This is a genomic window from Sphingobium baderi (genome assembly GCF_001456115.1).
Lineage (GTDB): Bacteria > Pseudomonadota > Alphaproteobacteria > Sphingomonadales > Sphingomonadaceae > Sphingobium > Sphingobium baderi_A.
Map to the genome: position 1 here is coordinate 2,576,792 of NZ_CP013264.1, position 56,318 is coordinate 2,633,109.

Annotated in this window: 54 protein-coding genes and 1 pseudogene (2 of these 55 running past the window's edge); 31 read left to right on the forward strand and 24 right to left on the reverse strand. The window is 62.6% G+C overall.

What is annotated here, in order from left to right:
• The 3 genes from purU to ATN00_RS12770 form a co-directional block, all read right to left on the reverse strand.
• Window positions 1–234 carry the 5' portion of a formyltetrahydrofolate deformylase gene (gene purU, locus ATN00_RS12760; protein WP_062065171.1) on the reverse strand. Its footprint begins 636 nt before the window's first position, so the window shows 234 of its 870 coding nt (coding positions 1–234); its start codon is at window positions 232–234; its stop codon lies off the left edge, out of view.
• 147 nt (window positions 235–381) lie between these two features.
• Window positions 382–1,398, reverse strand: coding sequence for a 2-oxoadipate dioxygenase/decarboxylase family protein (locus ATN00_RS12765; RefSeq protein ID WP_062065174.1), 1,017 nt, complete (start codon window positions 1,396–1,398; stop codon window positions 382–384).
• Window positions 1,399–1,645: 247 nt separating this feature from the next.
• Entirely contained in the window at window positions 1,646–2,635 is a 990-nt protein-coding gene (locus tag ATN00_RS12770) for an SPOR domain-containing protein (RefSeq protein WP_062065177.1), read from the reverse strand.
• Window positions 2,636–2,822: 187 nt separating this feature from the next.
• Here ATN00_RS12770 and ATN00_RS12775 point away from each other — a divergent pair, with 187 nt between their 5' ends.
• Genes ATN00_RS12775 through ATN00_RS12785 form a run of 3 tightly spaced genes read left to right on the forward strand, consistent with a single transcriptional unit; the run spans window position 2,823 to window position 5,388 of the window.
• Window positions 2,823–3,542: a ParA family protein gene (locus ATN00_RS12775; RefSeq protein ID WP_062068764.1), complete on the forward strand. Its 720-nt coding sequence runs from the start codon at window positions 2,823–2,825 to the stop codon at window positions 3,540–3,542.
• A 17-nt stretch (window positions 3,543–3,559) separates the two neighbouring features.
• Window positions 3,560–4,069, forward strand: a complete 510-nt coding sequence (locus tag ATN00_RS12780) for a hypothetical protein (protein ID WP_062065180.1) — start codon at window positions 3,560–3,562, stop codon at window positions 4,067–4,069.
• 14 nt (window positions 4,070–4,083) lie between these two features.
• On the forward strand, window positions 4,084–5,388 hold the full coding sequence (locus ATN00_RS12785; protein ID WP_062065183.1) for an SPOR domain-containing protein: 1,305 nt from the start codon (window positions 4,084–4,086) through the stop codon (window positions 5,386–5,388).
• Window positions 5,389–5,478: 90 nt separating this feature from the next.
• Here ATN00_RS12785 and ATN00_RS12790 read toward each other — a convergent pair whose 3' ends face one another.
• Window positions 5,479–5,868, reverse strand: a complete 390-nt coding sequence (locus tag ATN00_RS12790) for a nuclear transport factor 2 family protein (RefSeq protein ID WP_062065186.1) — start codon at window positions 5,866–5,868, stop codon at window positions 5,479–5,481.
• The gene (locus ATN00_RS12795; RefSeq protein ID WP_062065189.1) at window positions 5,853–6,506 is read right to left on the reverse strand and encodes a prolyl hydroxylase family protein; all 654 of its coding nucleotides are present in this window, start codon (window positions 6,504–6,506) and stop codon (window positions 5,853–5,855) included. Before ATN00_RS12795 ends, ATN00_RS12790 begins: the two co-directional genes overlap by 16 nt.
• A 172-nt stretch (window positions 6,507–6,678) precedes the next feature.
• Between ATN00_RS12795 and ATN00_RS12800 the strand changes: the two genes are divergently transcribed.
• From ATN00_RS12800 to ATN00_RS12860, 13 genes are all read left to right on the forward strand, one after another.
• Window positions 6,679–7,506, forward strand: coding sequence for a type II secretion system protein N (locus tag ATN00_RS12800; protein WP_062065201.1), 828 nt, complete (start codon window positions 6,679–6,681; stop codon window positions 7,504–7,506).
• Complete coding sequence (gene gspD / locus ATN00_RS12805; protein ID WP_062065204.1) at window positions 7,503–9,692, forward strand: type II secretion system secretin GspD; 2,190 nt, start codon at window positions 7,503–7,505, stop codon at window positions 9,690–9,692. Before ATN00_RS12800 ends, gspD begins: the two co-directional genes overlap by 4 nt.
• Window positions 9,689–11,230: a type II secretion system ATPase GspE gene (gene gspE / locus ATN00_RS12810; protein ID WP_062065207.1), complete on the forward strand. Its 1,542-nt coding sequence runs from the start codon at window positions 9,689–9,691 to the stop codon at window positions 11,228–11,230. Before gspD ends, gspE begins: the two co-directional genes overlap by 4 nt.
• Complete coding sequence (gene gspF, locus ATN00_RS12815; RefSeq protein ID WP_062065210.1) at window positions 11,223–12,440, forward strand: type II secretion system inner membrane protein GspF; 1,218 nt, start codon at window positions 11,223–11,225, stop codon at window positions 12,438–12,440. Before gspE ends, gspF begins: the two co-directional genes overlap by 8 nt.
• A gap of 162 nt (window positions 12,441–12,602) precedes the next feature.
• Window positions 12,603–13,064, forward strand: a complete 462-nt coding sequence (gene gspG, locus ATN00_RS12820; RefSeq protein ID WP_031291951.1) for a type II secretion system major pseudopilin GspG — start codon at window positions 12,603–12,605, stop codon at window positions 13,062–13,064.
• Window positions 13,065–13,298: 234 nt separating this feature from the next.
• On the forward strand, window positions 13,299–13,748 hold the full coding sequence (gene gspH, locus ATN00_RS12825) for a type II secretion system minor pseudopilin GspH (RefSeq protein ID WP_420496698.1): 450 nt from the start codon (window positions 13,299–13,301) through the stop codon (window positions 13,746–13,748).
• Window positions 13,741–14,118 (forward strand): type II secretion system minor pseudopilin GspI, encoded by a 378-nt coding sequence (gspI, locus tag ATN00_RS12830; RefSeq protein WP_082635207.1) that lies wholly within the window; start codon window positions 13,741–13,743, stop codon window positions 14,116–14,118. The genes gspH and gspI overlap by 8 nt, the downstream gene beginning before the upstream one ends.
• On the forward strand, window positions 14,118–14,831 hold the full coding sequence (gene gspJ / locus ATN00_RS12835; RefSeq protein WP_062065213.1) for a type II secretion system minor pseudopilin GspJ: 714 nt from the start codon (window positions 14,118–14,120) through the stop codon (window positions 14,829–14,831). The genes gspI and gspJ overlap by 1 nt, the downstream gene beginning before the upstream one ends.
• A complete protein-coding gene (gspK, locus tag ATN00_RS12840) occupies window positions 14,824–15,813 on the forward strand; it encodes a type II secretion system minor pseudopilin GspK (RefSeq protein WP_062065215.1) in 990 nt (329 codons plus the stop codon). The genes gspJ and gspK overlap by 8 nt, the downstream gene beginning before the upstream one ends.
• Window positions 15,810–16,928: a type II secretion system protein GspL gene (gspL, locus tag ATN00_RS12845; RefSeq protein WP_062065218.1), complete on the forward strand. Its 1,119-nt coding sequence runs from the start codon at window positions 15,810–15,812 to the stop codon at window positions 16,926–16,928. The genes gspK and gspL overlap by 4 nt, the downstream gene beginning before the upstream one ends.
• Window positions 16,925–17,413 (forward strand): type II secretion system protein GspM, encoded by a 489-nt coding sequence (gene gspM, locus ATN00_RS12850; protein ID WP_062065221.1) that lies wholly within the window; start codon window positions 16,925–16,927, stop codon window positions 17,411–17,413. The genes gspL and gspM overlap by 4 nt, the downstream gene beginning before the upstream one ends.
• Window positions 17,410–18,132: a type II secretion system protein N gene (gene gspN, locus ATN00_RS12855; RefSeq protein WP_062065224.1), complete on the forward strand. Its 723-nt coding sequence runs from the start codon at window positions 17,410–17,412 to the stop codon at window positions 18,130–18,132. The genes gspM and gspN overlap by 4 nt, the downstream gene beginning before the upstream one ends.
• On the forward strand, window positions 18,129–18,881 hold the full coding sequence (locus ATN00_RS12860) for a prepilin peptidase (protein ID WP_062065227.1): 753 nt from the start codon (window positions 18,129–18,131) through the stop codon (window positions 18,879–18,881). The genes gspN and ATN00_RS12860 overlap by 4 nt, the downstream gene beginning before the upstream one ends.
• A 47-nt stretch (window positions 18,882–18,928) precedes the next feature.
• Here ATN00_RS12860 and ATN00_RS12865 read toward each other — a convergent pair.
• Window positions 18,929–19,510: pseudogene (locus ATN00_RS12865) on the reverse strand (glycoside hydrolase family 16 protein); the annotation flags it as partial.
• Between the two features lie 122 nt (window positions 19,511–19,632).
• Between ATN00_RS12865 and ATN00_RS12870 the strand changes: the two are divergent.
• Complete coding sequence (locus ATN00_RS12870; protein ID WP_006961814.1) at window positions 19,633–22,542, forward strand: Tn3 family transposase; 2,910 nt, start codon at window positions 19,633–19,635, stop codon at window positions 22,540–22,542.
• A gap of 40 nt (window positions 22,543–22,582) precedes the next feature.
• A complete protein-coding gene (locus ATN00_RS12875; RefSeq protein ID WP_225870698.1) occupies window positions 22,583–23,551 on the forward strand; it encodes a recombinase family protein in 969 nt (322 codons plus the stop codon).
• On the opposite strand, the gene ATN00_RS12880 is transcribed toward ATN00_RS12875, so the two are convergent.
• The 11 genes from ATN00_RS12880 to ATN00_RS12930 form a co-directional block, all read right to left on the reverse strand.
• Window positions 23,518–24,438 (reverse strand): hypothetical protein, encoded by a 921-nt coding sequence (locus ATN00_RS12880; RefSeq protein WP_197413598.1) that lies wholly within the window; start codon window positions 24,436–24,438, stop codon window positions 23,518–23,520. The two genes, ATN00_RS12875 and ATN00_RS12880, sit on opposite strands and share 34 nt — an antisense overlap.
• A 353-nt stretch (window positions 24,439–24,791) precedes the next feature.
• A complete protein-coding gene (locus ATN00_RS12885) occupies window positions 24,792–26,243 on the reverse strand; it encodes a cobyric acid synthase (protein ID WP_062065230.1) in 1,452 nt (483 codons plus the stop codon).
• A gap of 41 nt (window positions 26,244–26,284) precedes the next feature.
• Window positions 26,285–27,922, reverse strand: coding sequence for a pilus assembly protein TadG-related protein (locus ATN00_RS12890; protein WP_062065233.1), 1,638 nt, complete (start codon window positions 27,920–27,922; stop codon window positions 26,285–26,287).
• Window positions 27,919–28,353, reverse strand: coding sequence for a TadE/TadG family type IV pilus assembly protein (locus ATN00_RS12895; protein WP_062065236.1), 435 nt, complete (start codon window positions 28,351–28,353; stop codon window positions 27,919–27,921). Before ATN00_RS12895 ends, ATN00_RS12890 begins: the two co-directional genes overlap by 4 nt.
• Window positions 28,354–28,508: 155 nt before the next feature.
• Window positions 28,509–29,411, reverse strand: coding sequence for a PAS domain-containing protein (locus tag ATN00_RS12900; protein ID WP_062065238.1), 903 nt, complete (start codon window positions 29,409–29,411; stop codon window positions 28,509–28,511).
• A 116-nt stretch (window positions 29,412–29,527) separates the two neighbouring features.
• Window positions 29,528–29,749, reverse strand: coding sequence for a hypothetical protein (locus ATN00_RS12905; protein WP_062065241.1), 222 nt, complete (start codon window positions 29,747–29,749; stop codon window positions 29,528–29,530).
• 31 nt (window positions 29,750–29,780) lie between these two features.
• Complete coding sequence (locus ATN00_RS12910; RefSeq protein ID WP_062065244.1) at window positions 29,781–31,064, reverse strand: N-succinylarginine dihydrolase; 1,284 nt, start codon at window positions 31,062–31,064, stop codon at window positions 29,781–29,783.
• Window positions 31,061–32,080: an arginine N-succinyltransferase gene (locus ATN00_RS12915; RefSeq protein ID WP_062065247.1), complete on the reverse strand. Its 1,020-nt coding sequence runs from the start codon at window positions 32,078–32,080 to the stop codon at window positions 31,061–31,063. Before ATN00_RS12915 ends, ATN00_RS12910 begins: the two co-directional genes overlap by 4 nt.
• Before the next feature lie 14 nt (window positions 32,081–32,094).
• Entirely contained in the window at window positions 32,095–33,300 is a 1,206-nt protein-coding gene (locus ATN00_RS12920; RefSeq protein WP_062065250.1) for a hydrolase, read from the reverse strand.
• A gap of 63 nt (window positions 33,301–33,363) precedes the next feature.
• Window positions 33,364–34,269: a DUF481 domain-containing protein gene (locus tag ATN00_RS12925; RefSeq protein WP_062068770.1), complete on the reverse strand. Its 906-nt coding sequence runs from the start codon at window positions 34,267–34,269 to the stop codon at window positions 33,364–33,366.
• Window positions 34,270–34,322: 53 nt separating this feature from the next.
• A complete protein-coding gene (locus ATN00_RS12930; RefSeq protein WP_197413599.1) occupies window positions 34,323–34,799 on the reverse strand; it encodes an RNA pyrophosphohydrolase in 477 nt (158 codons plus the stop codon).
• A 166-nt stretch (window positions 34,800–34,965) separates the two neighbouring features.
• Between ATN00_RS12930 and ATN00_RS12935 the strand changes: the two genes are divergently transcribed.
• The gene (locus ATN00_RS12935; RefSeq protein ID WP_062065256.1) at window positions 34,966–36,231 is read left to right on the forward strand and encodes an SAM-dependent methyltransferase; all 1,266 of its coding nucleotides are present in this window, start codon (window positions 34,966–34,968) and stop codon (window positions 36,229–36,231) included.
• 11 nt (window positions 36,232–36,242) lie between these two features.
• Here ATN00_RS12935 and ATN00_RS12940 read toward each other — a convergent pair whose 3' ends face one another.
• Entirely contained in the window at window positions 36,243–36,956 is a 714-nt protein-coding gene (locus tag ATN00_RS12940) for an SDR family NAD(P)-dependent oxidoreductase (protein ID WP_062065259.1), read from the reverse strand.
• A gap of 79 nt (window positions 36,957–37,035) precedes the next feature.
• The gene (purF, locus tag ATN00_RS12945) at window positions 37,036–38,496 is read right to left on the reverse strand and encodes an amidophosphoribosyltransferase (protein WP_231746271.1); all 1,461 of its coding nucleotides are present in this window, start codon (window positions 38,494–38,496) and stop codon (window positions 37,036–37,038) included.
• 190 nt (window positions 38,497–38,686) lie between these two features.
• On the opposite strand from purF, the gene ccmC reads away from it, so the two are divergent.
• From ccmC to ATN00_RS12980, 8 genes are all read left to right on the forward strand, one after another.
• Window positions 38,687–39,409 carry a heme ABC transporter permease CcmC gene (gene ccmC / locus ATN00_RS12950; RefSeq protein WP_062065265.1) on the forward strand — a complete coding sequence of 241 codons (723 nt, stop codon included), beginning with the start codon at window positions 38,687–38,689 and terminating at the stop codon, window positions 39,407–39,409.
• Window positions 39,410–39,413: 4 nt separating this feature from the next.
• Window positions 39,414–39,542: a hypothetical protein gene (locus ATN00_RS24215; RefSeq protein WP_257720645.1), complete on the forward strand. Its 129-nt coding sequence runs from the start codon at window positions 39,414–39,416 to the stop codon at window positions 39,540–39,542.
• On the forward strand, window positions 39,539–39,985 hold the full coding sequence (gene ccmE / locus ATN00_RS12955; RefSeq protein WP_062065268.1) for a cytochrome c maturation protein CcmE: 447 nt from the start codon (window positions 39,539–39,541) through the stop codon (window positions 39,983–39,985). Before ATN00_RS24215 ends, ccmE begins: the two co-directional genes overlap by 4 nt.
• Window positions 39,982–41,910, forward strand: a complete 1,929-nt coding sequence (locus ATN00_RS12960; protein ID WP_062065271.1) for a heme lyase CcmF/NrfE family subunit — start codon at window positions 39,982–39,984, stop codon at window positions 41,908–41,910. Before ccmE ends, ATN00_RS12960 begins: the two co-directional genes overlap by 4 nt.
• Complete coding sequence (locus tag ATN00_RS12965; protein WP_156415278.1) at window positions 41,907–42,434, forward strand: DsbE family thiol:disulfide interchange protein; 528 nt, start codon at window positions 41,907–41,909, stop codon at window positions 42,432–42,434. The genes ATN00_RS12960 and ATN00_RS12965 overlap by 4 nt, the downstream gene beginning before the upstream one ends.
• Window positions 42,431–42,841, forward strand: a complete 411-nt coding sequence (locus ATN00_RS12970; protein ID WP_062065277.1) for a cytochrome c-type biogenesis protein — start codon at window positions 42,431–42,433, stop codon at window positions 42,839–42,841. Before ATN00_RS12965 ends, ATN00_RS12970 begins: the two co-directional genes overlap by 4 nt.
• Window positions 42,838–43,482, forward strand: coding sequence for a tetratricopeptide repeat protein (locus tag ATN00_RS12975; RefSeq protein ID WP_062065280.1), 645 nt, complete (start codon window positions 42,838–42,840; stop codon window positions 43,480–43,482). Before ATN00_RS12970 ends, ATN00_RS12975 begins: the two co-directional genes overlap by 4 nt.
• A gap of 123 nt (window positions 43,483–43,605) precedes the next feature.
• On the forward strand, window positions 43,606–45,531 hold the full coding sequence (locus tag ATN00_RS12980) for a potassium transporter Kup (RefSeq protein ID WP_062065282.1): 1,926 nt from the start codon (window positions 43,606–43,608) through the stop codon (window positions 45,529–45,531).
• Window positions 45,532–45,593: 62 nt separating this feature from the next.
• Here the strand turns inward: ATN00_RS12980 and ATN00_RS12985 are convergent, their stop codons facing one another.
• Window positions 45,594–46,058 carry an Hsp20 family protein gene (locus ATN00_RS12985; protein ID WP_062068772.1) on the reverse strand — a complete coding sequence of 155 codons (465 nt, stop codon included), beginning with the start codon at window positions 46,056–46,058 and terminating at the stop codon, window positions 45,594–45,596.
• A gap of 599 nt (window positions 46,059–46,657) precedes the next feature.
• On the opposite strand from ATN00_RS12985, the gene ATN00_RS12990 reads away from it, so the two are divergent.
• Complete coding sequence (locus ATN00_RS12990) at window positions 46,658–47,908, forward strand: lipoprotein-releasing ABC transporter permease subunit (protein ID WP_062068774.1); 1,251 nt, start codon at window positions 46,658–46,660, stop codon at window positions 47,906–47,908.
• A complete protein-coding gene (locus ATN00_RS12995) occupies window positions 47,901–48,596 on the forward strand; it encodes an ABC transporter ATP-binding protein (protein ID WP_062065284.1) in 696 nt (231 codons plus the stop codon). Before ATN00_RS12990 ends, ATN00_RS12995 begins: the two co-directional genes overlap by 8 nt.
• Before the next feature lie 141 nt (window positions 48,597–48,737).
• Here the strand turns inward: ATN00_RS12995 and ATN00_RS13000 are convergent, their stop codons facing one another.
• Window positions 48,738–49,907, reverse strand: coding sequence for a Yip1 family protein (locus ATN00_RS13000; RefSeq protein ID WP_062065287.1), 1,170 nt, complete (start codon window positions 49,905–49,907; stop codon window positions 48,738–48,740).
• A gap of 133 nt (window positions 49,908–50,040) precedes the next feature.
• Here ATN00_RS13000 and dnaE point away from each other — a divergent pair, with 133 nt between their 5' ends.
• Window positions 50,041–53,580 carry a DNA polymerase III subunit alpha gene (dnaE, locus tag ATN00_RS13005; protein ID WP_062068776.1) on the forward strand — a complete coding sequence of 1,180 codons (3,540 nt, stop codon included), beginning with the start codon at window positions 50,041–50,043 and terminating at the stop codon, window positions 53,578–53,580.
• A 133-nt stretch (window positions 53,581–53,713) separates the two neighbouring features.
• Here dnaE and ATN00_RS13010 read toward each other — a convergent pair whose 3' ends face one another.
• Together ATN00_RS13010 and ATN00_RS13015 are read right to left on the reverse strand one after the other, a co-directional pair.
• The gene (locus tag ATN00_RS13010) at window positions 53,714–54,205 is read right to left on the reverse strand and encodes a flavin reductase family protein (RefSeq protein WP_062065290.1); all 492 of its coding nucleotides are present in this window, start codon (window positions 54,203–54,205) and stop codon (window positions 53,714–53,716) included.
• 212 nt (window positions 54,206–54,417) lie between these two features.
• The gene (locus ATN00_RS13015; RefSeq protein WP_062065293.1) at window positions 54,418–55,485 is read right to left on the reverse strand and encodes a PA0069 family radical SAM protein; all 1,068 of its coding nucleotides are present in this window, start codon (window positions 55,483–55,485) and stop codon (window positions 54,418–54,420) included.
• Window positions 55,486–55,568: 83 nt separating this feature from the next.
• Here ATN00_RS13015 and ATN00_RS13020 point away from each other — a divergent pair, with 83 nt between their 5' ends.
• Window positions 55,569–56,099, forward strand: a complete 531-nt coding sequence (locus tag ATN00_RS13020) for a YbjN domain-containing protein (RefSeq protein WP_062068778.1) — start codon at window positions 55,569–55,571, stop codon at window positions 56,097–56,099.
• Window positions 56,100–56,118: 19 nt separating this feature from the next.
• Here the strand turns inward: ATN00_RS13020 and moaB are convergent, their stop codons facing one another.
• Window positions 56,119–56,318, reverse strand: partial view of a molybdenum cofactor biosynthesis protein B gene (moaB, locus tag ATN00_RS13025; RefSeq protein WP_062065296.1) — the 3' end only. It continues 328 nt past the right edge of the window; 200 of the gene's 528 nt are visible here — the last part of the coding sequence; its start codon lies off the right edge, out of view; its stop codon occupies window positions 56,119–56,121.

Here is a 56,318-nt window from a genome sequence, read left to right on the forward strand (position 1 = left end):
GCCTATAGGCGCGAATTCCACCCGCAGCCATTGCGTGCCGCCGTCCATGCGATTGTTGGTCGCTTCAAAGGCGACGCGCATGAAGAAACGCCCCGATTCCCGGTCGGCATATTGCTGGCTGTCGGTAATGAAGCCGCCGCGCTCCGCCAGAAACTGGCTCACTGCGGCGACAATCCCGACGCGATCCACGCAAGCAAGCGTCAAGACCCAGGATGAAGCAACAGGACCGTTCAACGCATGCCTCCCGATAATGGATAGGGAGCGTTGCCTTAATCTGTTTCGGTGATCAACCCGTTAACCACGACTGCTTCGACCTTTCCGGCTTTGAAGCTGAGAATGGGGCAGGACGACATGGCAGCACGGAAGATCGTAGAATTTCGGTCAGGGGGCTGCTCTTGTCATGGCGAAGATGCCGGTGGCATTACCCGTGTCGAAGGCGAGATCGAGCGCTCCAACGGCCGGATCGACATCGCGGCTGATGAACTCGTAGAAGGAACCCGGCACGGTCCGGAATATCCCATCGGCAAAGGGTCTCTGGACGCTGTCCGCGCGAAAGGCGGTCTGGCGCACGCGTCCGCTGGCAGAGATTTCCAGTTTTTCCTTCATGGGGCGATTTTCCGATTTCAAACGGCTGGCCAGAGCGGCCACGTCCGGCACGCGATCGGTTGCATGATTGAAGGCGTTGCCTTCGGTCGCGATCCACGCGGCTTCGTTCGAGCGGGATCGCAGCACCTCATAGTCTTCAAAAGCAGCCGGTTCATGTTGTCGATCGAACGCGGCGAGAATGGTCGGCAGAACTTCCGTGGCCGTTTCCAGATTGACGGGACGGCCTGCCGCATAATCATCCAGCAAAGCCTTGGCTTTGTTATCCAGGGGGTCGCGAGATGTTCCGAAAACACGCCATGCCACCTCGCCAAATGCCGGATCGAAACGGTCGACATGCAGTTCCGATAGGAAAAATTGGGGAATGGCCTCTGGAGCGTCTATGTGGCGATAGGCGCGGCCAGTCATCCCAAGCCGCTCGAGCGGGTAAATGGCGGCCATCTCATAGCCGAGTGGGATGAAAATCCTTGCAAAGGCGTCTTGCCCCGCTGGAAGACCGCCGGTCGGTCCTTCGGCAAACCGCACGGTCCGCAACGCTCCGTGATCGAACGTGACGCGGCGGTTCTGTGCGGCGACATCCCTGACATAATCAGCGCCGCTTGGCACACGGTCAAGCAAATCGTGGAAAAGCGCAACATTCATGGCCATGGCGAACGCAGCGCGCGAAACTTGATTGCCACACTCATTCAAGAGAGCTTCTTCAATGGCTAGGCAATTTAGTACCCGTTTTCCGTTCCCTTCTCCCAGAACGGACGTTACCAAAGCATATATTGCCCTATCATTCCCGGAAATCATGACAAGCTCCTTGGCGTTTGGGCTATTATCTCAGATTCCATGGCATGGCTCAAATTCTCATTGCCCGATCGCTGGACTTCGCATGGCGCTGCGTGAGATGGGTAAGGGAAGGCGTCGATCAGATGCGCTTGCCCTTCTCTTTGTCTGCCTGCGTTCGTCGGAGCAGGGGCATAGGCCCGAAACGGTGTTGGGAAAGGATGCCTTCACATGTTTTCGAGCGGGGTCATGTCCAGCATGATCCCCTGATTTAATTCTTTTTCGCTATGCAATCCGCGCCGGCAGATTTGATGCGCGCGCAAAGCTGCGCGGCATCTGCTGAACTGCCCAGAGGACCGGCCTGGAGCCGCGTGATGCCGCCTGCCGCTACATAATAGGGCTGATAGACGGAAAGGCCGCGAACCTTGCCTGTGAGTTGCGACCACATTGAGCGGGCACGCGCGTCCGCGCTGAATGCGCCCAGCTGGACCCGCCAGGGGCCCGAAGCGGCGCGGGCAGGGAGTGCTGTAGGAGCCGCAGCCTGTCTGGGAGGGGGCGGCGCTTTGGTTTTGGGCGCTTCGGCGCGAGAGGGCGTGGTTGACGGCGCAATTTCGGCAGTCCGCAGGGGAGAGGGAGCCGGTCGCGTCGCGGGGCCGGTGCTTTCCGTCCTTGTCGGCGCGGAAGCCAGTAAGGCGCCCTTGTCTTGCTGCATTCCTGCAGCGAGGGCTTTTGCCTGTTCGCGCTGTTCGTCGGAGATATATTTGTTCATCTGTTGCAAGCTGGTGTTCGCTTGCGACAGTCCTGCCGCCGAAGCACGCGTCATCAAGGCATAGGCGCCGACCCAATCCTTCTTAACGAGATCGCCGTTGAACAGGGCCGTCGCGTAGATATATTGTGCGCGTGAATCCCCCCGGGACGCCGCGCGTTCCAGATAAGGCATGGCTGCGGCGCGATCGCCCTTTTGAAACAAGCTGAGGCCTAGATTGTCTTCGGCGCGCATATGACCCTGCGCGGCTGCCTTTCGATACCACTGGATCGCCGCGTCCAGATCTGATGACACACCGCGTCCCAGCTTATAGGCCTGTCCCATGTTGAACTGGGCATCTGGGTCGCCTCCCTCGGCAAGGGCGCGCCATTCCGCCACGGCCTTTGCATAGTCACCCTGTTGCCACGCATCTACGCCCAGTTTTACGTCAGCCAGAAGCGGCTGGCTCAGACTCAACGTTGCGATTGCGATAAGCGCGCCTCGAAAATTGTTCATGAAAGGGCTGCTCCAAATCCACGGCATTCACGCCATTTTATCGCGGATATTGGTTAAAAGGCTATTAGCATCGTGCGCGGGAGTGACGCGCCCTCTTGCGGACCATGGCGGGGGATGTCGGTTAACTGAATTTTAGGTGCTGCCATGACAATCTCGACCGGAATTGGATTTCCTTGGGGGGCAGCGCGTGCGCATCTTGGCACTGGCATCGCAGAAGGGCGGATCGGGAAAGACGACGCTTTCCGGACATCTTGCCGTGCAGGCGCAGCGAGCGGGACATGGGCCGGTCGTTCTGATCGACATTGATCCGCAAGGATCGCTCGCGGACTGGTGGAATGAGCGGGAGGCGGAATTTCCAGCCTTTGCTCAGACTACGGTAGCGCGCCTCGCCGCAGACCTCGAAATTCTGCGGCAGCAAGGTTTTAAGCTGGCGGTCATAGACACGCCTCCCGCCATCACCATGGCGATTCAGAGTGTGATTTCGGTGGCGGAACTGATCGTCGTTCCCACACGCCCCAGTCCGCATGACCTGCGCGCCGTAGGCGCCACGGTTGATCTGTGCGACAGAGCTGGAAAGCCGCTGATCTTCGTCGTCAACGGTGCGACGCCCAAGGCGCGGATCACGTCAGAAGCAGCCATCGCTTTGTCTCAACATGGAACCGTCGCGCCTGTGACGGTTCATCATCGCACCGATTTCGCGGCGTCGATGATCGATGGCCGCACAGTCATGGAAGTGGACGCGAAAAGCCGCTCCGCGAGCGAAGTCGTTCAGTTGTGGAGCTATATTTCGGATCGCCTTGAAAAGAATTTCCGGCGCACGGTCTTTTCCGTTCCGCATGGGAGCGTCGGGACAATGGGAAGCACGCGACCGGCCGGGGGCGGCTTTGGCCGCCGTGTTATCGGATAGTAAGAAAGGAACGCATCATGCCTGAAGCAAAGCCGATCGCGTCCCTGACCTCTGGTCTTCTTGCACGCAAGGGAGCGGCTCAGCCCGCCATGCGTAGGCCCATGCTTGGTCTTGGTCGTATGGCCGTAGCGCAGGACGATTTGGGCTGGAACGACATGGGCAACGACATGCCCATGGATGCCCTGCCATGTTCGCTGGAGCCTACGCCGATTGCCAGCCTTACGCCCATGGGCAATGCCGTTGCGAAGGGCGCGCCCGTTCCAGCGGTCGTTGTGGAAAGGCATGAACTTGCCGAACGCGTGGCGGATACACTTGCGGTACGAAATCACAGTACCGGGGCGGCTCGCAAAACCGCGTTCACTCTGCGGCTCGACGCCGGCAGACATCTTAGGTTGCGGCTTGCCTGCGCTGTGGCCGGGCGATCAGCCCAGCAGATCGTTACCGAGGCTGTCGACAAATATCTCAGCGATTTGCCTGAAATAGACCGGCTGGCGCAGCAAGTGCCGCCGATGCACGGTCGCAAGTAAAGGTGGGAATGATTATGAAGCGTTCTGCATTTGGCAAGGCGGCTGCGTCCTCCCTGATCGTGGCTGTCACGATGGTGGGTTGTACGGGGGCTGCATTTCGTCCGTCGATGACGACAGCCAGCCAGAAGGGCGATGCCAGTAAACAGGCTCTGGCCGCGGAAAAGGCGATGGCGGGACATGATGCCGTCCGCGCCATCCGCGCTGCCGAGGAAGCTGTCCGGTTAAAACCGGACAATGCGGCATATCGGCAGTTGTTGGGGCTGGCCTATGTTGCGGGCGGGCGTTTCGTCTCCGCCGAAACCGCGCTTTCCGATGCAATGGCGCTGGGAAATCAAGAAAGCCGGACCATCGTCAATCTGGCGCTCGTACGGATTGCACTTGGCAGGAGTGCCGCCGCGCAGACATTGCTTGCGGCCAATGCGGACAATGTTCCGGCTGCCGATTATGGTCTGGCGATGGCGATGGCAGGCAATGCGCCGGAGGGCGTTCGTATCCTTTCCGAGGCTATTCATGATCCTTCGGCGACGGCGCGCACCCGCCAGAACCTTGCCTACGCCTATGCTCTGGCGGGGCGCTGGAAGGATGCGCGATTGGTTGTTGGCATGGATCTCGATCTGCTCGCAGCCAATCAGCGGATTACGCAATGGGCGACAATTGCGGCCCCCGAACTCGCGCCGATGCGTGTAGCGTCTCTGATGGGCGTGAGCGTAGCCAGCGACGATGCAGGGCAGCCTGTAGCCCTGGCGCTCGCTCCAGTGGCTGTGCCAGTTGATGCGGTTTCCGTGCAAATGGCAGCCGTTGAAGAGGACGCTCCGGAGCAAATAATCGAGACCGCTGACGCTGTGCCGATTATAGCTGCCGATGCCAGCCCTGTGCGTGTCGCTCTCTCTCCAACTCCGGTCATGCCGGACCGAAATACCATGTCCGGCAACGCCATCTCGAAACCGCTGCCGCGCAAGGTTAATGCACCGGCGCTGCAGAAAGCGGCGTTCATTCGCCCCGTCGAAAACGGGGCGAGCAGTTGGGTGGTGCAGTTGGGTGCTTATGACAGCGCTGCGATTGCGCGTGAAAAGTGGATCGGCATGTCGCGTTCGAACGAAGTGCTGGCCGCATTTCCGGTGATAACGAGCCAGGCAACGGTTAATGGAACCACTTTCCATCGTCTGGCCATCAAGGGATTTGCCAAACGTGCCGATGCGATGAGTCTTTGCCGTTCGATTCAGGCGCGGAAGGGACAATGTTTCGTGCGTGAAGGCGCGCCCAACGCGGCGCCTCTTCAGTGGGCGGCTGCAAAAGGGCGTCGGTTCGCTTCACGCTGAAATGAAGGATCGATAAAGTAAGATTCGATAAAAGCATGAAACCCCGGAAGATCTGTCTTCCGGGGTTTCATGCTGTCACCAAGTCTGTGATCATGGCCGCGTGCCTGCGGGATTGGTTTCGTCGGGTGGATAGGTGCCATGGCCTTCGCGCACTTTTACATCTGAAAAGATCAGAACTTCGCTAACCACGATATTCTTCTGATTCCGATACTGGATGACCAATATGTTTAGGCCGGCAAAAATCCGTTCTACCGTGAAATGCAGGTCCGGAATATGTTGCAGGCCTTTCGACCAATATGCCCGAAGGGATTCCTTTCCGCGAATATAGCCTTCCGTTTTCGGAAGCAGCCCTGCGGCCACGGGCGACGTGAAGACAATATCTTCGTGGAAATGATCGAGCAGCCGCTCTAGATCATGGGCGTTCCAGGCGCTCTGCCATTCTTCCGCGAATTTGGCCCAATCGATTATGCCGGAATCCATGGACGTTCGCGATACCATTTGGTGATGACGTGCTTAACCCCTGAACGTACCTTCATGCCATGGTGCAGGCTTGAAGGGTTATAGACTCCCGGCGCCAGCCGATTATTCCACGCAAGCAGCTTGCCGGTTTCCGGTTGAACCGTCTTCCCGATCTTGATGAAGCGGGTTGCGCCGCCAGCTTCTGGCTGGTTGAGATAGATCATCAAGGTCCAGGTGCGATTGCCCGCCGTTCCGCAATATTTATCGAAATCGGCGCCCTTAGGATCGAAATAATCCGTATGCGCCTTGAATTCTTGTCCAGCGGCATATCGTTGCCCCTGCATCGGTTCGCCATGGACGGGATCGATCCCGGCAAAGGCCGCGAGCCTTGCGTCGATTTTTGCGACAAGTGGTTCGGCAGCGTCGAGTTCACATGTTTCGCTGGTGCGAAAATAATGATCGCCATTGGCATCGGCAATTGTCGATGGACGCCGCTTGGCATCGATCAATTGCATGAGACCGCCACATTCCTCCGGCGACAGGAAATGACGAGCGATGAACAAAGTCAGTTCACGATTAGGGACGTGCTGGACACCGGGATGTCTGGCAATCCAGTCCGGATTGCCATCGGGAGATAGGGGGCTCTGGCGGTCCGACATGACGAATCCGAACTGGTAAAACTTTCTTGGCGGCCCCCTAGCTATCGCTCGACGCTATAAATGCAAGGCTGACAGCTTCGCTATTGCGCTTGTCATAAATGCGACATGTAACTGTCATCATTGCGTAATCGCCGTTGCCTAGCAGACGTCGGTGGCCAAAGGGGGCGGTATCATGCATTTGCCGATCGGCGAAGCGGCGCGAAGATGGACAGGGCGCCTGCGCCCTATCGGCGGTGTGGCAATCATCGAAAAGACGGTTCTGGCGCTGCTGGCCATTCAAATGGCGCGATTGGTCTGGGTGGTCTTCACGCCCATGGGTAGCTTTGGTCCGTGGCCTGGTCCGCAATCCCAATTTCCTTCTCCAGCAGCCCGCCAGTTTCTCTTTGCGAACTTCGATCCGTTTTTCCCTGCTGCGCCGCAACAGGAAAGCACTGGTGTTGTGACGTCCCTGGCGCTGACCCTATATGGTGTGAGATTGAACGAGGGGACGGGTCTGGGGTCGGCCATCATTGCCGGGCCGGACGGTGTGCAAAACAGTTTTGCGGTCGGAGACGAAATCACGTCCGGCGTCATGCTCAAAGCTGTCGCATTCGACTATGTGACCATTGAACGGGGCGGCACGGAGGAACAACTGTTTCTCGATCAGTCCCAATCCGCGTCTCAATCGTCGCAAGAGGCGGCGCCTTCGCCGATGGACAAGAACCCGGAACGGGGACGATACAATCCGACCGCGGACAGCATTAAGCAGGATGTCGGCATCACTCCCAGAACGGAGAACGGCCGCATCACTGGCCTGATCCTCGTCGCCAAAGGGCCGAGTTTTGAAAATGCAGGCTTTCAAGCTGGCGACGTCGTTACACAGATTGACGGACAAAGCATTACCTCGGCGAGCGACCTGCAAGCGTTGCGGACGAAAATCGTTCCGGGCGCGCGTATTTCCCTGACCGTTGAACGCGGCGCTTCCACCGCAACCATCAACCTTATGCTGCAAGGCCAATGACAAAAAATTTCCTTTTATCTGCCGCAGTCGCGCTTGCTCTGGCTGTTCCCATCGCCGCGCCCGTTCATGCACAGCAGACGCTGAATGTGCGGGACGCCGATATTCGGGCCTTTATTCAGGATGCAGCCCGCGTGACGGGTCGGACCTTTATCATCGACAACCGCGTTCAGGGGAAGGTGTCGGTCGTCACCGACCGGCCGCTGTCACGGTCGGAATATTTTGAGATATTCCTGTCCACCCTACGCGCAAACGGCCTGGTCGCGGTGCCTGCGCCTGGCGGCGCCTATCGCATTCAGCCCGCCGATGGAGCTGCGGGGCAGCCAAGCGCGGTGGGGCGGGCGGCCAATCGAAACCAGTTCGTAACGGAAGTCTTTCGCCTTCATTCCATTGATGCCGCCAGTGCTCTTGAAACGCTCAGACCGCTGGTCAGCAGGGATGGCTCGGTTACCGCTAACCGGGCAGGCAACAGCGTGGTGGTGGCCGACTATGCCGATAATATCGCACGTATTCGGCAGGTCATTGCGCGCATAGATCGCGATACGGCCGCAACACAGACGGTGATGCTGAAAAACGCCGGAGCGCGGGAAATCGCCACCTCGCTTCAGGCATTGATGGCGGGAGGCGGCGGTGAAGGCGGGACTCCGTCCGCCGCGACGGTGGTTCCGATCGACAGCAGCAATTCAGTGGCCATACGCGGGGATGCGGGAACCGTCGCCCGGCTCGTGCAGATGGCGCGCGATCTGGACCGGCAGGCGGCGAGCGGCACGGAAATCCGCGTCTATTGGCTGGAACATGCCGATGCGGAAAAGCTCTTGCCGGTGCTTCAGCAGCTTGTCGGCCAATCGACGAATGAGCCAGTCACCGCATCCGCGCCTGCGGCAAATGGGGCGTCGCCGGCGGGGGCCGCGCCGTCGGCTCCGGCAATATCTTCCGCGAGCACCGGCAACACAGGCATTTCGACGCGCGGCCCCTCGATCGTCACCCGCTATGAAGGGGCTAACGCCATCATCGTCGCGGCGAACAGCGACGTCCAGCGCATGTTGGGCGAAACCATCCGCCAGATCGACACCCGCCGCGAACAGGTGCTGGTGGAAGCCATCATCGTCGAGATCAGCGACGCGGCGGCGAAGAAGCTGGGCGTGCAGTTCCTGATCGGCAGCACGAAGACGGGCTTTGCCGCGACCAACTATTCCAACGCTTCGCCCAATATCCTGACATTGGCGGGGGCGGTGGGCGCTGACAGGCTGGGCGAGACGACCACCACTGTCGTAGCGCCGGACGGAACGCGCACCACAACCACGACACGCGAAAATGGCGATTTGTCCAATACGCTCCAGCAGGCGGCCGTGGACAGCCTGATGAACGCGACCGGCGGTTTCGGCGGGATTGCGACGCAACTCGGCAATCACGGCATCTTCGGCGCGATCGTCAACGCCGTGAAGTCGGATACGGACAGCAACATCCTGTCCACGCCATCTGTCATGACGATGGACAATCAGAAGGCGTCGATCCTCGTCGGCCAGCAGGTGCCCGTGACCACAGGCGAGGCGTTGAGCCAGAATTTCGACAATCAGTTCCGCACCGTCCAGCGGCAAGATGTCGGCATCAAGCTGGAAGTGAAGCCCCAGATCAACGCGGGCGGCGCGATCAAGCTGTTCCTGAAACAGGAGGTGTCGAGCGTCGCCGGACCGGTCAGCAACAACAGCAGCGACCTCATCATCAACAAGCGCGAGATTGAAACCACCGTCACCGTGGACGATGGCGAGATATTGGCGCTGGGCGGCCTGCTGGACGACAATGAGCGCAAGACCATTGAGCGGATTCCGCTGCTGTCCGACATTCCGGGGCTGGGCGAGTTGTTCAAGTCGCGCAGCCGCAGCCGGACCAAGACCAACCTCATGGTCTTCATCCGCCCGACCATATTGCGGAGCAAGGAAGACGCCCAGCGCCTGACGCAGCAACGCTATGGCTATGTCCGGGACATGCAGATGCGACGTAATCCGGATGCGGAACCAGGCATCGACGAACTGGTGCGCGATTATATGGGCGCGCTGCCTCCGGGCGCGGCGGCAGGGCCGGGCGATGCGGTCGTCCCGCCGCCGCCGCAAGTGATCGAGCCTATGACCCGTCAGTCGAGCGGTGTCGTGCGCCCGGTAGAGATTCCGGCAAGCGAAGCACGGCCATGAGCGATCAGGGCGATCCCGATCCGATCCTGCCTTATGTCGCGGCGCGGGCGCTGGACATACCCTATCTATTTGCCCGGCGGCATGGCGTGGTGCTGTTGCCGGAAGATGAGGGTCGGCTGGCGGTCGCGGTAAGGGAGGGGAGCGATCCCCGGATGCTCCTTGAAGTGAGGCGGCATCTGGCGCGCAGTTTCGACGTGCGCTTCGTCGACGCGGCGCAGTTCGACCGGCATCTGTCCGATCATTATGCGATGGAGGGCAGCGCGGCGGCGATGGCCGGTTCCATCGACATGGGCGCGGACGAGCTGGACATGCTGGCGGCGGATATTCCGACGGCGGACGATCTGCTCGACAGCGCCGACGATGCGCCCGCGATCCGCCTTATCAACGGCATCATCGCCGAAGCGGCGCGGCAGGGCGTGTCGGACATCCATATCGAGCCTTATGAAACGGGCCTCGTCGTGCGGATGCGGGTGGATGGCGTGCTGCGCGAGACTTTGCGGATGCCGCCGCATGTCGCGCCGGTGGTGGTGAGCCGTATCAAGGTGATGGCGCGGCTCGACATTGCGGAGCGGCGTGTGCCGCAGGATGGGCGTATCGGGTTGACGCTGGGCGGGAAGTTGCTGGACGTGCGTGTTTCGACGCTGCCGAGCCGGGCGGGTGAGCGGGTGGTGTTGCGTATCCTGGACAAGGAAAATGCCGGGATTTCGCTGGAATTGCTGGGCATGGCGGGGGCGGCGGATCGGATATTCCAAGAGGGACTTAAAGAACCGAACGGGATTATATTGGTTACCGGTCCTACAGGGTCGGGCAAGACGACCACGCTTTATGCGGGATTGCGGCATTTGAACGATGGGACGCGCAATATCCTGACGGTCGAAGATCCGGTCGAATATGCCGTCGAAGGCGTGGGGCAGACGCAGGTCAATGCCAAGGTCGGACTTACTTTTGCCGCAGGTTTGCGCGCCATCCTGCGTCAGGATCCCGATGTCGTGATGGTCGGCGAAATCCGCGACCGGGAGACGGCGGAGATCGCGGTGCAGGCTTCGCTGACAGGGCATCTCGTCCTGTCGACCGTCCACACCAATGACGCGGTGGGGGCGATTACCCGGATGCGGGACATGCGGGTCGAGCCGTTCCTGCTGGCCTCCACCCTGCGTGCGGTCATCGCGCAGCGACTGGTGCGGCGGCTGTGCCAGCATTGCCGCGAGCCGGTGCAGGCCGACAAGTCGGCCAGCGCCCTGCTTGGTTTCGATCCCGGAACAATCATCTATCGCGCCAAGGGCTGCGATGAGTGCAGCGGCACAGGCTATAAGGGCCGGATCGGCGTGTTCGAGGCGATCCGCATCGATGACACCATCCGCCGCCTCATCAACGATGGGGGCGATGAATCGCTGATCGCGCGCCATGCGTTCCTGAACGCGCCCAATCTGGGGTCGGCGGCGCGGGCGCTGGTGCGCGACGGGCAGACCACGGCGGAGGAAGCCATCCGCGTGTCGCGGCGCGACGCGATCGAGGCGGAAACCATCTCCGATGGCTGAGTATGACTATATCGCGATCGATCCGGCGGGGAAGGAACGCAAAGGCAGCGTCAAGGCCGAAACGGTCGAGGATGCGCGGGCGCGGCTCGACGCGCGCAAGCTGTTCATCGTGCGGATCGAGCCGGGCACGGTCGAAGCGGCGCGCAAACGGGCGGGGCTGGCGCTGCGGACGCCGCGCCTGAGCGCCAAGGAACTGACGCTGTTCACGCGGCAATTGTCGACGCTGGTGCAGGTCAGCCCGCTGGAAGAGGCGCTTCGCACCATCGGGCGGCAGAGCGAGCAGGATCATGTCCGCGCCATCGTGGGAAAGGTCCATGCGGGCGTGCTGGAAGGGCGGCGGCTGGCCGATGCGCTGGCCGCGGAGCCGAAAAGCTTTCCGCCGCTCTATCGCGCGATGATTTCGGCGGGCGAAAGCTCCGGCAGCCTGCCCACGATCATGGAACGGCTGTCCGACCTGATGGAGCGGCAGGCGGTGATCCGGTCCAAGGTGCTGACCGCTATCGCCTATCCCAGCGTGCTCGCGATTTTCGCTGTGTGCGTGGTGGCGGCGCTGATGATCTTCGTCGTGCCCAAAGTGGTGGAGCAGTTCGATACGGTGGGGCAGGCGTTGCCGCTGCTAACGCGGATGGTGATGGGCGTTTCGGCCTTTCTGGCGAGCTATTGGTGGCTGCTGCTGATCCTGATGGGTCTGGGCGGTTTTGCCTTCTGGCGGGCGCTCAGGCATGAGGGGTTCCGCTATCGCTTCGACGCGACGCTGTTGCGCCTGCCGCTGCTGGGGCGGCTGATCCGCGACCTGCATGCGGCGCGGATGGCGCGAACGCTCTCCACCATGGTCGCGAGCCGGTTGCCGCTGATGGAGGGGTTGTCGCTGACCACGCAGACGGTGCATAATCGGGTGCTGCGGCAAGCTTCGGAACAGATTGTCGAGGCCATTCGCGGCGGCGGGAGCTTGTCGGCGGCATTGCGGCGGGCGGGCGTGTTTCCGCCGCTGCTGGTCTATCTCGCCGCGAGCGGGGAGAGCGCGGGGCGGTTGGACACGATGCTGGAACGGGCGGCGGACTATCTGGAGCGGGAGTTCGACAGCTTCACGTCCGCTGCGCTGGCCATGCTGGAGCCGATCATCATCATCGCGATGGGCGGCATCGTCGCCGTCATCATCCTGTCTATCCTGCTGCCCATCTTGCAGTTGCAGAGCCTGACCGGGGCCTGAGGAGTGAATATGTTGACCAGGATTTTAACCTCCGTTCGTGCCACGCCTGTCGGAGCACGCATGAAAATATCCCGCTGGCGCGCGCCCTTCGACAGGCTCAGGGCGAGCGGGGGAGGGAATAACCCGTCAGGCAGGCGTTCCGCCGAACACGGCTTCATGTTCATGAGGCGTTCCGCCGAACACGGCTTCACGCCCGTGAGGCGTTCCGCCGAACACGGCTTCACGCTGGTCGAACTGATGGTCGTGATCGTCATCATCGGCCTGCTGGCGACGATCGTGGCGATCAACGTCATTCCGGCGACCGACACGGCGCGGATCGAAAAGGCGAAGGCGGATATTTCCACCATCGAGCAGGCGCTGGAGCAATATCGGCTCGATAACCTGACCTATCCGGCGGGAACGGACGGGTTGCAGGCGCTGCTGACGCCGCCTGCTTCGCTGACGCAGCCGCAGCGTTACCGGCGCGGGGGTTATATCAAGAAGCTGCCCAACGATCCGTGGGGGCGGCCCTATAGCTATGTCGTGCCGGGTAGGAAGGGTTCATTCGACATCGTGTCGCTGGGCGCGGATGGCCAGCCGGGCGGCGAGAATGAGAATGCCGATCTTTATTCCAGCGCGCTTTGATGGTGCGCTGGCCTACCTATCGGGGAAAGGTCTGGCATGTTCGTAACGGCACGACACGCGATAGTTGAGAAGCGTGTGGGTGGCTTCTCGACTGCGCTCGAAGCGAACGGGGGTGGGGTGCGCGGCTTCATGTTTTTGAAGCGTTCCGCCCAACAGGGCTTCGGTTCTTTGGAGCGTTCCGCCCAACAGGGCTTCACGGCCGTGAGACGTTCCGCCCAACAGGGCTTCACGTCTTTGGAGCGTTCCGCCCAACAGGGCTTCACGCTGATCGAACTGATGGTCGTGCTGACGATCATCGGTTTTATTTCGGCGGCCGTCGTGCTGGCGATGCCGGACCCGCGTGGGCGGGTGATCGAGGATGCCGACCGCTTTGCCGCGCGCGTTGCCGCCGCGCGCGACGAAGCGGTCGTTACCTCGCGCCCGATGGGCGTGTGGGTGTCGGCTTCCGGCTATGGCTTTCAGCGCCGGGAAGGCGCGCAGTGGGTAACGGTGGAGGACAGGCCCTTCGCCACCGCCAACTGGAAAGAGGGCACGCGGGCGCTGGTGGGCAAGGAAGGATTGCGGCAGATCGGTTTCGACGGGACGGGCCTTCCCACCGATCCGCTCAAGGTGACGCTGGCGCGGGAAGGCGAGCGGGTGTCGGTGACGGTCGATATGGCCGGAAAGGTCATGGTCGGTGGGTGATCCCGCTCTTTGTCGTGGTGAACGCGGTTTCACGCTGCTCGAAATGCTGGTGGCGTTGGCGGTGTTCAGCCTGGCGGCGCTGGCGCTGGTGCGCTTGCAGGGGGTGACGCTGCGGACCGCCGCCGATCTCGACAGCAAGGCGCTGGGGCAGATCGTGGCGCGCAACCTGATGGTCGAGACGCAGACCGATCCCGCGCCGCCTTCGGTCGGCGAGGAAGAGGGCGACGTCGAAAATGGCGGGCGGCGCTGGCATTGGAAACGCGCAGTGAAGGCGACCGACGACAAGCGGCTGTTGCAGGTGGACCTGACCGTCGATGGGCAACCGGGCGCTTCGCCGGTGGCGTTGAGCTTCGTGCGGGTGGTGGGGTGATGCAGGTTCCCGGAACGCGCCGTGAGCGGGGCTTTACGTCTTTGAAGCGTTCCGCCGAACACGGCTTCACGTCTTTGGAGCGTTCCGCCGAACACGGCTTCACGCTGATCGAACTGCTTGTCGCGCTGATGATCTTTGCGATGCTGGCGGGCGCGGGCGTGCTGTTGCTGGGCAATAGCGTGTCGGCGCAGGCGCAGGTGAAGGCGCGGCTCGACGATCTGGCGGCGGTGCAGCGGGCGGGCGGCGCGCTGGCGGCCGATCTGGGGCAGGCGGTGCCGCGCATCAGCCGCACCGAAACGGGGACGCTGGCGCCCGCCTTCTGGTCTCATCGCGAGGGCGAGGGGATGCCGGCGATGCAGTTCGTGCGGGGTGGCTGGGACAATCTGGGCAACCTGCCGCGGCCTTCGCTCCAGAAGGTTGAATATTGGGTGCGGCAGGGAAGGTTGGAGCGGCGGACCTATGCACAGGTCGATGGGGCGGCGGGGGATGAGCCTGCCGCGCTGCTCGATCATGTCGAGGATGTGGCTTTGCGCTTTCGCGATGCCGATGGGGAGTGGCGCGAGGAATGGACGCCGACGCAGCCAGACCTGATGCCGCGCGCGGTCGAGATGACGGTGACGCGGACGGGTGAGCCGCCGGTGACGTTGCGTTTTCTGGTGGGGCCGGGTCCGGTGGAAGAACGAGCGGTCGAGGGGGAGGCTGATCTTGGCTGACCTCCGGAAAGACGGTGAGCGGGGCGCGGCTCTGCTGACGGTGCTGCTGCTGGTGGCGGTGATGGCAGTAGTGGCGGCCTCCGCGCTGGAGCGGCTGGCGCTGGCGACGCGGATGACGGGCAATGGCGGCGCGGTCGATCAGGCGCGGGCCTTTGCCGATGCGGGGATGGAGATTGCGCGGCTGAAGATCGGCGATCTGGTGGCGGCCAATCCGGGCAAGACGACGCTGGCGGGCGGATGGATGGGCGCGCCGCGCGATATTCCGGTGCCCGGCGGAATGGTGACGGCGCGGGTGAGCGACGGGGGGAATTGCTTCAACCTCAACAGCGTCGTGGCGGGAGAGAGCGAGGCGAATTTGAAGGTGCGGCCGGTGGGCGTGTCGCAATTCCAGGCGCTGTTGCAGGCGTTGGGCGTCGATGCGCGGCAGGCGCAGGTGGCGGCGGCTTCGCTGGCGGACTGGATCGACAGCGACAGCGTGCCGCAGCCTGGCGGGGCGGAGGATGAAACCTACGCGCAGGCGGAGCGGCCCTATCGCACGGCCAACCGCTTCATGGTGGACGCGAGCGAGTTGCGGGCGGTGCATGGGGTGACGCCCGCGATCTACGATCTGGCGCGGCCCTGGGTGTGCGCGCTGCCGATGGCGGACCTGTCGCCGATCAATGTGAATACGCTGCTGCCCGATCAGGCGCCCTTGCTGGTCATGCTGCTGCAAGGGCAGATGAGCGTGGCGCAGGCGCGGCAAGTGCTGGCGCAGCGGCCGGAGCAGGGCTACGGCAGCGTGAAGCAGTTCTGGGACGTGCAGAAGCAGGTGGGCATCAATCCGCTGGAGGAAGCGGCGCAGCAGGTGAAAGTGACGACAGGATTTTTCGGGGTGGACGTGGCGGTGAATGTCGGGGGAACGCAGATGGTGGAGCGCGGGCTGATCGACGCCCGGCAAAGCCCGGCGACGCTGGTGCGGCGCAATTGGGGAAGCGGCGCATGAGCGGGCGCGAAGGATTGATCGTCGCTCTGCCAGACGAAGCGGCCGGGGAGCCGCTGTGGATGCGGGTGGTGGATGGCGCGGTCGTGCAACGGGGCGCGGGGGCGAACTGGCTGGCGGCCTGCGGATTGACGGCGCTGCCGTCGGAAATGGTTGTTATGCTGGTGCCGCCCGCGGCGCTGGTGACGCTGCACTGGGCGCTGCATCCCGATCTGCCCGTGCGACAGGGGCGCAGCGTGGCGCGGCTGGCGGCGCTAGCCGGGGGGATCGTGCCGCCGGACCAGTTGTTCGCGGCGGCGGATGAGAATGACGACCCGGCAAGGCCGCATCTGGTGGCGCTCGCGGCGCGGAGCGATATGCAGCATTGGCTGCTTTGGGCGCAGCATCATGGGCTGGACCCGGACATGATCGTGCCCGCGCCTTTGTTGCTGCCGGAGCCGGAGGAGGGCTTTGCGCGCGGCATCATTGGCGGCGCGGCGGTGTGGCGCGGGCGGGACGTGGCGTTCAGCGGCGATATGGCATTGGCCGAACTGGTCGGCGAGGCGGAGGTGCAGGAAGTCGCTCCGGCGCAGGTGGAGGCGCGGGCGATCGCGGCGCTGGAAAGGCCTGCGCTTAACCTGCGGCAGGGCGATTTCGCCAGACGCACGCGACGCGATTGGGACAAAAAGACGCTGGGGCGGATCGCGCTTTGGAGCGGCTTCGTCCTGCTGGTCAGCCTGTTGATCTCCGTTGTTGGCGTGACGCGGGAATATATGGCGGCCAAACGGCTGGACGCCCAAAGCCTGACATTGGCGCGGGAAGTGCTGCCGGATGCCACCGACGTAGCGTCAGCGGAAAGCGAGATGGATCGGCAACTCGCGGCGCGGGGTGCGGGCGGCTATGCCTTCACGGCGCCGGTCGCGGGGCTGATGCGTGCGATGCGGGATAGTCCGGGCGTGTCCATGACGGCCTTGTCGCGCGATGCCGACGGGATGATCCGGGCGACGCTGGCGGCGGCGAAAGCGGATGACATCAACAGCGTGCTGCTGGCCTTGCAGGCGGCGGGCTTCACGATCACGGCCACGCCGTCCCAGGACCCGGGCGGGCGGACGCTGGCGGACATAACGGTGCGGCCATGATGGAACGGTGGAAAACAATGTGGGGCGAACGGTCGCCACGCGAGCAATGGATGCTGGGCGTGATGTTCGCGTTGCTGGCGGTTGTCGTGCTGTGGCTGGGCATCGTGCGACCGCTGGAGATGGCGCAGCGGTCGGCGCATGCGGCGCTGGGCGAGGCGACCGACCGCCATGCGTCGATCCGGGGCAAGGTGAAGCTGCTCAAGTCCTTGCCGCGCGCCGCCGCGCCGGCCTCGTCCGGAACGCCGCTGGACCAGTTTGTCGGGCAGAGCGCGGGCGAAGCGGGACTGACGCTGGAACGCGCACAGGCGCAGGGCGCCGACCGGATGGACATCGCCATCGCCGCCGTCCGGCCCATGGCGCTCCTGACATGGCTTGCCGGGCTGGAGGCGCAGGGCGTCAGAGTAGAAACGATGAGCGCGCGGCCATCGCCGACGGCGGGCAGCATATCGGTGCAGGCGGTGCTGGTGCGGGGAGCGGCGCAATGATGGGCCTTTCCCTGTCGCGGCGGATGCGGATCGCGCTGATCCTGATATTCGCGGCGGGCCTGCTGCTGTTCCTGCCGATGCGGATGGCGTTGGGCATGGCCGGGCTGGAGCGGTTCGGGCTGTCGGCCCGCGATGTGCGCGGCGTGCTGTGGAGCGGGCGGATCGAACGGCTGATGCTGGGCGAAACTTCGCTCGGTTCCGTTCATGCCGGGTTGTCGCCGGCGTCGTTGCTGATGGGGCGGGCGCGGTTCGACCTGTGGCGGCGAACGGGCGCGGCGGACGATATAAGCGGGGCGATCACCGCCGGTTTCGGCAGGATCGGCGTGGACGATCTGACAGGCCCCGTTCCTCTGGGCCGCAGCTTTGCACCGCTGCCGCTGAGCAGTTTTTCGATGAACGATGTGACGGCCACTTTCACCGGCACGCTTTGCGGTCATGCGGAAGGACGGGTGCGCGCCCATATGGCGGGGCAATGGCCGGGGCTGAATCTGGCGCAGGGGCTGTCGGGCGAGGTCCGCTGCGACGGGGAGGCGCTGCTGCTGCCGCTGGTGAGCCAGTCCGGCATGGAAAAGATCGATCTGCGGATCTGGCGGTCAGGCCGCTATGTGGCGGAAATGCGGGTGGAGACGGCCGATCCAACGCTGGCGGCGGCGCTGGCCAGCGCGGGCTTTGCCGAAGCGGGTGGCGTCCGGGTGCTGAAGGTCGAAGGGACGCTGTGATCGCCCCTCTCGCCGCCCTGTTCGGCGGAATTGCCGGTGCGATCGCGGGCAGTTTCCTCGCGACGCTGATCCTGCGCTGGCCGCAAGGGCGAGGTGTCATGCGTGGGCGTTCGGTCTGCGACGGGTGCGGACGGACGCTGGGCGCGGGCGATCTGGTTCCGCTGCTGAGCGCCATGGTGCATCGGGGGAAATGCCGGACGTGTGGGGCGAGGATCGATCCCCTGCATGGCCGGGTGGAAGCCGGTTGCGCCATGATCGGGGCGCTGGCGGTCGGTTTCGCGCCGGATGTGGCGGGGGTTGGCTGGGCGCTGTTGGGATGGATATTGCTGACGCTGGCGGTGCTGGACTGGCGGCATTTCTGGTTGCCTGACGCATTGACCCTGCCGCTTGCCTTCCTGGGCTTCACCCTTGGCCTGTGGGTAACGGATGCAGCGTTGACGGACCGGGCGATCGGCGCGGTGGCGGGCTATCTGGCGCTGCTGGCGGTGTCGCAGGGCTATCGGCTGGCGCGCGGGCGCGAGGGGCTGGGGCTGGGCGACGCGAAGCTGTTGGGCGCGCTGGGGGCCTGGTTCGGGTGGCAGGCGCTGCCGTTCATCCTGTTGCTGGCGGCTGGAACGGGCCTGCTGGCGGTGGCTGGAAGCATGGTGCTGGGCAAAATGGTGGAGCGCACGACGCAGGTTCCGCTGGGCACGTTTCTGGCCGTGGCGGCTGTGCCGGGATGGTGGCTGTCGGCCCTGTTGCTGGGATAGGCGCGCTCCTTCCCCCTCAGATGGCGGGGAAAGGAGCGCGCGGATCATCAAGGCGTGGAATAGATTTTGAAGCCGCGAATAATCATGTCGCCCCTGCCGTCATCATAGGCGCTGTTGGTTTTGACGGCGACGTCCATGATCGGATACCAGCGGAATCCGTTAAAGGGATTGACCGACTGATAGCTTTCCTTCCCGTCGATGAACCAGGTGATGTAGTCGCGCTGGATATCGATGGCATAGCGGTGGAAATCCTGGCTGTAGCCGCTCCAGCCATAAGCCTGATCGGTCTGTATGACCGCGCCGCTCTGAAAGGTGCGGGTGATGTTCGCGCCGCCGTGGATGGTGTGCGCGACATAGCGGTCGAAATCCCAGTAGCTTTGCTGGCCGAACCCTTCATAGACGTCGATTTCCGGCGGCCAGCCGCTGGTCGACACAAGCCAGAAGGCAGGCCATGCCCCGCGCCGGTCGGGCATTTTCGCGTCCCATTCATATTGGCCATAGCCGATCTGGGTCGCCAGATAGTTCCGGCCATCCAGCACCGAAGCGCCATAAGACCAGTTGCGCCCTTCATAATAGATGGGCTGTTTGAGCTTCTGGCTGTGCAGGACCAGACCCTTGTCGCTCCAGTAGGCCCAGTCGGCCCGAAGCTGCGATTTTGGTCATCTTGGAGAACACGTCGGGAACGGGCTGGTTGTTGTTGACGATCGCCCATGCGAGGAACGACGTTCCGCTCCGATAAGGGAGCGGCGTTATGAGCCTTGGCGTTTCGAGTGGGGATCTGATCGGCTCCTGGAGCCTGAGTTTTTCGGACATCGCGTTCGTGACCGGCAAAGCGGAGACGGCACGACTGGGATTGGCGGTTCAGCTTAGATTTTTCGCCGGGCATGGCTTCTTTGTGCCGGATCATGCGTCGATACCCTCCGACGGTGTCTTGTATCTGGCGGAGCAACTTGGTCTCGATGCCAAATCCGTGAACCACTATGATTTTTCCGGGCGCACCGCCCGCCGGCATTGCGCGGAGATTTTGCGGCATCTCGGGTTCCGCCGTATGACGCAGACGGATCGCAGGGCGTTGTCGAGGTGGATTTCCGACGATCTTTGTGCGGGCGGGCAGCCGATCAATGCCATGCTCGAGCATGTTTTCCTGTGGTGCCGCGACCGCCGTATCTATGGGCCGTCGCGCAAGGAGCTGGAACGCCTCGTCCGTTCGCAACGACACCTCTATCTGGAGGCCCTGTTGGCCCGAGTCCGCGATCGGCTTGCGCCGGATGCGGTCGCCTTGCTGGAAGCCTCGCTCGCCGATCCCGATGGCCCGACCGGCTTCAACACGATGAAGGGGGATGCAGGTCAGGCGACGCTCGAAAACATTCTTGGCGTGACCGCCAAACTCGCCTTTATCCAACGGCTTGCTCTTCCCCGAGATTTCCTATCGGTCACGGGCAAGGCATGGGTCGATCAGATCGTTCGCCGGGTTGCCGGCGAGAAAGCCTCGGAGATGCGCCGGCATGTACCGGCGCGCCAGCTCGGGCTCTATGCCGTTTATCTGATGGCGCGGGAAGCTCAGCTTACGGATGCGATGGTCGACCTGCTGATCGAGACGGTCCATAAGATCGGATCGCGCTCGAAACGCAAGGTGGTGGGCGATATCGCGAAAGACATCGAGCGGGTCTATGGCAAGGAGCGACTCCTGGTCGAGATTGCCAGCGCTTCGATCGACGATCCATCCGGGCGCATCTGCGATGTCATTTTCCCAATCGCCGGCAAGGACAAACTGGCGGCGATCATCAAGGAAAGCCAGGCAAAGGGCGCCTTGGATCGGCGGATCTACAAGGTGATGCGGAGGTCATGGGCCAATCATTATCGCCGTATGCTGCCAAGCCTGCTTTCGGCACTGGAGTTCCGGTCGAACAACGCCGTGTGGCGTCCGGTGCTGGCGGCCCTGGACTGGATCAGAAGCAAAGTGGATGATGGATGCCGCTACGTGCCGCCGCACGCAGTGCCGGTCGACGAGGTCATTCCGGCGAGATGGCGCAGTTCCGTCATTGATGAAGAGGGGCGCGTAAACCGGATCAGTTATGAGCTTTGTGTCCTCGCGCAACTGCGCGATCGCATCCGTTCTAAGGAAATCTGGGTTGTCGGGGCGGACCGATACCGCAATCCCGATGACGATCTTCCCAAGGACTTCGATGCGCGGCGAGAAGCATATTACACAGGATTGAACCTGACGGCGGATGCGCGTGCATTTTCAAGCGCCATCCGGGAAGAGCTTGCTCAGGAACTGTTGCTCCTCAATGCCAATATTCCCCGGAACGACAAGGTTCGGCTGCTGTGGCGCGGCGAGAACCGTATATCTCTCACCCCGTTCAAACCCTTGCCCGAACCCAGGGGTCTCGCCTCGATCAAGACCGAGATCGGCCAACGCTGGCCGATGACCGGGCTGCTCGACGTACTGAAGGAGGCTGCCCTTGATACGGGACTTCTCGAAGCGTTCGAAACATCGGCCTCGCGTGTTGCACTGCCGAAAACCGCGCTGGATCAACGTCTCCTGCTATGCCTCTACGGCCTGGGAACGAATGCCGGGCTCAAGCGGATCGCCGGCGCCACCCCCGATGTCAGCTATGAAGAGCTGCTGCATGTCCATCGCCGCTTCGTTCATGCCGCGGCGCTCAAGGAGGCGTGTGCCAGGGTTGCGAATGCGACCCTGGCAATCCGCAATGCTGCAGTCTGGGGGGACGCCGGCACGGCCTGTGCGTCAGATTCCACAAAGTTCGGAGCCTGGGATCGCAACCTGATGACGGAATGGCATGCGCGTTATGGTGGACGGGGCGTCATGATCTACTGGCATGTCGAACGACGCGCGACATGCGTCTATTCCCAGCTCAAGCGCTGCTCTTCCTCCGAGGTCGCCTCCATGATCGAGGGCGTGCTGCGCCATTGCACCGACATGGAAATCCAGCGACAATATGTTGATAGTCATGGCCAAAGCGCGGTTGGCTTTGCATTTTGCCGGCTTCTCGGATTTGAGCTTGCACCCCGCCTGAAAGCGATCGCTCGCCAGAAGCTGGCTCTTCCCGATGTCGGCATGCGAACGCGGCTTCCCCACTTGCAGCCGATCCTCTCCAGTCCGATCAACTGGGATGAGATCGAGCAGCAATATGACGAGATGGTCAAATATGCAGCCGCGATGCAGACAAAAACCGCCGACCCGGAGGCGATCCTGCGCCGGTTTAGCCGCTCCGAGGTGATGCACCCGACCTACAAGGCGTTGAGTGAGCTGGGCCGCGCGGTCAAGACGATCTTCCTGTGCCGGTATCTGCGCGAGGAGTCCTTCCGCCGCGAAATTCATGAAGGCCTGAATGTCGTTGAAAACTGGAACAGTGCCAATGGGTTCGTTTTCTTCGGCAAGGGCGGCGAGATCGCCACTAACCGCATCGATGAGCAGCAGCTCTCGGTCCTGGCGCTACATTTGCTGCAAGCGTCGCTTGTCTATGTGAACACCCGAATGCTTCAGAGCGTGCTGGTGGAACCGAAATGGACGGGCCGGATGACGCCGGATGATTATCGCGGCCTCACACCGCTGATTTACAGCCACGTCAATCCTTATGGCCGCTTCGACCTCGATCTGAATAGCCGGATCGATTTTGGGCGGCTTGCTGCCTGACCGGGGCCTTTCCGCTCGCACCATTTGGGTGCACCCGAACGTGACGATCGGAAGTGACATATACGACATGTCACAAAAGGGTGGTTCCGTCACCAATGTTACTGTACGAGGGCAAAGCCACCCTAATGTGACGGATTTGCCCATGACCCGCGTCGGCTACGCCCGCGTCAGCACCATCGACCAGGATCTCGACATCCAGGTTGCCCGGTTGAAGGCAGCGGGCTGTGAAATCCTCCGCTCCGAAACAGGCTCGGGCGCATCGCGCACTGGACGCACGGAGCTTGAGACGATCATGCAGTTCCTGCGCGCCGATGACGAACTCGTCGTCCTGCGTCTCGATCGGCTCGGTCGCTCCACACGCGATGTTCTCAATCTGGTTCATGAACTCGACCAGAAGGGAGCCTCATTGCGGGTGCTTGAGCCGGAGGTGACGACGGCCGGAAGCATGGGGCGGATGGTGATCACCATTCTGGGCATGGTCGCGGACATGGAACTGACGTTCATCAAGGACCGGCAGCGCGCCGGGATCGAGGCGGCGCGCGCCGAAGGCGTCTACAAAGGCCGGAAGAAAAACATCGATGACGATGAAATCCGACGCCGGATCACCGCCGGCGCGAGCAAGGCCAGCGTCGCGCGCGACCTCAAGATCTCAAGAATGACCGTCTATCGGGCGCTTGACGTCATTCCTTCAAGGATCGGGCTGCCGGAAAAGCCGCCTTCTGTCACCATCGCCCTGCATCTGACCATCGAGAACTTCAACAAGCATGGTCGTGGCAGAAAGCCCGCTCGCGAGCGCATTGAGGCGATGCTGGAGCGGGATTACCAGATGCAAAAGACCGGGAACTGCGATTACACGCTGACCGTCGCCTATGATCAGGGTGCCGATGGCGTCAGCCTCGATGATGAGATCGCATCTCTCCAGACAGAGATGTTCAACATCGCAGAGAGCTACAGGTGCTCGATCGAGACCGATGTTTACGAGATTGGAGGACAAGAGCGAGCCTGGTAGATCGCCATGTTCAATCTTTGTTCTTCAACATGGCCAAAATCGCAGCTTCGGGCCGACTGGGCCCAGTAGACCGGCCCTTCGACGCCGGGAAATACCGACGAGTCGAGATAAAGACCGGTTTCCTCATTCGCGATCTGCGTGCGGCCATTGGCGAGCGACGTCGCCCAGCGGTTCCATCCGCCTTCGGGTGAACGCTTGTGCGTTTCCTTCTGAAGCTCGAACTGGAGCGTGCCGGTCGCGGCGAAGGTGCGCGGGGCGCGGAACGTGCCCGTTGCCTTGGCCGTGGCGGTCGCGCTGCTGCTGGCGGTGACGGTCGCGGTGGATTGACCTTGCAGGCCGCCCCATGGGGCTTCGCGCATCTTGAGCTGGAACTGCTGTCCGTCCTGCGCGGTGATGATGGGCACGGCCACGGTCTGCCGCAGCGGATCGCCGGGGCGGAAAATGGCGACCGTATCGACAGTCTGGTAATTGATGTTGGATTTGGCCGCGCTGGTGCCTGAACCGTTGACGGTGGTGAGGCGGATGATGACCGTATTGGGCGTGGGCCGGTCCAGCGTGAGCGGGACATAGGCGACGTTGACGCCTGGCTGGAATGTGGCGTTGCCCAGCGAGGCCGTTGCCTTGTCCGGCAGTTTCGTGCCGCTCGCGAAATTGAAGGAGGCGAAGGCGCCTTCGGTGCGACTGCTATAGTCCACGCTGCTGGTGGTGGATGCTGCCGTATAGGATGATGATGTTGTTGTCGTAGAGGTTTGACTGCTAGCGGTTGTGCTGCTTTGTGTGGAGGGGAGCGATGTCCCCATGTTCATCACTGCCGCCGTCGCACTGAAGGCGAGCAGGATCATCGCGCCGGCCCCTGCTGGACCAACGCTTTTTAGCTTATTCAACATGAACGACCCCCGTTCTTTTGGTTTATTGCATAGGAAAAGCCCCGGTCTTCCTCCTTTCTTTTTGAGCCAAAATGATTGAATAAATCCTTGCGGCGAAAGCGGATCGTCGCATGTATTCAAAGTATAGATTGCGTTAATCATGGCAATTTCAGGCCATGATCCGACTCTATAATATTTGATTTCAATTAAGGTATACAGTTCATTGCCGAAATGATTTATCGCTCGGTCGTTCAGATGGAACGGTGAACGGAACTATGGTGGTGATATACTGTTGTAATGCGGCGATGCTGTCCCGCGTGATAAAGCGGGATGAAATATAGGCAAATATCGACTGAATATCGACCGCGCTGCTTTCAGTTTGTGGCGAGATCGATAAGGGAGGTGATGTCGACATGCGCCTCCAGTTGCATCGCAATGTCATCGAGCGCGGCGTTCACGCTGGCGCCATAATCCTGTTCCGAAGAAGACAGGTTCCACCGGTTCAGAAAAGCCTTGCGGAAGACGGTGCTGCCGAACAGCCCATGGACATAGGTGCCGAGCACACGCCCGTCGGGGCTGGATGCTCCGTCGGGGCGCTCCTCATCCAGATGCGCGAAGGGACGGCCGCAATCGGGACCGGCGCTCTGCCCCATATGCATTTCATAGCCGGTGAAGGGGGCGCCGAGCGCACGTCCCGCCACCTGTTGCAGGGTCTTGTCGCCGGACAATATGGTTTCGATGTCCAGCAGGCCCAGCCCCTCTATCGTGCCCGCCGGGCCTTCGATGCCATGCGGGTCGGCGATACGGCGGCCCAGCATCTGATAACCGCCGCATATCCCCAGCACAGCGCCACCGCGCCGGTGGTGAGCGAGGATGTCGATGTCCCACCCCTGCGCGCGCATGGCCTGCATGTCGGCCACGGTCGCTTTCGATCCGGGCAGGATGACGAGGGATGCTTCCGCCGGAATGGGGCTGCCGGGAGGCACCATGACGAGGTCGATGTCGGGTTCGATCTTGAAAGGATCAAGGTCGTCGAAATTCGAGATGCGGGGCAATATGGGGCAGGCGATGGTGAAGCGCGTGCTATCCGAGCGCCGGTTCTTTTCGAGGATGACGGCGTCTTCGCTGGGCAGGCGGGCGACGGCGCTGAGCCATGGAATGACGCCGAAACCGCGCCAGCCGGAAATCGATTCGATCTGGCGGTAGCCATCCTCGAAAAGGGCGGGATCGCCGCGGAACTTGTTGATGAGGAAGCCCCGGATCATGGCGGCGTCTTCTGGATCGATCACGGCCTTGGTGCCGACTATGGAGGCGATGACGCCGCCCCGGTCGATGTCGCCAACCAGTATCACCGGCACATGGGCTGCACGAGCGAAGCCCATATTGGCGATGTCGCCCGCGCGCAGGTTGATTTCGGCGGGCGATCCCGCGCCTTCCACGACGACGATGTCGCATTGCGCGCTGAGCCGGTTGAAGCTGTCCATCACTTCGGAAAGAAGCTGTCCGCGCGCCTGCCGGAAATTCCCTCCACCCAGCGTTCCGCGCACGCGGCCGTTAACGATGAGCTGCGATGTGTGATCGGCCTGAGGCTTTAGCAGGACGGGGTTCATGTCGCTATGCGGATCGACGCCCGCGGCCATGGCCTGCAAGGCTTGCGCGCGGCCGATCTCTCCGCTGTCGATGGTCACGGCGGCGTTGTTGGACATGTTCTGCGGCTTGAAGGGACGGACGCGGTAGCCGCGCCGCACCAGCGCGCGGCATAGTCCGGCGACGAGCACGGACTTGCCGACGTCTGATCCGGTTCCCTGTAGCATGATGGCGCCCATGGCCTTGCTCCCTGAAGGCAGGAGAGGAGCATGGCAAGGGTTCAGGCCACGATTGTGGCTATGCCGCAGCGCATTTCATGAACGCGCACATCCGCCGTGCCCAGCCGGACGCCCAGCAGCGCGGTCACATTGTTCAATATGCCGTCGAGCAGGGGCGCGGTCGTGCCCAGCAGCGCGCCAATAGGGGCGGTCAGGGGACTGAGGCCGACCTTGATCCCGAGAAGATAAACGTCGATCTGCGCCTGTTTCAGGAGGCTGACGGCGAGGCCCTGCGTCAGATCCTGGGTGTGGACGGTCTTGGTCTGCTGGGCGCTGATTTCCGCCGGAGAGAAATGGACCGGCTGCGCCTGAACGCCCCCCAATGCGATATTGGCATAGCCGGTGACGCGGGTGCCGAGCGCCTGCGCCAGTGTTGCGGGTCGGAGGTTGGGCGGCGTGGAGAAATTGGTCAGCGCATTCGTATCGACGTCGGTCAGCGCCACGGTGCCGATGGAAGGTGTGACCAGCAGCGTGACGCCATTGCCGGGTGCGCTTCGGGCGCAATTGATGTCGGACAGGCGCGCTTCGGCCGAGGCAAGTTCGACATAGAGGGGAATACGGACAGATGCGAGGGGGGCAAGCGCCGCCGCCACGCTGCTTTCCAGATAGATGCGCGTCTGGGCCGTCCGCAATACGACATTGCGATCCGAGGTGATGCTGAGCAGCGGGGAGCGCGCTTCACCGCTGCCCAGGATCAGCTTGAGCCGGGTGCTGCTGAGGCCGGGGACGCCCAGTTGCAGATCGACGGGCACGGATGTTCCCGGCCCGGGGTTCAGGATCATGCGGAGCATTGAGAAGGCGTCCATCAAAATGGTCGGCTGCCCGGTCGCGTCGCCCGTGCTTCCGGACGGTCCCAGATCGATAATGTCCTTGAGGCGCACGGTGCGGCCGGGGATGCTGTTGCCGATGCGGCGCAGTGTGGCGGCGGTCTGGCTGTCCGTCACGCCATCGGCAACGGCATTGACGATGTCGCCGACGGGAATGTGGCGGTCGAACAATTGGGCGAAGGCTTCGTCCTGACGACCGAGCCTGAGTTGCAGGGCGTCGGCCATGCCGAGAAGGTCCACCTTTGCATTGAGCAACCCCTGCGTATCCATCACCGAAAGATTGAGGCTGGTCCCGGCAAGGCTGGAAAGCAGCATGTTGGGCAGGCCATCGCTGACCGAAGCCAGCCCCGTGCCGATGGAGAAAGCGGCGGCATCCTTGCGCGCGGCGGTGGCGCGGGCGTTGAGGTTTACGCCGTCCTTACCCACCAGCAAACGGCCGAAAAACAGGGGCGTGCGCCGCCGCACTTCCAGACGCAGCGCGCCGCCGGCCGGATCGCCCGCGACGAAACGGTCGCTGACGGGGACGGAGGGGTCGGGGCGATATTGGCCGTCCTCGACGGAGGTGAGGGAGATGCCGCTGATGCCGCTGCGGGCGATGAGCTGTTCGGCGGCGGGGCGACCTCCGCTGACCGCGGCGAGCGCGGCGGCATCCGCAATGCCTTGCAACTGACGCTTGGCGAGATAGATGGAGCCAAGGTCCACCGCAACCGTCGCCGACCCCGCGAGCATCAGCAGCGATCCGGCGAGCAGTATCGTGACGCCGCCTTTTTGATCGCGGCAAAATGGCCTGAACCTGTGCGAAAATGACTTCATCGTGCGTCGATCCTTATGACGGCGCTGCGTTCAAGGGTGCGCGAGGGAACGGGTATGAAGGAGGAGGAGAAGAGGGGATTGCCCGACAGGTCGTAATCAAGCGTGACGGTGAAGTAGCCGCCGTTCTCGCTGCTGTTCACGCCGATGGGATGGCTGTTGCGAAGGGGCAGGGATGCGGCGCTTGCGGCCACGCTCTGTTGCACCAGCGCCTGCCGTTCCGGCGCGTCCAGTCCTGCTACGGCAGAGCGGGCGGCTTCATTGGCGGCCTGTTGCAGGCTGTGCGCCGTCATGAACCATGATCCGTAGATCAATATGCCCAGCAACAGAGCGATGAGCAGGGGGAGCGCGATGGCAGCTTCCACCAGGACGCTGCCGCGCATGTCTCGCTTGAGCGGCTTGGCCATTCGGGCAGGATGCAGGGGCTTTTCCATGACTCCAGCCTAGCCAGGCCGGTTCAATGGACGGTTTTCCCGCAAGTGGAGCGAAGATGCGCGATTTGCGTAAGTAATTTTGGCAGACGGCGCGCGGGGAGGGGAAAAGGAAAACCATCCCTATCGGTGAATGGAATTATTCCTCCGAAATGGATTCATTTTACGGAATTTACGGGTTCCTCCCTCCGCGTGATGACCAGCACGGCGCCTTCGGAACCATAGAGACCCTGCAAAGGCGCGATGCCGATCTCGGCCGGAACGACGGCCCCGGTGTTGGCGAGCAGGCTGGTGGCGATCTTGCGTTCCCCTTCGCCGCGCAGGACATGGTCCAGTTCCTCACGCAAACGGGGCCGGGCGGGTAGATCGGCCAGATCGGTCAGGCTGATGTGGATCAGCCGGTCGAGCGGCAGCCCGACCATCGCGCAAAACATGTCGTCCGCAAATTCGATGAATCCCCGGCTCGACACCTTCACATGGCCCACGCCGCCATGGATGCACATGGCCTGCATCAAGGCGGCTTTCGCATCGGCCAGGCGGTTGCGCCGCACATCTTCCGTAATGTCGCTCAACAGCAGGGCCACGCCATCGGGAAAAGGGAAGGTTTCAAACCGTATCCAGCAATTCTCCCGGAAGGGGGAGGGGATGTCGGCCGCGCTGCCCTCTCCCGACTCCATGCTGTGCCGGATATGCGATTGGGTGAGGGATTCAGCCAGTTCGGGCAGGGCTTCCCAGAGCGGCAGTCCCGCCAGATGCCGATCCCATCGGCGCGTCATGGCCAGTGCGGCAGGATTGACATGGCCGATCGTGTAATCGGCGCGGCACAGGATGAGCCCCTGATGAATCCAGGTCGATAGCTGGGAAAGATGGTCCGGGCCGGGCGGAGTTTCCGGTCCGTTCAGGGTCAGGGTGCGAAATCGGTCCAGCCCCATGAAGATATGCGTTTCGCGCCCGTGATGCGTGACGAGCAATGGTTCCTGCACGCCAATTTCCCGCCAATGAGCGAAATTGCGGACAAGCTCGGCAGCCGGGACGCTTCGGCCGTAGCGATCATTCAACATGGGACGATCCCCTTCCTCATCATTATTATGAGAAAAGGATACATGCGCGCTGAGAGACGCGAAGGCGCAGACGTATCGAAAGTGGAGGTATCCCGCCCGTCAACGAGGAGAATGGGTCAGCGGGAAAAAGCTCGTTGCATTTCCACGGCATCAAGGATCTTGCCGCCCGCCATGAACACCGCGCCGGTGCAGGCAAGCGCGAGCAACTGGCCGCCGAAGCCGGGATATTGATGCATATAGACTATGCCTCGCTCCGTCGCGCCAAGGGCAAGGGCGTAGATCACCAGAAACGCCTCGAACTTGGTCTTGATCGTGAAAAGGCGCTTGATCCGTTCCATTGCAGTCCCACCTGGCGACATCCGCCCGCCGCTATGGGATTAAGTCGCCCGAAAGCTGCAAATGGTCAACAAGCGTTAACCATGATTGTTCGATCCGCGCGATGAGCCGGGTGTCGCCAAGGTCGTCCGGAGCGATTTCCTCCGGCCAGTAATCCGCGACAATGGCGGCGATGCGGTCGAGCTTGGCTTCGTCGAGGAGGAAGCGGGGGTCGATGTCGGCGGGATCGGCCACGACGCGCAGGCGCAGGCAGGCGGGGCCGCCTCCGTTCGCCATGGATTGCCGCACGTCGACGGGGATCAGGTGGCGGATGGGGCCGTTGCCCGCCACCATCCGTTCGAGCCAGGACCAGACGGCGGGCGTTTCCTGCGCTTCGGTGGGGAGGATGAGGGCCATGCCTGTCCCGAGCGAAGTCGAGAGGGCTCCGTCGGGAAGCGTCACGAGCTGCGCGTTGAAGAGATAGCTGCGGATCGCGTCGGTGAGACTGACCGCGCTGGCGGGGACTTCGACGATTTCGACGGAGGGGAGCGCGGCGCGCAGGGCGGCGTAGAAGGATTCCTTGTCGGCGAACGCCTGTTCGTGGGTGAAGAGGACGCGCTCATTGGCGACGGCGACCACGTCATTGTGGAAGGCGCCCGCCGCGATGGCTTCCTCCGATTGCTGGACGAAGAGGGTGCGGGCGGGGGCGAGTCTGTGGAGGCGGGCGACGGCTTTGCTGGCCTCGACATGCTGGCGGGCGGGGAAGGGGCCGCCGGACTGGCCGTAAACGAATACCTCGACACCGGGCGCGCCGTGGCTTTCGGCGAGGCGCATGTGATTGGCCGCGCCTTCGTCGCCGAAAGGGGCCGGAATGGGACCGTGGACCGTGAAGGCGTCGCTGGCCCCGAAGGCGATCTGAAGCTGCTTAAGCGTCTGGGGCCATTCATGGCTGCGGTGGGGCATGGTCACGAGATTGGCGACGGTGAGGTGGGTGCGTCCATCGCTGGTGTCACTGGCGGGGGAGACGGTCGCCGCGTTGGCGGCCCACATGGAGGAGGCGGACATCGCGGCGGCGCGGATATGCGGCTCGGCATGGCTGACACTAGTGCCGAGCGCGGCGAGCCAGGCATTGTCGGGCCGCCATTGGGGCAGAAATATGCCCTGCGTCAGGCCGAGGCGGATGGTTTCGCGCATTTTCTCCAGCCCTTGCAGCGCGGCGGCGCGGGGGCGGGATACAGCTCCGGCATTGCGGGCGGAGGCGAGGTTGCCCAGGCTGAGGCCCGCATAATTGTGGCTGGGACCGATCAGCCCGTCGAAATTGATTTCCCTGACGCTCATGCCCGCCCCGCCATGCTGAATGTCTCGCCCGGCTCAAGGCCGAGCAGGGCCGCACTGTCCGCGTCCAGCGAGATCGCGCCATCCTCGTCCTCGCGCACGAAGCCGTAGGTGCAGCGATAATCGGCAAGACGGCCGGTGGCGATCAGCATCTTGTCCCCGCTTTTGTCGTGCAGGGCGGAAAGGGTGACGTCGCGCGCCTGCGCGATGGTGCGGAGCGAGTCGATCTGGCCCACCATGGTCGGGCCGCCGTCGAATATGTCTACATAGCCGGGGTTGGTGAAACCTTCCGTCTCCAGCATCCGCATTGCCGCGCGGCCATTGGGGTGGGGCAGGCCGATGACGGCGCGGGCGCTGTCGGTCAGCATGGCGGTGTAGATCGGCGTCTTGGGCATCAGGTCGGCGATGAACTGGTTGCCGTTGATGGCGTTGAATTCATCCGCTTCCTGAAAGCTCATGCCGAAGAAGCGCCCGGCAAGGCCGTCCCAGAAAGGCGATCCGCCCGCTTCGTCGATGACGCCGCGCAGTTCCGCGATGATCTGGTCGCCGAAGCGCGGGCGGTGGTTACGGATGTAAAGATAGCGGCTGCGGGCGAGGAGCAGGCCCAGCCCTTCTGCGCGCTCGCGGGGGTGGAGGAAGAGGCCGCCGACTTCGGTGGAGCCTTCGAGATCGGTGGTGAGCGACAGCATCTGCGCGCGGAAGGTGCGGCCCAGTTCGCGGCTGTGCTGCGTGAGGACGCCGAGGCGATAGGAATAAAAGGGCCAGCTTTGCCCGACCGTGCTGAATATCTGGCAGGTGCCGCGCACCTGTCCGGTCCGGGCATTTTCCAGCACCATCAGGATCAGTTCGTCCTGGATGCTCTCGTCCGTGCGGGAGAGGGCCTGTTCGGTCCGTTCGAGTTTGGCAGCCAAGGATTTGCGGTCGGGGGGCAGATTGGTGAAGCCGCCGCCCGTCAGCTTCGCCATCTCATAGAGGGTTTGAAGGTCATCCGCCCGCGCAGTCCGCATGAAGAAGGTCAAGCCGTCATCCTCTCTCAATAATGCCCCTGCGCGATCCGCATCAGCGCCAGCGCGGACAGGCGGGCGCGTTCGGGCAGACTGTCCGTCATCAGATATTCGTCCGGGCTGTGGATGGCGCCGCCCCGCGCGCCCATCGTGTCGACCACCGGCACGCCGCAGGCCGCGATATTGTTGCCGTCACACACGCCCCCCGTGTCGCGCCAGTCGATCGAGAGGCCCAGATCCGCGCCGCAGCGGCGGACGAGATTGAAGAGATTTTCCGCCTTTTCGTCCATGGGTTTGGGCGGACGTCCGAAGCCACCGTGGAGGTGCATGGCGACTTCATGGTCGCGGGCGACGGCTTCCATGCTGTCTTCGATCAGGCGGCGGACGGCGATTTCGTCAGCGGGCGCGCGGGGGCGGAAATTGACGCGGAGAATGGCGTGGTCGGGGACGACATTATTGGGGCCGCCCCCGTCGATTCGCGCCGGGTTGCAGGAAAAGCCGCGGCCACTCGCCGCCTTGAGACGCAGCGCGAGGTCGGCGGCGGCGAGCAGGGCGTTGCGGCCCTCGTCGGGATTGCGGCCGGCATGGGCGCTGCGACCCGTGACGATGATGGAGAAATTGCCGCTGCCCGCCCGCGCGCCTGCCAGCGTGCCGTCGGGGAGAGCGGGTTCGTACGTGAAGGCCGCGACCTTGCCCGCCGCCCTCTGCCGCAGCAGGCCGGCGGAGGAGGCACTGCCCACTTCCTCATCGCTGTTGATGAGGACGTCATAGCCCAAAGTGGCGCGGCCTTCCCATGTTTCCACGGCCTGAAGCGCGGCGAGCATGATGGCGAGACCGCCTTTCATATCTGCGACGCCGGGGCCGTTCAGCACCGCGTCGTCCAGCCATCGCTGCGCCTGGAAGGGGTGATCGGCGGCGAAGACCGTGTCCATATGGCCGGTCAGCAGGACGCGGACCCGCGCTTCCGGGCGGACGGAAAGGAGCAGATGGCGGCCGTGATCGATTTGCAGCAGCGCGCCATCGGGGGAGACGTTTTCCACCGGGGCAGGATCGATCAGGCGGATGTCGCCGGGCAAAGCGGAAAAAGCGTCTGCCAACAGGGCCGCCATCCGGGCGAGGCCATCCAGATTGCGCGAGCCGCTGTTGATGGCGGACCATGCCTGCACCTGCTCCAGCATCGGCGCCGCCGACGCATGGTCCAGAACGGCCTGTTCCACGGGTGAAATGGCTGTCATTTCCGGTGGTCTAACAGAGCGCGGCGCGGCTCTCCACCCCTCGTGAAATTTGTAGGCGGAAGGTCAGAAATCGTAGCTGAGGGTTAGGCGGGTCAGCGTGTCGAAATCCCGGGCGGAAAGCAGCGTTTCCGATTCATACTGGACATTGTAGGAAAAGGCGGCCGACCAGCGATCGGTGACTTTCGTTTCCAGTGCTGTCAGGGAATTGAGGGTGACCACATCGCTTTCGGCATAGCCCGACGCGGTCTGCTTGAAGGTCAATGTGGGGGTGATGCGCCACGCCAAGTCCATGGAAGCACGGCCGCCCAACTTGGTTTCGCGCGCGCCGATCACATATTTTGCATGACGGATGGAAGGCCCCGCATCCACGGTCAGGTCGACTTTCTTGCTGACGATCAGCTTGTAACCGATACCTGCCGACGCCGTGTAGCGTTCGTCATAGCCGATCGACGTGTCCCGCTCAAACTGGGCGAGGCCATAAGCGAAGCCGCGTGGATCGAACTGATAGCGCGGTTCATAGCTGGTGAAATAACGCTCGCGGGATGTCACGCCATTGGCGCGGCGATAGTCGGCGTTGGCGGTGAACTTGTGAGTCCATTCAATGCCGGTCCGGGTCGCAGTCGCGCTGGCGCTGATGCCGATTTCGCTGGTGGAGCCGGTGGAGCGAAAACCGCCCGCTTCGATCCGTCCGGTCCACAGGTCGATGAAACGGGCCTCGCGGATCACGGCATCATGGGTTGCCTTGGTCCGGTCCTTCCAACTCGCCACCATCCGCTGGATTTCGTCGGACGAGGCGGGATTGGTCTGCCGCGCGATCTTGGCGACGGTGACGATCTCCGTCTCATTGCCATTGGCGATGGCGGCTTCCAACATCTCCCGCACGGCGGGGGGCAGGAGAGGCGGTTCCTCCGCATGGGCGAGGGATGTGACGAACAAGGGCAATGGCAGGAGCAGTAGACGGTGACGCATCGCGCCGTCATAGCCGCTCACCCGTGAAATATAACCCCGATGGGATGAACCGTTCAGATGAGCGACTGGAATTCCTGCAAGATGTCGCGATACAGCTTGCGCTTGAAGGGAACGATGAGATCGGGCAGCGTTTCAGGCGCCGTCCATTTCCATGCGCGAAATTCCGGGTGCGGCGTTTCGATGTCGATGTCTCCGTCCTCCCCCAGAAAGCGGGCAAGGAACCATATCTGCCGCTGGCCGCGATATTTGCCGCCCCAGATCTGACCGACGAGTTCAGGCGGCAGGTCGTAGAAATGCTCGTCGCGCGCCTTGGCGATGATTTCCACATGCTTGCGATGGATGCCGGTTTCCTCGCCCAGTTCACGCAGGGCGGCCGCCTTCGCGTCCTCGCCATCGTCGATGCCGCCCTGCGGCATCTGCCAGGCTTCCGCCCGGTTATCGATTCTCTGACCGACAAAGACCTGCCCTTCCATATTGACGAGCATGATCCCGACGCACGGGCGATAGCCCAGTTCTTCATCCTTTGGCATGGAAGCCACAGATCCCTATATATAGCATCCCGCCATGGCATCGTGGCATGGGACGACATTAACAATCCGGACATGAAATAGGCATGGCAACGGCGCACGTCCATGGATCGAATCGGATTTCGTGCGGCATTGCGGCCGGGAGCGGCTTGAGGCAGAGACGAGCGTCATGAATGCGATCGACCCCCGACGTGGAAAGGCGGCTCTGAACGTCCAGCGTCCTCCCGCCCATGGCCCGGCCAGCCTGTTGGCAAGGGTGGTCGGACCGCGCTTTCACAAGCTTTTGGACAGGATCGACAAGGGGCTTGAGGCCGGCGCGCTGGAGGCTGTGCTGCCGGACGGCACACGTCGGATTCTGGGCGGACGGGGAGCCGGGCCGGTTTGCGAGGTGCATGTCCTCCACTGGCGCGCGCTATTGCGGTTGGCGACCGGCGGTTCGGTCGGCTGGTATCGGGCATGGGCCGCGGGCGAATGGACCAGCCCCGATCCTGTGCCGCTTTTCGCGTTGTTCATGAGGAATGCCGTGGCGCTGGGCAATGTCGCGCGGCCGAGGGGGCCGGTGAGATGGGCCGGGTGCGCGCTGCACTGGGCGCGGCGAAACAGCCGAATCGGATCGCGCCGGAACATCGCCTATCATTATGATCTGGGGAATGATTTCTACGCGCTCTGGCTCGATGCGGACATGCATTATTCGAGTGCGCTGTTCCTTGATCCGGAAGATCGCACGGAGAGTCTGGAGGCGGCGCAGCGGCGAAAGGTCGATGCGATTCTGGACCGGCTCGACCTGCGCGACGGGGCTGCCCTGCTGGAGATCGGCTGCGGCTGGGGCGGGCTGGGCGAGCGGGCGATGGAGCGGTGGGGCGTGCGCTATGACGGCCTGACGCTCTCGACCGAGCAAGCGGATTATGCGCGGGACCGGCTGGGGTCGGGCGCCACCGTCCTGCTGACCGACTATCGCGATGCGGAGGGGCAATATGACGCCATCGCCAGCGTGGAGATGGTGGAAGCGGTGGGGCAGCGTTATTGGCCCGATTATCTGGCCGCGATCCATCGGCTGCTGAAGCCGGGCGGCCGTGCGGCGATCCAGTATATCCTGATCGACGATGCGATATTCGAAGACTATGCGCGCGGCGCGGACTTCATCCAGACCTATATTTTCCCCGGCGGGATGCTGATTTCTGAAAGCCGGTTCCGTGCTCTTGCCGAGCAGCAGGGGCTGGAATGGCGCGACGTATCGCGCTTTGGCCTGCACTATGCCGAAACGCTGCGGCGCTGGCGTGAGACGTTTGAGCGCGCGCTCGACGCGGGACAGTTGCCAGCCAGTTTCGACCAACATTTCGTGGATTTGTGGCGCTATTATCTGATGTATTGCGAAGGCGGATTCCTAGGCGGCACCATCGATGTCGCGCAGGTGACGCTGGCCAAGCCCGACTGAATATCAGCGCGTTAGTCGATCCGCGTGCGATAGCCGGTCGGCGTATCGGCCAGAATCATGTCGACAATGGCGGCGGCGGCGACCTTGGGTTCCTTCAGCGTTGCGGGATCTTCGCCGGGGAATGCCCGCGCGCGCATGGCAGTGCGGGTGGCGCCCGGATCGACGATGTGGGTGCGGATGGCGGAGATGTTCTTCACTTCCTCGCCATAGGCGCCGACCAGTGTTTCCAACGCGGCCTTGGATGCGCCATAGGCACCCCAATAGGCACGGGGCGTGGCGGCCACGGAGGAGGTCAGCGCGACGACTCGCGCATCCTTGCTACCGCGGAGCATGGTGTCGAAGGCGGCGATCAGCGCCTGCGGTGCGGCAATGTTAAGCGTCAACTGGCGCGCAAATTCCTTGGCGTCGATGGCGGGAACCGAGGCCAGCGAACCCAGGGTGGCGGCGTTGAGGACGAGGATGTCGAGCGCCTGCCACCGGCCGCTGATGGCCTGAGCGAGCCTGCCGATGCTTTCCCCGTCGATCAAGTCGAGCGGCGCTATGGTCGCATGGCCGCCGGCTTCATGGATGCGTTCTTCCACTTCCTCCAGCCCGCCGCTGGTGCGGGCGGTGAGGATGACATGCGCGCCCGCCGCCGCCAGTGCCTCAGCGGTGGCGGCGCCGATGCCCCGGCTGGCGCCGGTCACGAGCGCGAGCTTGCCGGAAAGAGGAAGGGTATCGGTCATGATGAAACATCCAATCGTGCTCACGCAGGGTGAGGCGCGTCAGGGGTGGAGAGCGGCGGAGGGAGAGGTGGCCTGAAACTCAGACCACTCTTTCAGCCAGCATTTCGAACTGGTTCTGAACCACGGCATCATCCTGATCGGTGAGCGTGGTGGGATAATCGCCGGTGAAGCAGGCATCGCAATATTGCGGGCGGATGTCGGCCCGTTTCGCTTCGCCCAGCGCCTTGTAGAGGCCATCGATGGATACGAAGGACAGGCTGTCCGCCTGAATGAAATCCTGCATGCCCTTGATGTCCAGGCGATGCGCCAGCAGCTTGCCGCGTTCAGGCGTGTCTACGCCGTAGAAGCAGCTATGCCGCGTGGGCGGACTGGCGATCCGCATATGGACTTCGGCCGCGCCCGCTTCGCGCATCATCTGCACGATCTTGAGGCTGGTGGTGCCGCGCACGATCGAATCGTCGATCAGCACGACGCGCTTGCCGTCGATCAGCGCGCGGTTGGCGTTGTGCTTGAGCTTCACGCCCAGATGGCGGACCTTGTCACCCGGCTGGATGAAGGTGCGGCCGATATAGTGCGAGCGGATGATACCCAGCTCAAAAGGAATGCCCGATTGCTGAGCATAGCCCAAAGCCGCGGGGACGCCGCTGTCGGGCACGGGGATGACCAGATCGGCATTCACCGGATTTTCGATGGCGAGCTGAGCGCCGATGGCCTTTCGGACTGAATAGACGCTGGAACCGTCCACGATCGAATCGGGGCGGCTGAAATAGACATGCTCGAAAATGCAGGGGCGCGGATGCGTTTCGCCGAAGGGCCGATGGCTCCGCACTTCGCCGTCATGCGTGACGATGACGAGTTCGCCTGGCTCGATAGAGCGGATATATTCGCCGTCAATCACATCGAAGGCCACGGTTTCCGAGGCAAAGACGGTGGCGTCGCCGATGCGGCCCATCACCAGCGGCCGGATGCCCAGCGGATCGCGGCAGGCGATCATGCCTTCGGGCGTCATGACGATGAGGGAGTAAGCGCCTTCCACCTGTTTCAGCGCGTCGATGAACTTGTCGAGCAGCGTCCGGTAGGTCGACGTGGCGACCAGATGGATGATGACTTCGGTGTCGGAGGTCGACTGGAAGATGGAACCACGGCGAATGAGTTCGCGGCGCAGCTTCATGGCATTGGAGATGTTGCCGTTATGGGCGACCGCGAAGCCGCCTGAATTCAGTTCGGCATAGAGCGGCTGGACGTTGCGGAGCGAGGTTTCACCCGTGGTCGAATAGCGCACATGGCCGCAGGCATAATGGCCCGGGAGCGCCCGAATCACCTCGTCGCGGTCGAAATTGCCGGCGACATGCCCCATGGCGCGATGGGTGTGGAAATCATGGCCGTCCCAGCTGGTGATGCCGGCGGCTTCCTGACCGCGATGCTGAAGGGCGTGAAGGCCAAGCGCAACGATAGCCGAAGCCGTTTCAGCGTTGGAAACGCCGAAAATGCCGCATTCTTCACGCAGCTTGTCATCGTCGAACGGGTGTGTAGTCAACATGGGTGTGAGCGGGTCCATAGCCGATCCTGTCCGCCCCAGCGGGGCGCCGATGCCGCGCATATAGTCACTCCCGTGTCATTTGTCGCCTGCCTGGCACAAAAAAGCTTGGCATGTTTTCGCCGGACCGCCCCTTATATCGGAAAAAGCCCCACTGGCGTTGCAGGCAAGGCGCGTCTAAAGAGGCGCCCCGATGCATCGTTTCGCCAATCCTGCCCGCTTTTTGAAGATCGCGCGGCCCCTGACGGGCTGGCTGTTGTGGCCAGGCCTGGTCCTGACGCTGGCGGGTTGCGCCTGCGGCCTTTTTGTCACGCCCGCGGACTATCTGCAGGGGGAAACGGTCCGTATCCTTTATGTCCATGTGCCCGCCGCCTGGCTGGGCATGGCCGGTTGGTCGGGGATAGCGATCGCGGCGCTGATGCAATTGGTGTGGAAACATCCCCTGGCCGCGATTGCCGGACGCGCCATCGCTGCGCCGGGGGCGCTGTTCACCGCGATTTGCCTCGCCACCGGGTCGATATGGGGACGGCCCACTTGGGGAACATGGTGGGAATGGGACGGACGGATGACGTCCATGCTGGTGCTGCTGTTCCTCTATCTGGGCTATATGGCGCTCGCCAATGCCAGCGCGCGGCAGGGGCAGGGCGGCGTCAGCCCCGTGACGGCCATTTTCGGGCTGGTGGGCGCGATCAACATTCCGATCATCAACCGTTCCGTGGTGTGGTGGAACAGTTTGCATCAGGGGCCGAGCATCACCCTGCGCGGGTCGAGCATCGACGGGTCGCTGCTCTGGCCGCTGGGGCTGACGCTCCTGGGGTTCAGCCTGCTTTTCGGCGCGATCGTGCTGATGCGGATGCGGACTTTGTTGGCGCGCAACAGGGTAGAGGCGCGGATGCAGCGTCTGGCGCGGGGGTGATGCGATGAATCAATGGGCATTCGTGGCGGCCGCCTATGCGCTTGCCTTCCTTGCGACCGCCGGGGTCGTTATCCTGAGCTGGCGCGCCATGCGAGAGGCCGAGGGACAGGCGGAAGACAGGACGCGCACGTGAAGGCGAAACATCAAAGGCTGATACTGGCGCTGGTTGCGCTGGTGGCGCTGATCGGCGCGGGGTTGCTGGCGGCGTCGGCGTTGAAGGACGAGGCAGCCTATTTCTACGCCCCCGCTGACGTGAAGGAGAAGGGCGTCGAGCCGGGCAAGGCAATCCGGCTGGGCGGTATGGTCGTCAAGGGCAGCCTGAAACATGCGGCGGACGGCGTGACCATCCATTTCGACGTGACGGACGGCAAAGCCACGGTGCCCGCGACCTTCAGCGGTATCGCGCCGGACCTGTTCCGCGAGGGATCGGGCGTCGTTGCCGAGGGCGCTTTTGACGGGAAGGACACTTTCGTCGCGACCAACCTGCTCGCCAAGCATGATGAACGCTACATGCCGCGCGAGCTGGAAGGGATGCAATATGATGAGAAAACCCACGAGATGAAGGGCGGGCAATGATCGCGGAAGCCGGATTGGCCGCGCTTTGGCTGGCCGCGGCGCTGGCTTTGTTGCAACTGGCGCTGGTCGCTTTCGGTCTGGTGGGGCGCAAGGGTGAATTGCTGGGCGCCGTCCGCCCGGTGGCGGTGTCGCAGGGCTTGCTGACGCTGCTGGCGTTCGTGATGCTGGTCCTGTTGTTCCTGCGGTCGGACATGTCGGTGATGCTGGTCGTCACCAACAGCCATTCGATGAAGCCCTGGCTCTACAAATTCGCCGGGACATGGGGCAATCACGAAGGGTCGATGCTGCTCTGGATCACGGTGATGGGCCTCGCCGGGAGCGCGGTCGCCCTGTTCGAGCGGGCGCTCAGGCGAGACACTCATATGGCGACGCTGGGCGCGCAGGCCGCGATCAGCCTTGGTTTCTATGCGTTTCTGCTGTTTTCTTCCAATCCCTTCGCCCGGATCGATCCGCCTCCGCCCGATGGACAGGGTCTCAATCCCTTGTTGCAGGACCCCGGCCTCGCCTTTCATCCGCCGACACTTTATCTGGGCTATGTCGGACTTTCGGTCGCTTTTTCCTTTGCGGTTGGAGCCTTGCTGACCCGGCAGGTCGATGCGGGCTTTGCGCGGGCGATGCGGCCGTGGGTGCTGGCGGCATGGGTGATGCTGACGCTCGGTATCACGGCTGGCAGCTATTGGGCCTATTATGAACTGGGCTGGGGCGGCTGGTGGTTCTGGGACCCGGTGGAGAATGCCTCGCTGATGCCCTGGCTGGCGGCGACGGCGCTGCTCCATAGCGTAACGGTGCTGGCGACGCGGGACGCCTTGCGGGCGTGGACGGTGATGCTGGCCGTCATCGCCTTTTCCATGTCGATGGTGGGCACATTCCTTGTCCGATCGGGTATTTTGACGAGCGTTCACGCCTTCGCGGTGGACCCGGAGCGGGGCACCTTCATTCTGGGGTTGCTGGCGATTTACATCGGTGGCGCGTTCGCGCTTTTCGGATGGCGGGTCGGCGCGGTGCGGGAAGGCGCGCCCTTCGAACTGGTGAGCCGTGAGACAATGCTGGTCATCAACAACCTGTTGCTTTCGGTCATATTGGGGCTGGTGCTGATCGGGACGCTCTATCCACTGATGACGGAGGCGTTCGGTCACAAGGTGTCCGTCGGCGCGCCTTATTTCGACCGGATCGCTGGCCCCATTGCGCTGATCCTGATGATCGCCATGATGGCGGGGCCACTCACCCGGTGGCGACGGGACCGTTTTGCCGTGGTGGCGGGGCGCATGATGGTTCCGGCCATCGTGGCGCTGGTTGTGCTGGCTCTCGTGGTCGCGCTGGCATGGGGGCGGATCGGCATATTGCCACTCGCCGGGCTTGTGGTCGCCGGAGCGGCGGCCGTCGGGAGCGTTGGGCCGCTGTGGAAGCGCAACCTGCGCCGCACACCGCTTTTCACCTGGGGTATGGTGATCGCACATCTGGGCTGTGCGGTCAGTCTGGGCGGCATGGCGTCCGATTCCGCCTTTACGGTGGAAAAGCTGGTCGCGGCGCGGCCCGGCGATAGGATCGAGACAGCGGGCTGGACCCTGCATTTCGACAAGATCATGCCGATCGCGGGCGATAATTGGACCGCGTTGCAGGCGGACATGACGGCGAGCCGGGGCGGAGGCACGGCAATCGTCATCCATCCGCAATCGCGCTTTTTCGCCTCTCCGCCGACGACCACGACGGAAGCCGCATTGCTGACGCGCTGGAACGGGCAGCTCTATGTCGTTCTGGGGCAGGAAACCGACGATGGCCGGTGGCAGGTCCGCATCTGGTGGAAGCCGTTCGTGACCTTCATCTGGCTCGGCGGGATCATGATCGCGCTGGGCGGCGCGCTGGCGTTGCTGGGCCGGGAGCGGCGCGGCTGGCTGCTGAAATGGCGGGCGAGGGCAGTCGCATGAGGAAAATGCTGATCTGGCTGCCGCTGGTCCTTTTCCTCGGCTTTTTCGGGCTGTTCGCGAGCGGGCTTCTGAAGCCCGACGACCGCCTCATAGCCTCCAAGATGGTGGGCAAGCCCTTGCCCGCCTTCGCTCTTCCCGCCGCATCGAGCGACCGGCCCGCCCTGACGAGCGCCAATCTGGCGACCGGCACGCCGCGCCTGCTCAATATCTTTGCAAGCTGGTGCGTGCCCTGCGCGGCCGAAGCGCCGCAACTCATGGCGCTCAGGCAGGCGGGCGTGGAGATCGACGCCATTGCGATTCGCGATGCGCGCGCGGATGTGGACCGCTTTCTGGCCCGCTATGGCAATCCCTATGCCCGCATCGGGCTGGATGCTCGCAGCGCCGTGCAGATCGCGCTTGGCTCGTCTGGCGTGCCCGAGACGTTCGTGATCGATGGCAAGGGACGGATTGCCTATCAGCATATCGGCGATATTCGCGCCGATGACGTGCCGATGATCCTCGACCGGCTGAAGAGCGCGCAATGAGGGTGTTGCTTGCCCTTCTGCTCCTGCTGGCGAGCGCGCCGGTGCTGGCGCAGACGGCCCTGCCGCCCGCGCCCTATGCCGACCGGCAGATCGATGACCCGGCGCTGGAGAAGAAGGCGCGCGCGCTCATGGAAACGATCCGCTGCCTTACCTGCCAGAGCCAGTCCATTGCGGATAGCAACGCCAGCATGGCGGCCGATATGCGCTCGGAAATCCGGCAGCGCGTCATGGCGGGCGAACAGCCGGAACATATCCGCGCCTGGCTGATCGAGCGTTATGGCGACTGGGTGAGTTATGAGCCGACAGCGAACCCGATAGTGTGGCCGCTCTGGGGCGCCCCGATCGTGTTGTTGGTTTTGGGCCTGCTGCTGCTGCGTGGGCGAATCAGGAAAGGCAGGCGGTCATGACGGGATGGGTGATCGCCGCGAGCCTTGCGCTGCTCGTGCTGCTTATTCTTTTCTATGTGGTTTCCATTCCCCGGATGGCGCGGGAAATCACCGCCGCCGCGCTGCTGATCGGGCTGGCGGGCTATGCGTGGCAGGGAAATCCGGGCCTTGCGGGCGCGCCACGGAAGGCGGCCGGAACGCAGGCGGCGTCATTTGACGAGGGGTTGGCGGAGCAGCGCCGGGCGCTGGCCGAACGTTATGGCCCCGCGGGGCAATGGTTGATGATGTCCGATGGGCTGGGGCGTCAGGGCAAGAGCAAGGAAGCCGCCAATATCCTGTTGTCCGGATTGCGCCAGACGCCCGACGATCCCAATCTCTGGCTTGGTCTTGGCAATGCGCTGGTGGTTCATGCCGATGGCGTGGTGTCTCCGGGCGCGGATTTCGCTTATCGCCGGGCCATGGCCGTTGACGAAAAGGCGATCGCGCCGCGTTTCTTCTATGGGCTGGCGCTCGCCAGAAGCGGTCAGTTGCAACCTGCGCGCGCGCTTTGGGCGCCATTGGAGCAGACCTTGCCCGAAGGCAGCAAGCTCAAGGCCGAACTGAAGGCCAATATCGCGCGTATCGACGTTCTGATGGCATCGGAAGGCCCGCGTCCCGAATAGAAACAGCCGACACAGGCGCATTGCACGGGTGAGGGAGGCGTGATAGGGGCCGGCGGTTTGCAGGGCATAAAGGTCGCCCCTTGCACAGGTGTCGGAAAAGCATGATTATTCGGCGTTTCTTTCATGGCTGAACAGGCAGGCAACGGCACAGCCGTTGCAACGGAAGAAGATCATGGTCACGGCCATGTGCGGCAGAAGGCGACCGCTAAACTGGTCGTCGGCGCGATCGGCATCGTTTTTGGCGATATCGGCACCAGCCCGCTTTATGCCTTTCGCGAAACCTTTGCGGGGCATCATCATCTCGATCTCGACGCGGATCATATATTGGGCGTCATCAGCCTGATGTTCTGGTCCATGATGCTGGTCGTGACGCTCAAATATGTCTCGATCATCATGCGGGCCGACAATAAGGGTGAAGGCGGCAGCCTGGCGCTGCTGGCGCTTATCAACGGACAGACCAAGACGCCGCGCTGGTCGAGCGGCATCATCCTGCTGGGCGTTTTCGCGACGGCGCTGTTCTACGGCGATTCGATGATCACGCCCGCCGTGTCGGTGCTGTCGGCGGTGGAGGGGCTTGCGGTCTATAATCCCGGCTTCGCCCCCGCCATTCTGCCTGTGGCGGTGTTGATCCTGCTCGGCCTCTTCTGGATTCAGGGGTGGGGGACCAACCGGGTCGCATCGTTGTTCGGCCCGATCATGCTGTTCTATTTCGTGACCATCGCGACATTGGGCGTCATCAGCATCCTCAAGACGCCGGGGATCGTTTTCGCGCTCAACCCATATTGGGCGTTTATGTTCTTCGTGACCGATCCGCTTCCGGCCTTTTTGGCGCTGGGATCCGTCGTGCTGGCGGTGACGGGCGCGGAGGCGCTCTACGCTGATATGGGGCATTTCGGGCGCAGTCCGATCCGTGTGTCGTGGTTGGCCTTCGTGCTTCCGGCGCTGATGCTGAATTATATGGGACAAGGCGCGCTGCTGTTCCGCGAAGGCGCGGCGGCGCTGCACAGCCCTTTCTACAACCTTGCCCCGCAATGGGGGCAATTGCCGCTGGTGGCTCTGGCGACCATGGCGGCGATCATCGCCAGTCAGGCGGTGATTTCCGGCGCCTTTTCTGTCACGCAGCAGGCAATACAGCTCGGTTTCATGCCGCGTCTGCGGATTGCCCATACCAGCGCGTCCACGGCGGGGCAGATTTACATCCCCCTCGTCAACTGGGGGCTGATGATCATGGTCATCCTGCTGGTGCTGGTGTTCCAGACATCGTCGAATCTGACTGCGGCCTATGGTATCGCGGTGACGGGGGCGATGTTTATCGACAATCTGCTGCTGACGGTGGTGCTGTTCCGCCTGTGGCACTGGCGCTGGTACTATGCCGCGCCGGTGCTGGCCGTATTCTTTATCGTGGACGGCGCCTATCTGGCGGCGAACCTGACCAAGGTGCCGGACGGCGGGTGGTTCCCGCTGCTGATCGGCTTCGTGGTGTTCACCCTGCTCACCACCTGGTCGCGCGGGCGCAAGCTGATGCAGGACCGTCTGCGTGAGGCTGCGATGCCGATTCCGGTGTTCGTGGCGTCAGCGGCCAACAGCGCGGTCAGGGTGCCGGGGACGGCGGTGTTCATGACATCGACGCCCGATGGCGTGCCCCATGCGCTGCTCCACAACCTCAAGCATAACAAGGTGCTGCATGAGCGGGTCATCCTGCTGACCGTCAAGATCAAGGACGTGCCGGTGGTCGAGGATGACGGGCGGTGCAAGCTGGAGGATCTGGGGCGCGGCTTCTTCCGGCTGGTGCTGCAATATGGCTTCATGCAGGAACCGGACGTTCCGGCGGCGCTCAAGAATGTGACCGGCTGCGGCCAGACGTTCAAGATGATGGACACCAGCTTCTTTCTTGCGCGGCAGACGCTGCTGCCGTCGGCCAAGCCGGGGATGCCGCTGTGGCGCGAGAAGATCTTCGCCTGGATGCTGCGGAACGCGGAAAGCGCGATGGAATTCTTCCGCCTGCCCACCAATCGCGTGGTCGAATTGGGCAGCCAGGTCGAGATTTGATGCGGTGACGAAAAAGGGCGCGACCGGGAAGGCCGCGCCCTGCAATTCTTATCGAGAGCCGATCAGGCGGCGTCGCGATCCTTGCCGATTTCCACGAGCTGACCGCCGTTGATGGCAATCTTCTTGGGCTTCATGGCTTCGGGGACTTCGCGGACCAGTTCGATCGTCAGCAGTCCGTCCGCGAGATCCGCTGTCTCCACCCGCACGAAATCGGCGAGTTCGAAGCGGCGCTCAAAGCTGCGGTTGGCAATCCCAACATGCACGAACTTGGCGCGGTCGGTCGCCTGCGTTTCCTCCTTGCGGCCGGACACCTGGAGCAAGTTCTGCTGGGCGGTGATCTCCAACTCATCGGAGCGGAAGCCCGCCACGGCCAAGGTCACGCGATAACGATCTTCCGAAAGGCGTTCGATGTTGAAGGGCGGGTAATTGTCGCCCTGCTGCAACCGGGCATTGTTTTCGATGAGGTCGAAAAGACGATCGAAGCCGACAGTCGAGCGGCGATAGGGGGTAAGGTCAAAACCACGCATTGTCATAATCTCCCAAAGAGCAAAATGAACATGCCGGACCCGAAATATGGCATCCGGCGAACCTGTGTCCGGCCCCTGATGGCGACCGAACAGGAGCGATATGGTTTGGCGAAACCGGGTTTCAAGGGGAAGGAAAGACAGGAAGTTTTTCCTCGGACGTCGCATATGTCACAGACGATGTGGTATTTTATCGTGCAGCGCCGGAAGTCCGGGCAGACGGGATTCAGGTGGCCATGGCGTCATCATGGCGTAGATCGAGTGGATAGGCTGGCATGTAACAAAAGTGCCCGGATCGCGTTTCCACGATCCGGGCACTGATGGACGATTTCTCGTCTCCCCCTTGGTCTGCCTCAACCGTTTTCTCAGCCCCCTAAGCTTGAAAACGGGAAGCAGTATCCCTGAACCACGGCCTTGTTTACCTGTGCTTCGATTGCTTTGCTATGGCGGCTGTGCCCTGCTGTCACGGCCTATTTCCCTGCCGCTGTGATTTTACTCCCGTGGCTGTGGCTGTGCTGCAACAATGCCGAGATGCTTGCCGTGGGCCCATAGCCTGCTAGATGGGCGAACGAACCAATTTCCAGGGGGCCGTCCGCGCCGTCATGATTCTATCCCGATATGAACGCATGATCGCCAAGCGTTACCTGCTGCCCGGCAAAGGCGAGGGATTTATCTTCCTTGTCGCTGGAATCAGTCTGGCTGCCGTGATGCTGGGCGTTGCCGCGCTCATCATCGTCATGAGCGTGATGAATGGTTTTCGTGCGGAACTGTTCGACAAGATCGTCGGGCTGAACGGTCATGCGGTCGTGCAGGGCTATGGCGGGCGATTGCCAGATTGGCAGAGCATATTGAAGCAGGCGAAGGAAACGCCGGGCGTCACCAGCGCTACGCCGTTGATCGAACAGCCTCTTTTGTCGACCTTTCAGGGCCGGGTAGAGGCGGTGCTGGTGCGCGGCATGACCGTGCCTGACATCCGCGCCAACACCACCTTGAAGGGCAAGGTGCTGGCCGGGAGCCTCAACGACCTGACGCCGGGAGGCGACAAGGTCGCCATCGGATCGCGGCTCGCGGAGAATCTGGGCATCCAGAAGGGCGACAGCATCACCATCATCAATCCGGCGGGCCGCTCCACTCCCTTCGGCACGGTGCCCCGGCAGGTTTCCTATCAGGTGGCGGCGATATTCGAGGTCGGGGTCTACGATTATGACAAGGCGTTCGTCGTCATGCCGATCGAGGATGCACAGACGCTGCTGCTGTTGGGCAATGTGGTCGGCATGATCGAGGTGGAGACGGTGAACGCCGACAAGGTGGGTTCTATCCTGGAGCCGTTGGCGGCAAAGGTCGCGGGCCGCGCCGTCATCACCGACTGGCGGCAGATGAACGCATCCCTGTTCGAGGCGCTGGCGGTGGAACGGGTGGCGATGTTCGTGGTGCTTTCGATCATCGTGCTGGTGGCGGTGTTCAATATCCTGTCCTCGCTCATCATGCTGGTGCGCGCCAAGACGCGGGATATCGCCATATTGCGGACCATGGGGGCGAGCCGGGGCGGACTGGTCAAGATATTCATGACCGTAGGCGTCACTATCGGCACGCTGGGCATGGTGGCGGGGATGGTGCTGGGTTTCACCTTCCTGTTCTTCCGGCAGAGCCTTGTGAACGCGATCCAGTTCGTGACGGGGCAGAATCTGTGGGACCCGTCGATCCGGTTCCTCACGGAATTGCCGTCCAAGCCCGATCCGGTGGAAATCACCATCATCTGCCTGATGGCGCTCATCTTCAGCTTCCTCGCGACGCTTTACCCGGCGTTCAAGGCTGCCAATACCGATCCCGTGCAGGTGCTGCGTTATGAATGATGTTCTGAAGGTCACCGGGCTGACGCGCAGCTTCACGCAGGGCGGCGTCACCATCGAGGTGCTGCGCGGCGTCGACCTGAACGTGGGGCCGGGGGAGATCGTGGCGCTGTTGGGGCCGTCGGGATCAGGCAAGTCCACCATGTTGCAGGCAGTAGGGCTGCTGGAAGGCGGGTTCGACGGGTCCATTCGCATCGGCGGCGAGGAAGCGGCGAAGCTGGACAATGACGGGCGGACGCGGCTGCGGCGCGATGCGCTGGGCTTTGTCTATCAGTTCCATCATCTTCTGCCGGACTTCAACGCGGTGGAGAATGTCATCCTGCCGCAGGTGATCCGAGACGTGGAAATGAGCGTGGCGCGCGCGAGGGCCGAATCGCTGCTAACGTCACTGGGGCTGGGGCATCGGCTGGAGCATCGGCCGAGCCAGCTATCGGGTGGAGAGCAACAGCGCGTAGCGGTGGCGCGTGCGCTGGCGAACCAGCCCGCGCTGGTGTTGGCGGACGAACCTACCGGTAATCTGGACGAGCGGACGGCCGATGTGGTGCTGGCCGAGTTTCTGCGGTTGGTGCGGGGGGAAGGCTCGGCTGCCCTTGTTGCCACGCATAATGAGCGACTGGCGCAGAAGATGGACCGGGTGGTGCGGCTGCATGAAGGGCGGCTGGAGGAAGATGCGGGAGAGGCAGCGGCCTGATCAGGCTGTCATTTCCGGCTGTTTCCGGCCAATGGCGGACAACCCACATCCGTTTGGGCTGAGCCTGTCGAAGGGCGAACGGAGATGGGAATAGCGGACAGTCCGCTCCCCACCCAAACCCGCCATTCAACCTCACGCCATTCACTTCGCCAGCGCGGCGAGGCGGTCGAGGCCGATGGCGTTCACGGCGGCTTTCAGTTCGTCGATGTTGGCGACGGTGCCATTGGCCTCCACCATGAAACGATTGGCGAGCGTAGTGCCATATTTGCCGTGACGGCTTTCGCTGTCCCATTCCTCCGTCACGATGCGGCCATCGACGGTTTCCGTCTTTTCATAGCCGGTCGCGGTCTGTCTATTTGACTGGACGTTGAGCGCCGCACCGAGGCCCGCAAACGCCCCCGCGACGGCGATGTCGGTGACTTCCAGGCTGATGTCGTCATCGCCCGCGGCATAGCGCGCACTGGCGCGAGCGCCTGCCGACATGCCGCTGCTTTCGACCTCCGTGCGGGTGAAGCGGCCGATCTTTTCAGGGAGCATCGCTTGCAACGCGGCGGGGGCGACGGCGGCGGACGTGCCGTTCTGAGCGGCGTCCTCCATCCGCTTCGCGGCGGATTCCATTTGCTTGCTGGCGGCGTCGAGCTTGCCGAGATCGACCTTGCCCACGCCGGGGACGGTCATTTCGCCGCTGACCGTGGACGGACCATAGCCGCCGCCGAACATCGTGCCGAAGGGACGCGCCAGCGCACCCGCGACGATGAAGAGTATCGCGGCGGCGACGATGGTGACGATGGTGTAGACCAGCGCCTTGTCCTCCGGCGCTTTCATCAGGCGCGGCAGGCCGAGATAGAGGAGATAGAGGCTGTAGAGACCAAGGATGCCGAGGATCGAGAGCGAAGGCACCAGCGAGAAAATGCCCGCGAGCCAGCCCGCCGTGCCGGAATAGGCGGCGACCTTGAACGCCTTCACTTTGTCCTTCTGGCCGCCGAACTGGGGTGCGAGGAAATCGATGATGAGGGCAAGGACGAAGAGGCCGATCAGCGCGAAGACATAATGGGCGATCGCCATGCTGATCGCGCCGACGAGCGAAGGGCGGAACGTGATGCCAAGCGCGCCATAGCCGAATATCTGGCCGCCGATCAGCGCGGCGAGCGGCGGGATGGCCGCGAGGATTAGCACATAGCCGGTGAAGATGCCGCCGATGGTTGCCGGTTCGGCGTCGATGACGGCCCATTCTTCCTTGGGCTTGAGGATGATCGCTTTTGCCCTGACGACGATGCTGGGCGGGGTGGAAACCGGGTTCACGTCCGTCATGTGGCACTCTCCCTGTTCGTTACGGGGATAGGATCAATTTCGGATGCATAACGCAAGCGCTATCTGCCTTAATTATCCCCAGCTTTCGATGATGAGGGCTGGCATCGAATCGGGGAGGGTGCATAATGCCGCCATGCCTCACGCCGGTTTCGTTCCCCTTCGCATATTGTCGTCCTTCACCATGCTGGAAGGAGCGATCGATCCCAAGAAGATCGCCAAACAGGCCAAGGCGCTGGGCTTTCCGGCGGCGGCGATCACGGACCGGAACGGGCTTTACGGTTCCATGGCTTTCTCCGACGCCTGCAAGAGCGAAGGGGTGCAGCCGATTATCGGCGCGATGCTGGGGATATTGCGGCCGGGACGCCCGCTCAATGCTCCGCCCGTGCACGATTGGCTGACGCTCTACGCGCAGGACGCGGCGGGTTATGACAATCTCTGCGCGCTAGTGTCCATGGCGCATCTCGACCGTCCGGTCGAGGAAGTGCCGCATGTCACGCTGGAGGCGATGGAGGGGCGGACCGATGGCCTGATTGCTTTGACGGCGGGAGGTGAAGGCGCCATCGCGCGGCTGTTCGCAGAGGACCAGCCGGACGCTGCGCGGGCCTATGTCGAGCGACTGGAGGTCTTGTTTCCCGACCGGCTTTATGTCGAAATTTGCCGGCGGCTTGATCCCGTCGAGGGGAAGGCGGAGCCCGACCTGCTCGACATGGCCTATGCGCGTAACCTGCCGTTGGTCGCGACCAATCCGACCTGTTTTGCCGAACCGCATTTCCATGAAGCGCATGATGTGATGCTGTGCATCGCCGACAGCGCTTATGTGGAGACGCCGGACCGCCGCACCAGTTCTCCCGATGCTTGGATGAAACCGGCGGCGGAGATGAAAAGGCTGTTCGAGGATTTGCCCGAAGCGCTGTCGAACACGCTGGTCGTGGCGCAGCGTTGCGCGGTGGCCGCGCCCAAGCGCAAGCCGATCCTCCCCAGCCTCGCGGGTGATATCGAAGGCGAGGCGCAGATGCTGCGCGAACAGGCCGTGGCCGGACTAGAAGCGCGGCTGGAAAAACTGGGCATCAGTGATGAAGACGCACGGCGACCTTATTTCGAGCGGCTGAAGTTCGAGACGGATATTATCGTCCAGATGGGCTTTCCCGGTTACTTCCTGATTGTTGCCGATTTCATCAAATGGGCGAAATCGCATGATATTCCGGTGGGGCCGGGACGTGGTTCGGGCGCGGGTTCCGTGGTGGCGTGGGCGCTGACGATCACGGACCTTGACCCGTTGCAACTGGGGCTGCTGTTCGAACGATTCCTGAACCCGGAACGCGTGTCGATGCCGGACTTCGACATCGACTTCTGCGAAACGCGGCGGGGCGAGGTGATCCGCTACGTTCAGAATAAATATGGCGCGGACCATGTGGCGCAGATCATCACCTTCGGAAAGCTGAAGGCGCGCGCGGTGCTGAAGGATACGGGACGCGTGCTGCAGATGAGCTATGGGCAGGTCGACCGGCTCGCCAAGCTGGTGCCCAACCATCCGACTGACCCATGGACGCTGGAGCGATCCCTGAACGGCGTGTCCGAGTTCCGGGCGGAATATGACAATGACGGGCAGGTTCGGCGGCTGATCGACTATGCGATGAAGCTGGAAGGCTTCCCGCGCCATAGCTCCACCCATGCGGCGGGCGTGGTGATTGGGGACAGGCCCCTGAGTCAGTTGGTGCCGCTCTATCGCGATCCGCGATCCGATATGCCGGTGACGCAGTTCGACATGAAATATGTCGAAGGCGCGGGGCTGGTGAAGTTCGACTTCCTCGGCCTTAAGACGCTGTCGGTGTTGCAGAAAGCGGTGCAGTTGCTGGCGGGGCGAGGCGTCGAGGTCGATCTCGACAGCCTGAGCTGGGACGATCCGGCGGTCTACGACCTGCTCCAGCGCGGCGATACGGTGGGCGTGTTCCAGTTGGAATCGGAGGGGATGCGGAAAACCCTTGCCGCCGTCCGTCCAACCAATTTCGGCGACATCATCGCGCTGGTGTCGCTTTACCGCCCCGGCCCGATGGACAATATCCCGATGTTCGGCCGTCGCAAGAACGGGCAGGAGGAGATTGAATATCCTCATATTCTCCTGAAACCGATCCTCGAAGAAACATATGGCATCTTCGTCTATCAGGAACAGGTGATGCAGGCCGCGCAGATATTGGCGGGCTATTCGCTGGGCGACGCCGACCTGCTGCGCCGCGCCATGGGCAAGAAGATCAAGGCGGAGATGGACGCGCAGCGCGCCCGCTTCGTGGAGGGCTGCGCCAGGAGCGACATCAAGCCGGCCAAGGCCAATGAGTTGTTCGACTTGATCGACAAGTTCGCGGGTTATGGCTTCAACAAGAGCCATGCGGCGGCTTATGCCTTGCTCGCCTATCAAACCGCGTGGCTCAAGGCGCACTATCCGGCGGAGTTCTATGCCGGGTCGATGGCGTTCGATATCCACCTGACCGACAAGCTCACTGTGTTCGTGGACGATATGCGGCGCATGGGGCTGACCTGCCTGGCGCCGGATATCAATCGGAGCGGGGCGGATTTCTCGGTCGAGGCGGTGGAATATGAAGGCGACGATCCGCGTCTGGGCTTTGCGGTACGCTATGCGCTGGGCGGCCTCAAAGGCGTGGGTGAAAAGGCGATGGAGCAACTCGTCGAGGAACGGGAAGCGCGAGGGGCGTTCAAGAGCCTCGATGATTTCGCTGATCGGATCGAACCACGGCTGCTTAACCGGCGGCAATTGGAAAGCCTCGCTGCGGCGGGCGCTTTCGATCATATTCATGCGGACCGCGCAGGGGTTCATGCGGCGGCCGAGACGATCCTGACCGTTGCCGCGAGTAACGCGGAGGCTCGGGCGAGCGGGCAGGGCGGGCTGTTCGGCGGAGAAGAAACGCCCCATGCCGATGTCCACATTCCGCCGCATCAGACCTGGTCAACGGCGGATCGCATGGCGCAGGAGAAGGAAGCGTTCGGCTTTTATTTTTCGGCGCATCCGGTGGATCGTTATCGGCATCTGGCCGATGCGCGCGGGGCCAAGAGCTATGGGACGATCTGTTCGGAACCGGTAGCCGAAGGTGGGCGCGTCAATGGCGTGATGGCCGCGATGGTCGAGGATGTGCGCTGGCGCGAGACGAAGCGCGGGGCGCGCTATGCCGCCGCGACCTTTTCAGACAATAGCGGGCAGTTTCAGGCGAGTTGCTTCGATGAGGATGCGTGCAAGGCCATTGAGGAAATGGCGCGTGAGGGCGATTGCGCGCTGTTGATGGTGGAACTGGACCGTTTGCCGGGAGAGGAAACGCCGCGCGTCACTGTCCGGGGCGTGGAGCCTTTCCGGCAGCTTGCCAATGCATCGCGCATGGAATTGACGGTAGATGCGAGCGATCCGACATCGGTGGCGGCGCTGGCGCAACTATTGTCGCGGGCGCGAGGTGGACGGAGCGAAGTGTTCCTGCGCGCGCCGGTGCAGGATGGGAAAGCTGCGCGGATTTTCCTGGGGGATGACTATACCATCGGGGCGGATCAGGTGGATGCGATTGCGCTGATTCCCGGGCTTGCGATTCATACGTTCGAACGGATGGAGCCGAAGGCGGATGGCTATAGAGCGCGCAACCGGCGGGCTGGTTTGCGGCTGGTGGCCGGCGGATAGGATGCGGGTGTTCGGCAAGCGCGTGACGATTGCCGATTGAGGATGAGCGTACGCTCCCTGCCTGTGCCGGGAAAAGAGGCCGATGCCCCTTTTCCCCTATGGATTGAAACGAGCCAACACAGGCGATGGAGAGTCAGTCTTTCAGCCGCGCTGCCGAGGCGAAGGTTCCATCCACCCAGACCAGCGGATCGATTTCCGGATGGTTCACGATGCCGGTGACTTCGCCGGTGTAAAGAATGTGGGTCGATACCTCGAAAGCGCCGGACTTACGACACATCATGCTGGCGACGGCGTCGCCCAGAACTGGCGGACCGTCAGGGTTAAACTGCCAATCGCCGGTTTCGAAACGCTCGCGCCCCTTCTTCTGGCCGCTGAAGATGCCTACCAGCCCCTGATGCCGGGCGGCCAGCAGGTTGACGCAGAATTCTTCCTCGTCCGCCAGGATCGGCGCGATGCTGGCATTGCGGTTGACCGCGACGATCAGGGTCGGGGGATCGGCGGTCACGGACATGACAGCCGTTGCCGCCATGCCGGTGCATTCTTCGCCCTTGCCAGCGGTGACAATGGCGATGGTGGTGGCAAGGCGACGCATCGCCTGTTTGAAATCATCCGTAAGATTGGTCATCGATGCCTTTCCTCAGTCAAGCCAGTCGCGATGTTCGCAAGATTCCGCATTCTTCAAATATGTTCCGAGAGTCTGCATCGCTCATACCAGCGGGTCGATCCGCATAAAGCGGGGCATGTGTGATCGGTTCGGACGACTCCCCCTTGAACACCCAATATCGAGCGCCCGGCCGATGTGGAAGGGTGTTGGTGGATGCAAGCATGGGAATTTTCTCAGAAAAGGCGCATTTGCGGTCCTTCCGGGGGTCGGAAAAGATCGGTCCTGACGGTCAGGCGCTCTCCGGTGAAGCCTGCCCGCATCCGTGCCTTGATAAAGCGGGTACGGATCAGATCGGCCCATACGCCCTGACCGCGCATACGTGTGCGAAAGTCCGGATCATTATCCCTTCCGCCGCGCATGTCGCGGATGATGGACATCACCTTTCCGGCCCGATCCGGGTAATGCTCATCCAGCCATGCCCTGAATAGAGGTGCGACTTCGTGTGGAAGGCGGATCGGAATGTAGCTGACCTCGCGGGCTCCAGCATCCGCCACCCGCGCGACGAGAGCCTCTATTTCATGATCGGTGATCCCCGGAATGACGGGCGAAATACTGGTAAGAACCGGGATTCCGGCCTCTGCAAGCTGACGGATCGCATCCAGCCGGCGCAGAGGATGGGGCGCCCTGGGCTCAAGCGTGCGCGCCACCAGAGGATCGAGCGACGTGAGCGAAAGCGCCACGGAAACCAGCCGGTCGCGCGCCATGTCCGACAGCAGGTCAATGTCCCTCAATATGCGGTTCGATTTGGTGGTGATGAACAGCGGATGGCGGCATTCGGCTAACACTTCCAAGCACTGGCGTGTGATCCGCCATTCCCTTTCTATCGGTTGATAAGGGTCGGTGTTGGTGCCCATGGCGATGGGCGCAACCCTATAATTGCTTCGCGATAGTTCCTCTTTCAGCAATTTGGCGGCGTCGGGCTTGGCGAAAAGACGCGTTTCGAAATCGAGGCCCGGCGACAGGTCATGATAGGCATGGCTTGGCCTTGCGAAGCAATAAATGCAGCCATGCTCGCATCCCCGATAGGCATTGATGGACTGGCTGAATGCGATGTCCGGGGAATTGTTTCGAGTAATGATGCGCCGCGCGCGCTCTATCGTCACGCTCGTGCGGCGGTGCGGAGCAAGGCCATCGATTGCGGGCAAGGCATCCAGCCAGTCTCCATCCGCTTCCCGATGGGGAATGTTGAAGCGGCCGCTTGCTTCGTTCCGCGTTGCGCCTCTGCCTTTTTCGCTGGCCATACTGGATTAGAACATAACATGAACAATTTGACAAGCCATTGTCGATGGCGGCACAGGACGGAAAAATCGATGAAGGACCTCAAATGCGCCATATCCTGACGAGCCTTGCCGTTGCAGCCGCTGCCTTTTCCCTGCCGGCTTTCGCGCTGGATGAGGAGCCGTGCGGCAAAAGCATGGTGTGCGCCAGCAATCCGCAATCGGTTGCCGATGGCGTGCAGGCCGCCGGGTATAAGGCTGTCCTGTCGAAAAGCAGCACAACCGGCAATCCGATGATCGAAAGCGCGGCCAACGGTTATAATTATTCGATTTTCTTCTACGAATGCGAAGATGGGAAGAAATGCGGTTCGATCCAGTTCCAGATCAGCTTTGAGGATGATGGCGCGAACACATTGGAACTGGCGAACAAGTGGAACAGCAACAAGCGGTTCAGTCAGATGGCCGTGGCCGACGACAAATCGCTGGCCGTCAGCTATGATGTGGCGACGATCGGGGGCCTCAACCAGAAGAACTTCGCAGATGTGGTCGACTGGTGGGCGCTGATGCTGGGCGAACTGAACAAGTTCTTCAAGGAAAACCCGGCGCCTGCTGCCGCAGCCGAGGCGGCGGTCAAGTAGGCCCGACTGCTGGCCGCTATCAGCGTTCGTTGAGGCGAGGCATCAGTTCCACGAAATTACAGGGACGGAACCGGCTGTCCAACTGGCTTACAAGTATGCCGTCCCACGCATCCCTGACCGCGCCGGTGGAACCGGGTAGCGCGAAGATATAGGTGCCCCGCGCGACGCAGGCGGTGGCGCGGGACTGGATGGTGGACGTTCCGATCGTCTGATAGCTGA

Bases quoted from the DNA above. Each gene is read 5' to 3' on its own strand.
- ATN00_RS12765 (WP_062065174.1), bottom strand. From the start codon at position 1,398: ATGATTTCCGGGAATGATAGGGCAATATATGCTTTGGTAACGTCCGTT.
- ATN00_RS12770 (WP_062065177.1), bottom strand. From the start codon at position 2,635: ATGAACAATTTTCGAGGCGCGCTTATCGCAATCGCAACGTTGAGTCTG.
- ATN00_RS12780 (WP_062065180.1), top strand. From the start codon at position 3,560: ATGCCTGAAGCAAAGCCGATCGCGTCCCTGACCTCTGGTCTTCTTGCA.
- ATN00_RS12785 (WP_062065183.1), top strand. From the start codon at position 4,084: ATGAAGCGTTCTGCATTTGGCAAGGCGGCTGCGTCCTCCCTGATCGTG.
- ATN00_RS12790 (WP_062065186.1), bottom strand. From the start codon at position 5,868: ATGGATTCCGGCATAATCGATTGGGCCAAATTCGCGGAAGAATGGCAG.
- ATN00_RS12795 (WP_062065189.1), bottom strand. From the start codon at position 6,506: ATGTCGGACCGCCAGAGCCCCCTATCTCCCGATGGCAATCCGGACTGG.
- ATN00_RS12800 (WP_062065201.1), top strand. From the start codon at position 6,679: ATGCATTTGCCGATCGGCGAAGCGGCGCGAAGATGGACAGGGCGCCTG.
- gspD (WP_062065204.1), top strand. From the start codon at position 7,503: ATGACAAAAAATTTCCTTTTATCTGCCGCAGTCGCGCTTGCTCTGGCT.
- gspE (WP_062065207.1), top strand. From the start codon at position 9,689: ATGAGCGATCAGGGCGATCCCGATCCGATCCTGCCTTATGTCGCGGCG.
- gspF (WP_062065210.1), top strand. From the start codon at position 11,223: ATGGCTGAGTATGACTATATCGCGATCGATCCGGCGGGGAAGGAACGC.
- gspG (WP_031291951.1), top strand. From the start codon at position 12,603: ATGAGGCGTTCCGCCGAACACGGCTTCACGCCCGTGAGGCGTTCCGCC.
- gspJ (WP_062065213.1), top strand. From the start codon at position 14,118: ATGCAGGTTCCCGGAACGCGCCGTGAGCGGGGCTTTACGTCTTTGAAG.
- gspL (WP_062065218.1), top strand. From the start codon at position 15,810: ATGAGCGGGCGCGAAGGATTGATCGTCGCTCTGCCAGACGAAGCGGCC.
- gspM (WP_062065221.1), top strand. From the start codon at position 16,925: ATGATGGAACGGTGGAAAACAATGTGGGGCGAACGGTCGCCACGCGAG.
- gspN (WP_062065224.1), top strand. From the start codon at position 17,410: ATGATGGGCCTTTCCCTGTCGCGGCGGATGCGGATCGCGCTGATCCTG.
- ATN00_RS12870 (WP_006961814.1), top strand. From the start codon at position 19,633: ATGAGCCTTGGCGTTTCGAGTGGGGATCTGATCGGCTCCTGGAGCCTG.
- ATN00_RS12880 (WP_197413598.1), bottom strand. From the start codon at position 24,438: ATGTTGAATAAGCTAAAAAGCGTTGGTCCAGCAGGGGCCGGCGCGATG.
- ATN00_RS12885 (WP_062065230.1), bottom strand. From the start codon at position 26,243: ATGGGCGCCATCATGCTACAGGGAACCGGATCAGACGTCGGCAAGTCC.
- ATN00_RS12890 (WP_062065233.1), bottom strand. From the start codon at position 27,922: ATGAAGTCATTTTCGCACAGGTTCAGGCCATTTTGCCGCGATCAAAAA.
- ATN00_RS12895 (WP_062065236.1), bottom strand. From the start codon at position 28,353: ATGGAAAAGCCCCTGCATCCTGCCCGAATGGCCAAGCCGCTCAAGCGA.
- ATN00_RS12900 (WP_062065238.1), bottom strand. From the start codon at position 29,411: ATGTTGAATGATCGCTACGGCCGAAGCGTCCCGGCTGCCGAGCTTGTC.
- ATN00_RS12905 (WP_062065241.1), bottom strand. From the start codon at position 29,749: ATGGAACGGATCAAGCGCCTTTTCACGATCAAGACCAAGTTCGAGGCG.
- ATN00_RS12910 (WP_062065244.1), bottom strand. From the start codon at position 31,064: ATGAGCGTCAGGGAAATCAATTTCGACGGGCTGATCGGTCCCAGCCAC.
- ATN00_RS12920 (WP_062065250.1), bottom strand. From the start codon at position 33,300: ATGACAGCCATTTCACCCGTGGAACAGGCCGTTCTGGACCATGCGTCG.
- ATN00_RS12925 (WP_062068770.1), bottom strand. From the start codon at position 34,269: ATGCGTCACCGTCTACTGCTCCTGCCATTGCCCTTGTTCGTCACATCC.
- ATN00_RS12930 (WP_197413599.1), bottom strand. From the start codon at position 34,799: ATGCCAAAGGATGAAGAACTGGGCTATCGCCCGTGCGTCGGGATCATG.
- ATN00_RS12935 (WP_062065256.1), top strand. From the start codon at position 34,966: ATGAATGCGATCGACCCCCGACGTGGAAAGGCGGCTCTGAACGTCCAG.
- ATN00_RS12940 (WP_062065259.1), bottom strand. From the start codon at position 36,956: ATGACCGATACCCTTCCTCTTTCCGGCAAGCTCGCGCTCGTGACCGGC.
- purF (WP_231746271.1), bottom strand. From the start codon at position 38,496: ATGTTGACTACACACCCGTTCGACGATGACAAGCTGCGTGAAGAATGC.
- ccmC (WP_062065265.1), top strand. From the start codon at position 38,687: ATGCATCGTTTCGCCAATCCTGCCCGCTTTTTGAAGATCGCGCGGCCC.
- ATN00_RS24215 (WP_257720645.1), top strand. From the start codon at position 39,414: ATGAATCAATGGGCATTCGTGGCGGCCGCCTATGCGCTTGCCTTCCTT.
- ATN00_RS12960 (WP_062065271.1), top strand. From the start codon at position 39,982: ATGATCGCGGAAGCCGGATTGGCCGCGCTTTGGCTGGCCGCGGCGCTG.
- ATN00_RS12965 (WP_156415278.1), top strand. From the start codon at position 41,907: ATGAGGAAAATGCTGATCTGGCTGCCGCTGGTCCTTTTCCTCGGCTTT.
- ATN00_RS12970 (WP_062065277.1), top strand. From the start codon at position 42,431: ATGAGGGTGTTGCTTGCCCTTCTGCTCCTGCTGGCGAGCGCGCCGGTG.
- ATN00_RS12975 (WP_062065280.1), top strand. From the start codon at position 42,838: ATGACGGGATGGGTGATCGCCGCGAGCCTTGCGCTGCTCGTGCTGCTT.
- ATN00_RS12980 (WP_062065282.1), top strand. From the start codon at position 43,606: ATGGCTGAACAGGCAGGCAACGGCACAGCCGTTGCAACGGAAGAAGAT.
- ATN00_RS12985 (WP_062068772.1), bottom strand. From the start codon at position 46,058: ATGCGTGGTTTTGACCTTACCCCCTATCGCCGCTCGACTGTCGGCTTC.
- ATN00_RS12990 (WP_062068774.1), top strand. From the start codon at position 46,658: ATGATTCTATCCCGATATGAACGCATGATCGCCAAGCGTTACCTGCTG.
- ATN00_RS12995 (WP_062065284.1), top strand. From the start codon at position 47,901: ATGAATGATGTTCTGAAGGTCACCGGGCTGACGCGCAGCTTCACGCAG.
- ATN00_RS13000 (WP_062065287.1), bottom strand. From the start codon at position 49,907: ATGACGGACGTGAACCCGGTTTCCACCCCGCCCAGCATCGTCGTCAGG.
- dnaE (WP_062068776.1), top strand. From the start codon at position 50,041: ATGCCTCACGCCGGTTTCGTTCCCCTTCGCATATTGTCGTCCTTCACC.
- ATN00_RS13010 (WP_062065290.1), bottom strand. From the start codon at position 54,205: ATGACCAATCTTACGGATGATTTCAAACAGGCGATGCGTCGCCTTGCC.
- ATN00_RS13015 (WP_062065293.1), bottom strand. From the start codon at position 55,485: ATGGCCAGCGAAAAAGGCAGAGGCGCAACGCGGAACGAAGCAAGCGGC.
- ATN00_RS13020 (WP_062068778.1), top strand. From the start codon at position 55,569: ATGCGCCATATCCTGACGAGCCTTGCCGTTGCAGCCGCTGCCTTTTCC.